Consider the following 57671-nt stretch of genomic DNA (forward strand, 5'->3'; position numbering starts at 1 on the left):
TCCTCGGCGGTTGCAGCGGTGTCGTCGGTACGCAAATGAGTAACTACGGTTTCGAGTTGGCCCTGAAAGAACGCGCCATACCCTTCGCCCGTGCCAAGGTTGGCGATCGCTATGTACTGGAGATGATGTACAAGAACGGCTGGACCCTGGGTGGCGAGTCCTCCGGCCATATTGTCTGCACCGATGTAACCACCACCGGTGACGGCATCATCTCTGCATTGCAGGTATTGCGTGCGGTGAGTGACTTCGGCGAGTCGCTGGACCAGCTGAGCGAGAAAATGGACATGTTGCCCCAGCATATGATCAATGTGCGTCTCGCCAGCCGCGACGGCGTGCTGGAGCATGCGGACGTAAAGGCCGCCGTTGCCCTGGCTGAGTCGACCCTGGCGGATAGCGGCCGGGTGCTGTTGCGTCCATCTGGCACCGAACCGCTGATTCGAGTAATGGTTGAGGGCAAGGATGCGCCGCTCGTTGAACAGTTAGCGGCTGACATCGCCCAGGTGGTAGAACGCGTGGGCAACGTTTGAGAGCGGTCCGGCGTCCGAGCTGGATGGCAGAAGAGACCAAAGCGTCGGAAGCCATTGAAAAATCAATAAATATCCGAAAACGCTGGTTGTATGTTACCGGCAATACCGCTAAGATTTGCGCCCCTTGGAGGAGCACCCATGCGTAAAACTCTGGTTGCCGCCAACTGGAAAATGCACGGCAGCAAGACGTTTGCCGAGCAACTGTTGGCCGAGCTGAACAGCGGACTTGAGTCCGGAAAATGCTCCGCACAGGTGGTAATCTGCCCGCCATACCCCTATCTGGGTCTGGTCGGAGAGATTGCCAGCGGTCTGGCCCTTGGGGCTCAGAACCTCAGCGAGCAAGCCTCTGGTGCTTTCACCGGCGAAGTCTCCGCTGAGATGTTGAAAGACTTCGGTGCCGATTACGTCATCGTTGGTCATTCAGAGCGCAGAAGCCTGTACGGTGAAACCAGCGCGCTGGTGGCGGAGAAGTTCGCCGCAGCCAAGGCTTCAGGTCTGGTCCCCATGCTGTGTGTGGGCGAGTCGCTGGAAGAGCGTGAATCTGGCAAGGCCCTGGAAGTAGTTGCCGCGCAGATTCAGGCCGTGGTTGAGCTTGGCCTGCCAGATACCTGGCAGAACGCGGTGATTGCTTATGAGCCTGTGTGGGCGATTGGCACCGGTAAAACGGCCACCCCGGAACAGGCCCAGGAAGTGCACCGCTTTATCCGCGAACAGCTGGGTGAAGCTGGAGAGCAGGTACAGATTCTCTACGGCGGTAGCGTAAAAGCCGGTAACGCCGTAGAACTGTTTGCCAAGCCCGATATTGATGGTGCTTTGGTAGGCGGGGCCTCATTAAAGGCCGAAGAATTTATTCAGATTTGCCGCGCCGCAGATTGAGCGCAGCAAAGAAATTTTGATCAAGGGCAGACGCCCGATAGCAGGTTTTCTGGACAATGGAAAAACTGGTTTTAATCGTACATATCCTCACCGCGCTGAGCATCATCGCGCTGATTTTGCTGCAGCAGGGTAAGGGTGCTGAAGCGGGTGCATCTTTCGGTGCCGGCGCTTCTCAAACCGTATTCGGTAGCCAGGGCAGCGGAAATTTCTTTTCCCGCTTGACTGCAATTATGGCGACGGTATTCTTCGTCACCAGCTTTGGCCTGGCCTACCTCGCCAGCGTTAACAAAGCACCGGACATCGACGGTCTGCCGCAGGTACCTGCAGCAGTTGAGTCCCGCGAACAGCAGGACGACGTTCCGGCGGTCATCGAGAGCGACATCCCTGAAGCTCAGGAAGCTGCTCCGGCCGACGAACTGCCTTCCGCAGAAGAAGCCCCGCAGGCTGAACTGCCGGAAGCAGATACTGAGGAACAGCCTCAGTAAGCCGAAAGGCAAATCAAAAACTGAAAAGTTTTTGCCCAGGTGGTGGAATTGGTAGACACGCTATCTTGAGGGGGTAGTGAGCTATGCTCGTGCGGGTTCAAGTCCCGCCCTGGGCACCACATTGAAAACCGAGCTTCGCATGAGTTCGGTATCCTTCCAAAAGCCCCGCAGTGCGGGGCTTTTGTGTTTCTGGCTCAGCGAGAGCCCTTCCGTTCTTTTATCTCGTCTAAGAATTTGCTTTGAAGCAGCTGAAGTTTCGGCTCGATGTACCTCTGGCAAAATGGCCGCTGTGGGTCACTGGAATAATAATTTGTATGCTGTGGGTCTGAACTACGAAATTCGTGGTAGGGCAAGACCTCGGTAATCAGCGGGTCGGCGAAGTCATTCTGAAATTTGTACAAAGCCTCTTGGGCTATCTCCCTTTGTTGTGCGGTAAAAAAGTAGATCGCGCTACGGTAATTTTTACGCAACTGATGAACCGCTGTAGCGCTGTGCGTATACAGGTGCACCTCGATCAGCGTTTCCAGGGACATTTCTTTGGGATCAAAGTGTACGATCACAGCCTCTGAAAAATCTGCATTTGGAGGCTGTGATGCGATGTACCCCTGGTCGACACGCTCAACACCGCGCAACTGTTGAAATACGGCTTCTGTACACCAGTGGCAGCCACCGCCAAACCCTATCTGCGCTGATTCAGTGTTATTACTCTCCTGAGGCATATGAATACTCGGCTGCTTTTCCAGCAAGTAAACGGGAAGTGTAGTGTGGGTGTGGTGGTCTTCGAGCGTTTTAAATGGGGCTGAAATGTAGAGTCATTGTTCGCTTTCACGCGGAGTTTGTCGGGTTTCAACAACATTGACTATTCGCATTGAGTCTCAAAGCTCGTCTCGTCCAACCAAGTCTCCTTGTCGCCGCAGGGGTTGAACTTACTGAAAAGCTGCTGAACCTCGTTAGACTCCGAAAACTCTATGCAGCGAGAAATTGCGGCTTGCGATCCATTTTTGGTTGTAAACTCTGTTGGTTTCCAACTTTTTAGCTGTACTCTCAAGGCTTCGTACGCAGCTAGATCAACATTTCCCATATATACGTTAGCGGAACGATTGGCGTCAGCCGTTATCGACTTTTCTTGGAATGAAGATCCCAGGCAAATTGCGGTTGCGTATTTGCGAAAATCTTTCTCCTCTTTAGTGGCTTCCTGCTGGTTTGATGCAGTACTTTTGCTGCAGGACGATAATAAAAAAAAGCCTAAAAAGATGAATGTTTGCTTTTTAGTTCCCATAAAAAGGCCTTCTTCGAAATTGGAAAATAACATTTGTCAGAGCAGGCGTTGCCGTTCCAGATGGTGGCGTGGCCGCTGGCATCACTCCATTGGTTGACCTCAAACACTAAAATTCCTTGTTTGTCTGTGAACGAAATTTCATCTGGGTTTCCAAAGATGTGCTCAGGAGTTCCGAAGATTTTCGTAAGATAGGCGATCAGGGTTTTAACTTTGTAAATGTACCAGCGGCCCTGGGCGCCGGATACTGTTTGTCCACTTAAATACGGTATATTGATACCATTCTCGTTGAGCACATAGCTCATACGAATCGCACAGGCGTTTTCGAATCGACCTTGTCCTTGCGGTACTTTATTTATGTTGTAGTCGACTTTCCCGCCGATCTTGGTTCCCACCGCAGATACAGATTTTCCAATATCCGCATAAACTTCCTGGAAAGATTGCCACGCATCCTCAATATTTGGGCGCTTCATAGAATAGTTTCTGCTTCGAATAAGTGAGTAGGTAGAAAATACCACTCTTCGTCAGCATGCGTCCCTTTACGCCAGTACCAGTTAAACTGGAATGGCGCAAAATGAATCTTATTGCAATTAAAAACTATAACTACGGAGGGAGGGGAGAGCGGTGGTTTTTGCGTGAGGGACAGGTGGGAGGTTGGCGCATCACAAACCGGATGCGCCAGTTTTTACTCGTCGCTGGAAATCAGGGGTTTTCTACGTTGTGATAAACCGCCTGCACATCCTCCAGGTCTTCCAGCATGTTGATGAATTTCTCAAACAGCGCCACGTCGTCACCGCTGATCTGGGTGTAGGTCTGCGGCACAAACTGGATTTCATCCACGTCGAAATCGATCTCGCCAAAGGCTTCGATCAGTGCCTGTTTGGCCTTGAAGTACTCGGACTGTGGTGCGAATACGGAGAGCTTGCCGTCTTCGTTTTCGATGTCTGTTACGTCCACATCCCCTTCCATCAGGGCTTCCAGTACGGCTTCTTCGTCATCGTGCTTGAAGACGAGAATCGCCAGGTGGTCGAAGCTGTGGCTTACAGAGCCCTCGGTACCGATCTTGGTCTTGGTTTTGGTAAACGCCTGGCGTACATCACCAAAAGTTCGGTTCGGGTTGTCGGTCAAGCACTCGATGATGGCCATGCAGCCACCGGGGCCGAAACCTTCGTAGCGGGCGCGGGAGAAGTCTTCGCCGGCGCCGCCCTTGGCCTTGTCGATCGCTTTCTCGATCACATGGGCGGGGACCTGTTCTTTCTTGGCACGGTCGATCAGGCTGCGCAGGGCCAGGTTGCCGTTGGGGTCAATGCCACCAGACTTTGCGGTCACGTAGATCTCACGGCCATAGCGGCTGTAGACCCTGGCCTTCATGTTCGAGGTCTTGGCCATCGACTCTTTGCGGTTCTGATAGGCTCTTCCCATGGGTATAGCTCCGGTATCTCGGGATAGTCGTAATTGGGTAAAGAGGGCGATTTTACTGGCCGGCGAGGCCAATGAGAAGTCGCTGCCGGCTGCTGAGGCTTGCGCAACTGGGCGCCAGGCCGTTCATTGTCCACACTGTCTAGTAGTGGCCCTTCCCGTTAATTGATCCACAGGTTGGAGATGTCGGTGCAGCAGTCGTCAAACAAGGTGATCGAGCGTCTGTTTGCGCTGCGCGCGCACGGCACCACACTGCGCGGCGAACTGCTCGCCGGCCTGACTACCTTCGTCACCATGGCCTATGTGGTATTCGTGACGCCCAATATGCTCTCTGGCACCGGTATGGACCCCGGCGCCGTGTTTGTGGCCACCTGCCTGGGTAGCGCGGTGGCCTGCTTCCTGATGGGCTTCTACGCGAACTGGCCAGTTGGGTTAGCTCCGGGGATCGGCTTGACCGCGTTCTTTGCCTATACGGTGGTGGGCGAGATGGGGTACAGCTGGCAGATAGCGCTGGGTGCGGTGTTTATTGCCGGCGTGCTGTTTGTGGCCATGAGCCTGTCGCGGGTGCGTGAGTGGATAATGAATAGTATCCCTATGTGCCTGCGCTACTCCATGGGGGCTGGGGTAGGGTTGTTCCTAGGGCTGATTGGACTCAAGTCTGCGGGTATCGTGGTACCAAGTGACGCGACTCTGTTGTCGTTAGGCTCTCTTCGCGAACCACAGGCCATGTTGGGAATACTGTGTTTTCTGATGATTGCGGTGCTTAGCTTCTGGCGGGTGTTCGGAGCGATCCTGATCAGTATTCTGGTCGTCACCGGTATCGGGCTGGCGCTGGGGCTAGTGGAATACGGTGGTCTGGTGTCCAAGCCGCCGAGCTTGGCTCCTACCTGGATGCAGGTGGATATTCGCGGGGCGCTGGATCTCAGTATGGTCAGCGTGATCCTCGCGTTTTTGTTTATCAATATCTTCGATACCGCCGGTACCTTGATGGGCGTCGCTCACCGCGCCAAGTTGATCGAACCGGATGGCAGTATCGAGAAGCTCCCCCAAGCCTTGAAGGCAGATAGTACCTCGAGTGTGCTGGGTGCCTTTGTGGGCTGCCCTCCGGTAACCAGTTTTGTGGAGAGTGCCGCGGGTGTGGCTGCCGGAGGGCGCACCGGGCTCACCGCCGTGACGGTAGGTGCGCTGTTTCTGTTGTGTGTGTTCTTTGCACCGTTGGCCGGGATGATCCCGGCATATGCCACTGCTGGCGCATTGATTTATGTGGCGATGCTGATGATGGGCGGTATGTCGCATATCGACTGGGAGGATCTCACCGATGCGATTCCCGCGGTAGTTACCATGATTATGATGCCGCTGACATTTTCCATCGCCAATGGCATCGCACTCGGGTTTCTGACCTATACCGCGCTCAAGTTGTTTACTGGCCAGCATCGCCAGATCTCTGTAAGCCTGTATATTCTGAGTGTGATTTTTCTCGCGAAGTTCGCCTTCCTCTGACTCGGTGAGCGTATACACCGACTCAGTTGACCGTGTCTGTACAGGGAAGAGAATAAAAGCGGAACTGTTTTTGCAGCGTTAGATTATTACTGCATTGCCAAGGGAGAAGCCAATTGCCACCGCTGCCATCAATCCATCCTGAAATGTCTTCCGAAAACCTCAGCCAGTGGCTGCGTGATCTCGCGCGGCTCACCGTTGCCTCGGTACACCCGGATAACCTGATTTCAGACCCGCTCCCGGCACCTGGGCGTAAAACGCTGGTAGTGGGTGCCGGTAAGGCAAGTGCGGCAATGGCCGCGGCGCTGGAACGCGCGTGGCAACAGCGGTATCCGGAGGCAGATCTCTCGGGGGTTGTAGTAACCCGCTACGGGCATGGTGCGCAGTGCGAGAAGATCGAGGTATTGGAAGCGGCGCACCCAATGCCGGATAACCTCGGAGAGCAGGCGGCCAAGCGGATGCTTTCCTCTGTCGAAGGACTCGGGGAAGAAGACCTGGTTCTGGCTCTTGTTTCTGGCGGTGGCTCCGCATTGATGAGCCTGCCGGCGCCGGGGATCACCTTGCAGCAGAAGCAATCGATTAATAAGGCGTTGTTGCGAAGCGGCGCGCCGATTCGTGAGATCAATACCGTGCGCCGTCACCTGTCGGCGATCAAGGGTGGGCGCCTGGCTGCCGCTGCACATCCTGCGCGTGTAGTGACCTATCTAATTTCTGATGTCCCCGGCGATGATCCTACGCTGATTGCCTCGGGCCCAACGTTGCCGGATAGCACCACCGCGGCCGACGCCCTGGAAATCCTGCAGCGCTATCAGATAAACCCCGAGCCCGAGGTGCGCGCTCATCTCGAAGCCGCAACGGAATCCCCGCGCCCGGATGATGCTGATTTTGTCCGCGACCAATCCTTGATGCTCGCCAAGGCTGCCGACGCACTGGAAGCGGCACACGAAGCGGCATTGGCGGCGGGTGTTGAGGTGCGTGTGTTGGGCGATGATCTTGAAGGGGAGGCGCGGGAGCTGGGTGCCGAGCACGCGGCGATGGCGCTGGATGTGCAGGAAGAGCTCCGTCAGCCTTTGCTGATCCTGTCGGGCGGTGAAACCAGTGTCACGGTGACTGGTAATGGTCGCGGCGGGCGCAATGTGGAGTATCTGCTGGGGTTGTTCGATGGGTTAAAAGGGGCGTCGGGTATCTACGGCCTAGCTATCGACACCGATGGCATCGATGGCTCCGAAGACAACGCCGGCGCATCGTTTACGCCAGACGACTGGGCCAAGATGCAGTCGCAAGGCCTGCAACCAACGGCCTATCTCGCCAACAACGACGCTTACAGCTTCTTCGCGGAGCTGGGCAACCTGATTGTGACGGGGCCAACGCGTACTAATGTTAACGATTTTCGCGCAATCCTGGTGCTGCCAACTATGGATAACTAGAAAGCCAGGCCCGCCGGGGCAGGATTGCTGGCTAAGCTGAGTCTATAGACCCGGACGCGGTCGCAAGTTGCCAGAGAAACCTCCATGCCCCACATCCCCACGGTCCAACCGGCCACCTCGCCTTTTCGCCGCACCAAGATTGTTGCCACACTGGGCCCGGCCAGTGATAAGCCGGGTGTGTTGGAGAGGTTGATCACTGCCGGTGTAGACGTGGTGCGCCTCAACTTTTCTCACGGCACTGCCGAAGACCACCGCCGCCGTTTAAAGCAGGTACGCGAGATCGCTGAACATCAGGGGAAGACCGTGGCGGCGCTGGGTGACCTGCAGGGGCCCAAAATCCGTATCGCCCGTTTCCGCGAAAATCGCGTCATCCTGCACGAAGGGGAGCGCTTTCTGCTGGATATGGAACTTGACGCCAATGCCGGCGACGAGACACGTGTGGGTTGCGATTACAAAGAGTTGGTCAGCGATGTAGCGGCCGGCGATGTACTGCTGCTGGACGACGGGCGGGTAATCCTGAATGTGGAGCAGGTAACCGAGCGTCATGTTCTGACTACGGTGGTGGTAGGAGGCAGCCTTTCCAATAACAAGGGTATCAACAAGCAGGGCGGTGGGCTGTCTGCAGCAGCCCTCACTGATAAAGACAAGCGGGACCTCAAAACCGCTATCGAAATTGGTATCGATTACTTGGCGGTATCCTTCCCGCGCAGCGCCGAGGACATGCTGGAAGCCCGGGAATTGTTGGGTGAAGAGGGCAAGCATATCGGACTGGTGGCCAAGGTCGAGCGCGCCGAGGCCGTGGCGGATCACGACACCCTGGACGATATTATCCGCGCTTCAGAAGCGGTGATGGTGGCCCGCGGCGACCTGGGGGTGGAAATTGGGGATGCCGCGCTGATCGGGGTGCAAAAGCGCATGATCAAGCGCGCCCGCCAGCTCAACCGCGCGGTGATTACCGCTACCCAGATGATGGAAACCATGATTACCGCACCGCTGCCCACCCGGGCAGAAGTGTTTGATGTAGCCAATGCGGTACTCGATGGCACCGACGCGGTGATGCTCTCGGCCGAAACCGCCGCCGGTGGCTTTCCCGTGGAAGCGGTAGAGGCCATGCATCGCCTGTGCCTGGGCGCGGAACGAGAGCGTTCGGCCCAGGAATCCGGTCACCGCATGCATCAGGGGTTTACCCGCATCGACGAGACCATCTCTCTTTCCGCCATGTATGCTGCCAATCATCTGGAGCGGGTCACCGCCATCGCCTGTATGACTCAGACCGGCTACACGGCGCTTATTGCCTCGCGTATTCGCTCCGGCCTGCCGATTGTTGGTCTCGCCCACGAGCCTGTCGCCCAGCGGCGGATGGCGCTGTATCGCGGGGTAATCTCCGTACTGTTCGTGCCCGGCGACGACGAGGGTGACCGCGAGCTCAACCAGCGCGCCCTGGATACCTTGCGGGCACGTGGCATTGTAGATGAAGGTGACCGGGTGATCCTGATTCGCGGTGATCTGATGCAGTCCCACGGTGGTACCAACACCCTGAAGATTCTCGACGTCTGTTGATTCAGTCAGGCGCGAGATTGGCGGTGAAATTGCATTTAGACGGGCGGATGTGGTTAGAATACGGATGGTAGTGCCGAAACTACCTGTAATTTGAAGCTAATCTTGAACAGAGGACTGTGCTGCAGATGGCCTGAATCGGGCCTCGATTTAAACACTGTCTAAACGAACGATATAAACAACACCGAGCCTGCATTCCTAAGTCATCGATAAGTGAGCGATACGGGATGTAGGCCGCGAGCGGTAAAACCGCCCGCCAGGGTCGCAAGGGAAACCGAACGGCCTCCCGCATTTGGAAAGGTGATGAAGGAAAACCGCGTATTGGAAGACGGCCATGGCCGTCGTTTCTACTATCTGCGCCTGTCGGTGACAGACGTCTGCAACTTCCGTTGCGACTACTGTCTGCCCGACGGCTACCAGGCCAGCCCCAAGCAGCCCGACCTCAGCGTCGCGGAAGCTACTACTGTCATGCACGCGTTCGCGCAGCTCGGCACCAGAAAGGTGCGCCTGACCGGCGGCGAACCCTCGCTGCGCAAAGATCTCCCGCAACTGATTCAGGCCGCAAAAACCACCCCGGGTATCCGCCGTGTTGCAGTTACCAGCAACGGTTACAAGCTGCCGAGTGCTATCGATACCTGGCACCACGCGGGCCTCGACCAGCTCAATATCAGTATTGACAGTCTGGACCCCAGTGAATTTGCCCACATAACCGGCCACGACTGCCTGCCTAAAATTCTCACCGGTATCGACCGTGCACTGGAATTGGGCGTGCAAACCAAGGTTAACGCTGTGCTGCTCAGCGACGGTGCGCGCGATCGGCTGCAGCAGTTTCTGGCCTGGCTCAAAACCACCCCAGTCACCCTCCGTTTTATCGAACTGATGCAGACCGGAGACAATCGCGACTACTTCGCCAGCAACCACCTGCGGGGTGTCGAAATCGAGCAGCTATTGATAGAAACCGGCTGGCAATTACTCCCCCGCGCCATCGATGCCGGCCCCGCCCGTGAATACGTCCACCCCGACTACGCCGGCCGTATCGGTTTGATTACGCCCTACAGCAAAGACTTCTGTAGCAGCTGTAACCGCCTGCGCATCTCCGCCCAGGGCAAACTGCACCTGTGCCTGTTTTCCGATGCCGGCATTGATCTACGCCATGCGATTCGCGATGGCGATGCTAATGCGCTGGCGGAAAGCGTAAGAGCCATGATCGACAATAAAGAAGTCAGCCACTACTTGCAGCAAGGCAATACGGGGGGAACAGAAAACCTCTCGATAATTGGTGGATAAAGCTAAGAATTTAACGCTTACGAAGTAATAAATCGGAAGCGAAGCAGGGGCGCTAGGGGGCTGGTTTTCAGGATCGTCGCAAACAGGATGTTTGCGCCGAAACGCCCAGGGATGGGTTCACAGTGGTCCTGAAAACCAGCCCCCTAGCGCGCCAGCGCCACAAACCAAGAACAAAGCCCCAACATAAAAGGCCGCGACGGAGCACCAAAAAATGTCCCACGCCCCACTAGACCCAAATCAAAAACTGAACATCGCCGTTCTCACCGTTTCCGACACCCGAACCGAAGAAAACGATACCTCTGGCAAATACCTGGTAGAAGCCCTGCAGGCAGACGGCCACAACCTCGCCGATAAAGCCATCGTCATCGACGACAAATACCTGCTGCGTGCGCAAGTCTCCGCCTGGATTGCCGACCCGGAAGTACAAGTAATTATTTCCACCGGCGGCACCGGCTTCGCCGGCCGCGACTCCACCCCTGAAGCACTCGCTCCACTATTCGACAAACACATCGACGGCTTCGGCGAGATGTTCCGCTCCATCAGTTACGAAGAGATTGGTTCTTCCACCATCCAGTCCCGCGCACTGGCCGGCATCGCCAACCGTACCCTGATCGCCTGCCTGCCCGGTTCCACCGGCGCGTGCAAAACCGGCTGGACCAAACTGCTGCAGGAACAGCTCACCGCAAGTCACAAGCCCTGCAACTTCGTTGGTTATCTAACCAAGTAAATCTCCCAAGGTTGGCCAATACATGACCCTGACACACCTCAACCAGCAAGGCGAAGCCAGCATGGTCGATGTCACCGACAAAGACATCACCGACCGCTCCGCCCGTGCCATTTCCGCCGTTGCGATGTCTGCAGAAGCCTTCGCACAACTACAAGCGGGCAACAACAAAAAGGGCGATGTGCTCGCCACCGCCCGCATCGCCGGCATCCAAGCCGCCAAGAAAACCGCCGACCTGATCCCGCTGTGCCACCCTCTGGCGCTGACCAAGGTAAAGGTGGATTTCGAACTGGACGAAGCAAACTCCACCGTGAATATTTCTAGTTTCTGTCGCCTTGCCGGCCGTACCGGCGTGGAAATGGAAGCGCTGACTGCGGCCAGTGTAGCCGCGCTGACCATTTACGATATGTGCAAAGCCGTCGATCCGGGCATGGTGATTGGACCTACCCAACTTCAGGAAAAGGTCGGTGGCAAGCGCGGTCACTGGACGCCGGAAACCGCAGGGGAAAAATCGTGATCAACGTACTGTTCTTTGCCAGCCTGCGTGAGCAATTGAACTGCGAGGGTCTGCAAGCGGACGCGGCGGGTATTACCGATATTGCCGGCCTGCGCGCTAGCCTCGCCGCAAGGGGCAGTGAGTGGCAAGCTGCACTGGCCAGTGATCAGCTGCAGGTGGCATTAAACCAGAAGCTGTCCAGTATGAATGTTGCGGTCAAAGATGGTGATGAGGTTGCCTTCTTTCCGCCAGTGACAGGGGGCTGACGTGCCGCTGGAAATTTCTATTTCCGTTCAGGCGGAAGGGTTTGACCCGGGAGCGGAATACAACCTGTTACGCAGCGAAAACTATGTGGACGGCGCCACCGCCATGTTCGTGGGTAACGTGCGCGACTTTTCCCCGGCAGAGTCGGGGGAGCAGCAATCGGTTGCGGTACTGGAGCTGGAGCACTACCCCGGGATGGCCGAGGCAGCCCTGACCGATATCGCCCGTCAGGCCGCGCAGCGCTGGCCGTTGGGACGCGTTCGAATTATCCACCGGTTTGGCCCGCTCGCTGCCGGCGACGAGATCGTATTCGTGGGGTCAACCTCCGCCCACCGACAGGCCGCGCTGGATGCCTGCGCCTTCATCATGGATTTTCTCAAGAGCAGGGCGCCTTTCTGGAAAAAGGAGTTCGCCAAAGGTGCCGAGACGGGCGACTGGGTGCAGGCGCGCAACAGCGACGAAGATGCGCTGAAAAAGTGGTGAGAGGATTTGAGTCTGCCAGTAAGTACTTGCAAACCCTGAATGCATTTGTTTTCCTTGTGTTAGTTACGCCGGGCGGTAAAAACTTGACCCGGTTCCGCACCCTGCGGCGAAATTGTGACCTACCGCACATGTAGGCTTCGCTTTAGCCCCGTGATACCTGTCACAAAATCGAGCTTTTTTCTCTTGTCCTTTGAATTTTAAGAAAAAATTCTTATCCCACTCTCTGCGCGAGTTTTGAAGCGCCTCACATATCCCATCCGGTTGCTTGCAATACAATCACCCGCCTAAGAATGCGTATTCGGTCCGCAAAGAAAAAGTGACGGTCGAGTCTGCAGCCAATAAAAAGGGTTGGGGTTTGAGGTAAAAGGGATATGTACAGAATTCTGATGGCTACCGTTTTGCTGACGCTGGCGGCGATGAGCAATGCTCAAGGGGCCAACCAGGTCAGCCGCGAAGAGATCCGCGGCCTCGACGAGCAGATCCAGGATGTTAAGAAAGATGTAATCAGCCTTACATCGGAGCTGAACCGCCTGGAAGAGAAGTTGCTGTTTCCCTCCAACACTCAGGTTGCGCTGTTTGTCTCCCTGCCGAATAACCAGGAATTCAGCCTGGAATCTGTCGAGGTGAAGCTCGATAACCAGGTTGTCGCCCACCACCTTTACACCTACCGCGAAATCGAAGCCCTGCAGTTGGGTGGGGTACAGCGTATCCATACCGCCAATGTGCAGACCGGCGCGCATCCTCTGGAAGTGACCTACTTCGGCAAGTCCAAGTCCGGAAAAGAGTATCGTGCGACCGCGCGTTATAGTGTGGAGAAAGCGGTGGGTCCGAAATTTGTTGAGATCCAGATCGCCGGCAACCAGTCCGCTATCAACTTTAAGGACTGGTAAGCATGATCACCCGTCTGGCCAGCGTGATTGCTGGTGCAGCCTTGACTGCGCTGTGTGCGGCACCCGCGCAGGCAAAAGCGCCTGTGGACCCGTCTGCCCTGCACACGGACCAGCTGCGCGACCTGTTTTTTGGTGAGGCACTGTTCCAGGCCCACCAGGATCAGTACTTTGATGCAATTACCGGTCTCGATACCGAACTCGACCAGTTCCGCCTGCTAGACGATCCAGAATTAGATCCATTCAGTCTGCACTTTGGCCAGGCTGCTTTTGCTGTTGGTGACCTAGAACTCTCTTACCGCATGCACCGGGAAGCCGGCCGCGCCATGGAGCAGGTGCTCAAGGGCGATGTGCCGCAGCCAATCAAAAATGAAGCGGCCTACCGCCTCGCCAAAATTCACTACCACAAACAGCAGTTCGCCAATGCACTGCATGCTCTGGAGTTGATCGAAGGGCGTGTGCCCGAGCGGGTACGGGCGGAAGAGCTGTTTTTGCGTGCGCGCGTGTATATGCAGCTGGGCCGTTTCGAGGAAGCGATTGCGCTGCTAAAAGGGCTGAAAGGCGAAAAATCCCTTGCCGGGTTTGTGGAGTACAATCTGGGTATCGCTTTGCTCAAGGCCGGTGAGACCGAAAAGGGGGTGCTCGAGCTGGATAGCCTTGGGCGCAATGCCGGTAGCAGCGACACCATGCGTGCGCTGCAGGATAAAACCAACCTGTTGTTGGGCTTCCAGCTGATGGAGTCCCAAAAGTACGAGCGCGCGCGAACCTATTTTGATCGCGTACAGTTAAGCGGTCCTTTTTCCAATCAGGCGTTGCTGGGTGCCGGGTGGGTTGAGGCCAATGCGGGTCGCTATGACCGCGCCCTGGTCCCCTGGCAATTGTTGACCCAGCGCAAGCCAACCAACGCATCGGTACAGGAAGCGATGCTTGCCGTCCCCTACAGTTACGGCAAGCTCGAGGTGCACAGTACCGCGGCGGTGAATTACGGTCAGGCGTTGGACCTGTTTGGCAACCAGGTTGATGTATTGACGCAATCCATCAACAGTATCCGCGAAGGTAAATTGCTCGAAGCACTGCGGCGTAAAGAAGCCAGCCAGGTTAAGAACTGGGTGGTGGAGTTGCGCAACCTGCCGGACGCGCCGGAAACGCACTATTTACTGGAGCTGATGGCCTCCAATGATTATCAGGAATTCCTGCGTAACTACCAGGATCTGAATGACCTGAAAGAGCGGAACGAAGATTGGCTGCAGAGCCTAGATGCGTTTGACGAAGTCATTGCGCTGCGCCGCAGCTATTACGAACCCATATTGCCCTCTCTCGATGTGCAGTTCCGCCAGATCGATGCGCGTATCAAAATGCGTATGGAGCAGCGTCAGCGTCTGGCCGCTCGCATCGATAATCTGCTGGTGAATCGCCGCCCGGAGCTGCTGGCGAAAAGTGATGAAACGGAATCGCGGCTGGTACTCCAGCAGATCCGGGAGATCCTCGACTACAACCCCACCCTGAAAAGCGAAGAAACCGAAGCGCGTATTGCCCGTCTTGAAGGTGTGCTCAAATTTCGCCTGTCCCGCGAATTTGATCATCGCCTGACCGAAGCCTTCAAGCGCTTGCAGGAGCTGGATGAGGTGATTGCCACTTTGCAGGAAACTTATCAGCGCTATGTGCGCAGCCGGCAGGCAGCGACCCACAGCTATGAGGGGTATAGCGATCAGATCACCAGTTTGCGCGCGGGACTAAAACGCGCGCAAAAACGTATCGATCAGCTGATGGCGCGCCAGGGGCGCATGCTTGAGCAGTTGGCGATCAACGAACTGGACCAGCGCCGTGCACAGCTCGAGAGCTATCAGATCAAGGCCCGCTTTGCCCTGGCCGATAGCTATGACCGCGCGAATGAACTGCAGGAGCAGCGCGCGGATGCCCGCAAGGTAGAAGAATACCAGCAGCAGGCTGAGCAAATGAAACAGGAGGCACCTGCGACGCCAATCTCTGCGGACGCGGATGGTGAAGCCCTGCCTGTGGATAACCCGCCGGAACTGCAAGCTCCCCAATCGCAGAGTGAAGCGATGGACGAGGTGGAAGAAGTAGACGGAGCTGGCGATGAATAATTCCGGTGTACTGAAAAAGGCCATGGCATCGCAGTACCGAAGCCTGGGATTGGTTACTGCCGCCTCTGCTGCACTGCTACTAAGCGCGTGCGCAAGTAACAGCGGCAAAACTATTGGTAGCTTACAAAAAGTCGAAATCGAGATACGTGAAACCCAGATCGATGGCAGCCTGGAAAAGGCGCTGGCGAGCTACCAGAAGTATCTGCAGGAAACCCCGGAAACGGCGCTGACGCCCGAAGCTATCCGCCGTATTGCCGACCTTAAAATCAAGCAGGCCCACCGCGCAGAAGAGGGCATTCTACCGGCCAGCAGCGAGACGCGGATCCTGTCAGAAGATCAAGTGGCCGCGGCTAATCAGCTCGCTAATACTAAGGCCGCGACCGCGACCGCGACCGCGACCGCGACCGCCAGCGCCGAACTCGACGCACCGCAGCTTGCCAGCGTGCCGGCGGGCTCTGAGCGCACACAAGTCGATCTGGCGAGCGTCACCCGCGGCACTGACGAGAAGCAAAGTGAGTTCGAGGCGCGTGCCAGTGGCTCGGTAGATTTGAGCGGGCTGGAAAGCAACGCCGAGGTGTCCGTGCCAGGTGATGAGGCAGACGCACTGCTCGCCGCCAATGCCCGCGAGGCGATCGCCCTGTATCAAAAGTTGTTGGTGCAGTACCCGTTGTACGAGCGCAATGATCAGGTGATGTACCAGCTATCCCGCGCGTATGAGGAGACGGGCGAAGTGGAAGAGGCTGTTGCCATCCTGCTAAAGCTCGTGGCCAAGTACCCCGCGTCGCGCCATCTTGATGAAGCCTATTTCCGCTTGGGTGAATACTATTTCACGCGCAAAAAATACCTCGATGCGGAAGAGTCCTATGGCCGTGTGATTGCGATGGGTGAGGTATCGAGCTTTTACGAGCTGGCCATGTACAAACGCGGCTGGGCATTGTTCAAGCAAGATATGTACGAAATGGCGCTGGACGATTTCGTTGGCATGCTCGACTACAAAGTGGCGGACGGCTACGACTTTGAGCAAACTTCCAACGAAACCGAGCGGAAGCATATCGAAGATACCTTCCGTGTGATCAGCCTCAGTTTCTCCTATCTCGGTGGTGCGGATTCCATCGTCGATTACTTCTCGCGCAAGGGCGCGCGGGATTACGAGTCCTACGTCTACAGTCATCTGGGTGAGTATTACCTGGACAAACGACGCTATCAGGACGCGGCAAAATCCTACGACACCTTTGTCGAACTCAATCCGTTGCATAAGGTTGCGCCCGACTTTTCCATTCGCGTCATTGAGATTTACCAGAAGGGTGGATTCCCTCGCCTGGTGTTGGAGGCGAAGAAAGATTTTGCCAACACCTACGCGCTGGATGCTCAGTACTGGACGGTGTTTGAAATCCAGGAATATGCGGTGGTGCTGGAGTTCCTGCAAACCAACCTGATTGATCTGGCGAGCCACTATCATGCTGCTTACCAGAATGTGAAGCCGAAAGACAAAGAATTCGCCAAGAAACGCGGCGAGAATTATCTTGAGGCGATTCACTGGTATCGCCGTTACCTTGCATCCTTTGCCGACAAGCCCAAAGCACCGGAAATCAATTACCAGCTCGCCGGCCTGATGCTGGAGAACAAGGACTTCCTCAATGCGGCGCGGGAATATGAGCGCACTGCATACGATTACACCGGGCATGCGGTCAATGAGAATGCCAGTGAAGCAGGCTATGCCGCGGTGTTTGCTTACCGTGAGCACCTCAAAAACGATCTCGCCCAGGCCAACAATGCAGAAAAGGTTGCGCTGCAGAAAGAAATTATTCGCTCTTCTCTGACCTTCTCCGAAACCTTCCCGCAGCACGCCAAGGCGCCACAAATTCTGCTCGGCGCGGTGGATGACCTGTACAAACTGAAGAGCTTCTCGGAAGCGATTCAAAACGGGCGCCTGCTGCTGGAGAAGTTCCCTGGAGCGGAACAGCCGGTCAAGCGCTCTGCCTGGTTGCTGGTAGCCCATGCGTCTTTCGATACCGAATTGTATGCGGATGCAGAAGCGGGCTATCTGGAAGCGCTGCAGCTCACTGCCGTCGATGCGAAAGACCGTTTGGACCTGGTAGAGAATCTGGCAGGATCCATCTATCAGCAGGGTGACCAGGCGCGCAAAGCGGAAGATCACCTGGCTGCAGCAGAACATTTCTTACGTATCCGCGGTGCCGCGCCGACTGCCTCGATTTTGGCTACGGCCGAATATGATGCAGCGGCCTCCTTGATCCAGTTGCAGAACTGGGGCCGCGCGGCTGACGTCTTGCAAGCGTTCCGTGGCAACCACCCACAGCATGAGTTGCAGAAAGAAGTGACCAAAAAGCTGGCAGTGGTTTATCAGGAAAGTGGCCAGTTGTTGCTCGCCGGTGCCGAGTTTGAGCGCATCGAGCGTGAGTCCGAAGATGAAGACGTGCGCCGTGAAGCGCTTTCCCAGGCGGCAAGCTTGTACAGTGCAGCCAAGAGTTACGATAAGGCACTGGCGGTACTCAACCGCTACGTGAAACTCTTCCCGAGGCCCATGGAGCCGGCGCTGGAAACGCGCCAGAAAATTGCCGATATCTACCTCAATAGTGGCAACCGTAAAGCGTATTTCAACACGCTGGATGACATAGTACGGATTGAGTTGCGCGGTGGTAACGAGCGCAATGATCGCACCCGCTACCTGGGTGGTAGCGCCGCGTTAAAACTGGCCGAACCAAAATTCGATTCCTTTGCGGAAATTGCCCTTGTCGCGCCACTTGAGCGCAATCTCAACACCAAGCGCACACGCATGCAGGCAGCGACCAAGGCATTCAGCGATTTGATTGACTATCAGGTTGCCGACGTTACCGCTGCAGCGACGTTTTATCTGGGCGAAATCTACTTGCACTTCAGTACGTCTCTGAAGGATTCCGAACGGCCAACCAACTTGAATGCGATGGAACTCGAAGAATATGAGTTGGCGCTAGAGGAGCAGATCTATCCATTCGAAGAGCGCGCAATCTCTGTGCATGAGAAAAATATCGACCTGATGGCAGCCGGTATTTACAACAGGTGGATAGCGAAGAGTATTGGTCAGCTGGCCGGCTTGGTACCGGCTAGATACGACCGCCCGGAAGAGGCGGGCAATATCGTCAGGATCATAGTTCCGCAGCTCGAAACAGTGTCACAGCCAGAAATAGTGTCTCAGCCTGAAACAGAAAATTCGGCGACCGAAGTGATACATGGTACGACGGTCTCCCAAGAACCTGTCACAGAAGCAGACGCGATGATCGCGGATAATTCGACCCAGGAGGATCAGGGCTGATGGGTATTCTGTTGCCGTTTACGGAGATCACGCGATTGGGGAAATTGGGGTTGCTGCTGGTTTTGCTGCAGTTACTTGCCGCATGTGCCAGTAGTCCCCAGACCTCGCGCAGCCCAGTAAACCCCTTGAATGTGAAGGTCTCCGGTAGTGTCAATCGAGACTTTACCCAAGCCGTTGCATATCTCGAAGGGGAGCGCTATCCAGAGGCGATTGAATTGTTGCAAAGCGTGGTCGAGCGAGAGCAGAGGCTTTCTGCACCCTATGTAAATCTCGGTATTGCCTATTACCGTACCGGTGATGAAAAGCATGCGGAGGAGTCTTTTCTGGAAGCCTTGCGCGCTGCACCGCTCGACCCGGTCGCGAGTAATGAGTTGGGGGTTCTCTACCGTCGTCAGGGGCGATTTGACGAGGCGAAAGCTACCTACGCAAAGTCTTTGCAGTTACACCCGGACAACCCGCCGCTCATCAAGAATCTCGGTATCCTATGTGATCTCTATCTTCGGGATGCGAGCTGCGCACTCGCCCAGTTTGAGCAGTATTTAAAAGTTCGACCGAATGATGCCAAAGTCTCTATCTGGGTAACCGACCTCAAGCGGAGAGTGAACTGATGAACAGTGTTTTGCGTCCACTTGCGGTACTTTTTCTATTGTCGACTGGCGTTGCCGCGTCGGGACAGGAAGAGGGCGAAAGCGGTGAATCTAAGGTGGACAATGAGGTTAAGGAGCTGTCCGGTATCTCCATTATCGGTAACAAAGAAGCCCCAAAATCTCTTTACATCGTGCCGTGGAAAAGCTCGGAGGTCGGTGTCGAAAGTGGCTTGAACTCCAGTTTGCTCGACCCTAGGTTGCAGCCGTTGGACAAAGAAGTATTTTCTCGAGAGCTTGAGTTTTACCAGCTCAGTCTCCCGGAAGACTAATTTCGTACTTATTTTACTTTTACATTTAATTTACTAGTGGCCTATCAGGCCAGAACGAGGCAAAGCGGCGCAACCGCGGACCCGAGAAAGAAAACCAAGAGGAAAAGTGATGGATTTCTTTAACAGCGTAATCGCGTTTTTTCAGACTGGTGGTGCATTCATGTATCCCATTCTGGTGGTGTTCGCGCTCGGCGCCGCAGTGGCCATCGAACGTTACATTCGCCTTATTTACGAGCGTCGTACCAATCGCGCGGCCTGGGAAAAGCTTCAGCCAATTTTGAAAAGCGGTGACTTTGACCGCGCGCGTAACCTGGTGAAGGAAGATAACACTGGTGTCGGCCGTTTGCTTGCCATGGGTCTCGAGCGCCAGGGTGCTGTTCGTCGTCGTGAAGACATCGAAATCGCGATGGAAGAAAGCATTATGGAAACCATTCCGCAGCTGGAAAAGCGTACTCCATACGTGGCTCTCGGTTCCAACATCGCCACGCTGTTGGGCCTTCTGGGCACCATTATGGGCCTGATTGAAGCATTTACAGCGGTAGCCAATGCCAACCCCGCGGAAAAGGCCGACTTGCTGTCTGCCAGTATTTCTGTGGCCATGAATACCACCGCCTTCGGTCTAATGGTCGGTATCGCACTGCTGATTGTGCACGCGCTGCTGAACTCGCTGACCGGTCAGATCGTGGACAGCCTGGAAATGGTCTCTGTGAAGGCCTTGAACATTATGTCTTCTGCTACCCGTCGTCGCAGTGATGCAGCCAAAGAAGAAAAGGCAGCAGGACCCGCAGATAAGCCCAAGAATCAAGACGTCGAACAAACCCGTCAGGCTCAAGCAAAGCCTGTGGCCAAAAAGACGGGTGAAACTTCCAACGCGGAATCGGTGTAATGAGAAACAGGCGTCACAGCAGAGCCAAAGAAGCGCCGGAGCTGGACATTACCGCCTTCCTGAACTTGATGGTGGTGCTGGTACCGTTCCTGCTGGTTTCCGCCGTGTTCTCGCGGGTCACCATTCTTGAGTTGAATATGCCAAGCGGTGCCGGTGGCGGTGCAGATGATCCGGGGGTATCTCTGGAGGTCGTGGTGCGCAAAGAGGTCTTGGAAATCAGTGATGGTGACAAGGTGATCGCCCGTTTTCCGAACCTGAACCAAAGTGAAGAGCAAGCCGATGCTGCAACCGCGGCAGACGCAGTGCAGGTACCGGTGGATGAAAATGGCTTGCCCATTGTTCCGCCGACGGAAGAGGTTTACGACTTGGTTCAATTGCGCGAGACGCTGATGCGTATTAAGGAAACCTATCCGGACAAAACCGATTCCACCTTGTTGATGGAGCCCGATGTGGCTTACGAGCATCTGGTCGGCATTATGGATACCGTGCGCAGCGCTGACGTGGTGCCTGTTCCGGAAGACGGCAGTGCTCCAGACCCGGATGCCGTGCCGGAACGTATGGAACTCTTCCCCGATATTTCCCTGGGAGACGCGCCGTGAAACGTGAAAGTAGACGCATGAAGCGCATGGCGCGTAGCCGCAAGCGCAAAACACCGGGAATGAACCTGACTTCCCTGATGGATGTATTCACGATCCTGGTGTTCTTCCTGCTGACCAATAGCGCCAGCGATGAAGCGATTGAAGCCCCCAAGGTGATTACCCTGCCGGATTCGGTGGTGGAGTCCAAGCCGCGGGAAACCGTGACTCTTATGGTTACCCACGATGAGGTGTTGATCGAAGCAAAACCGGTGATGACTACCGAGGAGCTTTTCCAGAGTGAGGAGCTGGTGGTCGCAGCAATCCAGCAGGCCATGATTCAGGAAGTCGGCAAAGCAATGACCATGGCGGATACCGAGTTGGAAGAAGCCAAGCTGGCGCTTGCCGAACGCGCGGCGGCGGGGGAAGACGTAACGGAGGAGGCGGCAGCCTTGCTGGCAGAGCCACCGGAAGTGAACATTCTCGCGGACCGTACCGTGCCGTTCAGTATCCTGAAAAAAGTTATGTCCAGCTGTACCAATGCCGGATACACGCGAATTTCCCTCGCGGTTATTCAAAAAGCATCTCAGAGTTAGTGAGCGTTTGTGAATAAATTTCATCAACAAAAACAGGCACTGGCCGCCAAGCAGGACGCGGTTCGCCAGCAGTTGGCTGTACTCGAGGACGAGTGCGGTCAGGTTGATGGCAAGCTGGAGGCGCTGCACCGGGATGAAGCCAAGCATCAATTGCTGGATGAGATTTCGGACCGTCTGGGCCAGCTGGAAGAGGTGGGTGCAGGCGATCTGTTCTGGGCAGAGCACTATAAGCAGGATGCGTCCAAAGCGCTTATCCATCGCCTGCAGAAAACGGTCAGTATCTACCACGCGAATATCGACCTGCTGCACGAGCGTAAAAACAAGCTGCAGGCGCAGGTTGAGGATTGTCGTGACGAGCTGTTCGATCTGGATGCAGAGTTCCGGGAAATCCGCCAGGCGGAAGAGGAAGTTCACTACGAGTACGAAGTAACACGCGAGCTGGGTACATCTGCCTTCCGCGATGGGACTATGCCGTGGAGTACCAACGGCGAGGATGAGCGTCGGTTCCGCAAGAGCCTGCTGGCCTGTTTGTTACTCGCACTTTTCCTCGGTTTCGGTACGCATATGTGGCAGTTGCCGGAACCGGACGAAGATGAAGTTGTGGAGGTGCCCGAACGTCTGGCCAAATTGGTATTGGAAAAGAAAAAGCCCAAACCCAAGCCAGAGCCCGTGGTGAAGAAGCCGGAAGAAAAGAAAAAAGAGCCTGAGAAACCCAAACAGCAGGTGGCAAAGGAAGAGCCCAAGCCGTCCAATGTCGAGAAGAAGCAGGTGCGCAAGAAAGTGGAGCGCGCCGGTGTTCTTGCCTTCAAGGATAACTTCCAGGATCTTATCCAGGATGATCTCGACAATCGCCTGGGTAACCAGACTCAGCTCAGTACCGCAGGCAAGAAGGAAAATCGTAGTCAGCGCTCGCTGATTACCGCTGCCGCGAAATCTGGGTCTGACGGTATCAATACCGCAGCGCTCAGCCGCAACGCTGGCGGTGTGGGTTCCGCGCTGGATGGGGTGAGTTTCTCGCGGGTATCCAGTGGTATTGGAACTGAGGGCGATTTCGCCGGCGAAGAGCGCCCGCTCAGCGACGGTATGGGACCATCCCGGACCGACGAAGAGATCCAGATCGTGTTTGACCGCTACAAGTCTGCATTGTACCGGATCTACAATCGCGAGCTGCGCAACAACCCGGCGCTGCAGGGCAAGATGGTGCTGCGAATCACCATCCAGCCAGATGGCTCGGTGTCTCTGGCGGCGGTGGAGACCAGCGATATGGACTCCCCGGCACTGGATAGCAAGATCGTGGCGCGGGTGAAGCGGTTCAATTTTGGTGAAAAAGCCGGTGTGCCGACCATCACTATTTTGTATCCGATCGACTTCCTGCCTGCAGCATAATCTGCGGTTAAAAAACAACCACTCGGGGTCTTCCCGAGCGGTTGTTTTGTTTCTTAAGAAATTACCTGAGCTTTACTTGAGAACTGCTTGGCAAAGATAGAAAAAGCTCCCCTCTCACCCCGACAATTTTGACTTGTTTCACGGTGGTGATCCTCTCCTTCCAATAAAGTTCCGCGACCGGCTCCTTCTCCGGTACTGCTGCCTGTGCGGCAGTTGGCAAACAATAAAACTGACTGGCAGCGGAAAGCGATGAAGTCTGAAGTAACAGGGCGAAAATCTTTCACAAATACACTGGCCGCGGTGGCGCTGGCCTGTGTAGGGGTACTGCTGCCGGTGGGCAAGGCTTCTGCCCAGTCTTGCCCGAATCCCGATATCGAGATCAGCCATAGCACTTCCAGCTTCTGTGAGTTGTGTAGCGGTGGCCAGGTCATCCTGACCATTCACAACGATACCAACAACGGTCCGGGCAATGACGCCAACCAGGCGATCACTAACATCGTGGTACAAGAAGACCTGCTGGAAGTGGCCGATGTCCTCAGCTACCTGAATAACTCAGCTGATGTATCCATCACCGGAGCGCCAGACCCCGGTGTGGTGAACCCAAGTATCAGTGGGTCCACGCTGCAATGGAGTTTCGGCAGCGGTGTGTCCATTGACCGCAATGAGACCATGACGATTACCTTCGACCTGGAGGCGATTCCGGGCGAGCAGGAAGAGTTGGTCAATATCAGCCGTGCGCTGGCGGCTTCGGTTCAATATGACTATCTGAATTGTGGTGGTACACCGGAGTCTGGTGCGGACACCAGCCCAGGTTTCACGCTGCCGATCAATGAGCCGCGCCCCTCCATTGCCAAGGCCGGGATCAATGTGGATGCGGGCATGGGCGGCGGTGACTATGCCGACACGGTATACGGTCATGAAGACGACGGTGTTGTCTGGCGTGCGACCTTCAGCAATGCCGGCCCAGTCACTATGGAAGACGTAAAATTTTCCGACGACATGACCCCGGGCACCATGGATATCCTGTCGGTTTGTTCCAGCCAGGGCGATGCCATCAATGTGGCCAATGGCGCTTCCGCGAGTACGGGTAGCTGTGTGGATGTGTCCGCACGCAATAATTCGCTGTCGGACCTGACTGCTGCTGATCTGGGTTTCAGTCTGGATGTGGCGAATACCCTGAATGTGTATTTTGCCGGCCGCTTGAACGACTCCTGTAACAACCAGACCAATACGTTGCACTCGCTGGAGTGGGGTTGCGCAGTAGTGGCACCAGAGGGCGGGATTTCACAGAGCGCTGTGGGAAGTAGCCCATCCCCCGATTCGGTGACCACGACGCTGAGTGTTTTGTCATCCGACAGTGGTGGTATCAACGGCGGTGTGAACTACCGCGCGGACTATGCCGGTATTGATGGAAGTGGCCCTGTCGGCATGCGTGGTCTGGTGACGCTGACGGTTGAGAACCTGAGTGGCGGTACCATCAAGAATGTACGCCTTACCGATACGTTGCCCGATGAATACATTGTTGATCCCAGTTACGAACCCGATTTTACGATCAATTCATTGTATGCGGATTACGACGGTCGGGTTGTCGACTTTATCTGGGAAAACCGCGTTAATCCCGTTGCCGGTAACCAAAGCTATCTTGCGGATACAGACCTGAAAGCCCCGGTATTTAGCCTCCACAGTAATGGTGAGCGGGCGAATGGCCAAGCCGACCAGGTTAACCTGTTGCGACACGGGGATATCGCCACCATCACCTTCCGTATTGTTCAGGCCAACCAGAATGGCTCACTCGATTACTATGATCGTGAGACCGATCTCGATGCCAGTGGTAGCGCCGATCCCGACCCCGCTGCTATGGGGACCCTGCAAAACAATGTGCAGGTCGAGTGGGAAGATTTCTGCAATACCGGCGGCCTGAGCCACAGCAAAGACAGCAACTTTGGGTTTACGCCGAATCCGGAAGATCTCGATATTTCCATGGATGCGCCGCTGTATATTGTGAAGGACTCGGGCACGACCGATCTCTCCATTACCATTCGCAACAATGGCGGCCATCGCGCCCATGACTACTACGCGTACGTGACGTTTGGTGAGGCCATGAATGTCGTTGGTATTCCCAACGGCTGTATCGCGACCGCCAACCCACCTCAGCACCCTGATGGTGGGGCGATGCCAGTGTGGAATGATCCGAGTTTTATTCCCGCCAGTGCATCGGTTTACCTGTGTTCAGACGGCAATTCTGGTCTGGGGAGCATCCCGGGGGGCGGCTCGCGCACACGCACTTTCCAGGTCGAAAAAAATCACGGTGCGACGGACGATGATTTGACCTTCCGTGCAGACATCGTGGGGGAAATCACGCTTGCCAACGACGAACCCCTGGAATACCCAACCGCAGCAACTTTGGCATTGACGACACCGAGTGCGCAGCGGGCCAACAACTACACCCTCGATGGTGTGCGCTCCAAGGTATTGGGTTTTAACCTGCTGAAATCTCTGGTGCCTGGCAGTTGTACTGAACTGTCCGCGGGTAATCGCGGGGGGATGAAGAAAACATCCTTATTGGTGAAGACTGTCGTTTTGAAATCTATGCCGGTGGCTGGTTTGGTTTCAGGACTCCTGGCTATAGCTTGATCCAGGTAGAAAGCGTCGCCGTCAGTGATGACATGCCCGATGGTCAGGGTTATATCGACCACAATGCATTGGCATGTGCAGAGGCCAGCTTCCCTAACCCGGAAACGGTTTGTGATGTGGCTCTGGCGGGCGCGGCAGAATCTGGTGGATTGAATAATCCGCTCAGTGAAACCGATCTTCAATGGAGTCTTGGTGACACCATTGACGAGCGCAACCGCTGGTTCCTCGCGGATATGACCACTCGCCTGCTGAACGATCCAGTCGACACCGTTGCTGCTCCCAACCAGCACGCGGCCGTGAGTACCGATTATGCGCGTGCTGTCTTTACTGCGGTTTACGATACCGAGAGCATCGTCATCGACAATAGTGGCGGCCGCCCCAATATTCCCGGCTACCCGGAAGAGGCGGATTGGCGTGAAGACCTGACGGTTGCAGAACCCGAATTTGAAATTGAAAAACTGGTGTGTAACGAGACCACCAGTGGCGGCTGTGCCAGCGACAGCGATTTTGCCGATAACGCCGAAGGTACGCGCTTCGATACCTTTATCTACAAAATTACCGTAAGCAACCGCACCAGCGATAGCGGTGTACCACGTGCACCCGGTTACGACCTCGTTGTTATCGATAATCTCGATGCCCGCGGCCAAATGTGTGTACAGGACTTTGGTAGCGATGGCCTGGATAACGATGGGGATGGTAGCGACGAAGCCGATGGTACTCAGGAAGGTTTCCTCGGTACTGCACCTTTCCAGAACGATTACGATATTCCCACGCACTGTAACGATGGCGGCACACCTGCGGTAATTACGTTCCGTCACGATCTTTCCGATGCGCTCAAGCGCCTGGATGCCGGCGAGAGTGTTTCCTTCCTGTATCGCGTGGCACCGCACCAGTCGGTCGCACCGTTGCAGCCGTTCCTGAACACCACTTACGCGCGCTACGATTCTCTGGCGAACGCATTTGGTAATCAGAACGTACCGCAGCTCGAAAGTGATGCAAATCTGGATGGTTTGGGGGATGACCTCGGGTCTCCGGACAATAGTGGGCGCGCGCGGCATTACCAGACCGAAAGCACCACTGCGAATATGCAGATAATCCCGGTGGAAACCCAGCCCAAAGAGGTGGTGACTAGTGCGACCATCGAGGCGGCCCTGGTAACCCCAAGCAGCGCCGATGGTAGCGCCCTCGTTGTGGGTGAAGAAATTCGCTATCGCCTGACGGCACAGATTCCGCCTTCACGTCTGCGTGAGCTGACGATTACCGATACCTTGCCGGAAGGGTTGCGTTGTACCGATGCGCCAGAAGTGGACCTGGATGCGATCGCTGCGGCGTCGGGAGCGAGTTTCGAACCCGGCGGCCAGTTTACGATCGCTAATGGTGGTATTAGCTGTAACAACGACAGCATTACCTGGAATTTTGGTCTGCAGGATTTGACCACTGCAGGCGGCCGTCGCCTGGACCTGCCGGTAGACTTCTTCGCGCGCTTGGAAAACAGTGCGCAAACCAATGACGGTAATGTCATCACCAATGGTGGTAGTGCAACCACGGCGGAAGTTTCCTACATTGATGAAACCGGCGCGCAACAGCGTATTGCGTTTGAAAGCCATAGTTTCACGGTACTCGAACCGCAAATTGCCCTGCAGAAAGCGTTTGATGTTACCAATACCGATGCGGACGATATTCTCACGGTGACCGTTACCGCAGAAAATTTCGGTTCTGCCTCTGCGTACAACCTGCAGGTGTTGGATGATCTCGTGGGAAGTCGCTACACCTATGTCGGCAACATCGGTGGTAACGACCCTCCCGATAGCGACAATGATGGTGTAAACACCAATGCCCCGACCTTCGCCTGGGACCGCAGTAATAGTGATTACGCCATTGCCCCCGGTGAATCCAAATCCTTTACCTTCCAGGTGCGCGTTAACCAGGATGTCGCACCGCATGAAGTCCTGTCCAATACTATCGAAAGCCGCTGGCAATCCTTGCCCGGCGATGATGTTGCGTTAAATAGTAGTGGTGTAATCGGCAACGATGGTGAAATCGACGGTATGCGCATCGGCGCGTTGCCGAATCTCGGCGATGCGGTGAACGACTACGAAACGACTGCAGACGCCGAAACCGAAGTATTGCCACTGACGATTAGCAAATCCGACCTCGACGATACCGTGGTCCCCACCATTGGTGCGCACAAGCATTTCCAGCTTGAAATACTGCTGCCGGAAGGGATCACTACCGAGGTGTCTGTTTCCGATGTGCTTAACGCCAATGGCACTGGCTATGCGTTGACGCACAATAGTGATTACGACATTACCTACGAGTTTATCGGTATCGACGCCATTAATGGCGAAACGCCGTCCGAGGCAGCGCTTACCTTATTCCCCACCGACGGTACCACCACGCCAGGTACGGTTACCTGGGAAATCGGCACCGTGGATACAGCCCACGAAGATGATGTGACGGTCAATGATGTGACCCCCACCATTCGCATTCAGTACTTTGCGCGTATTAACAATGATACCGGTACCGATGCGGGCGATAGCCTGGTTAACACTGCCACGCTGAATTACCTGAACCCAGTGACCGGTGTGGCCGAATCATTGGGTGCCGCGGCCCCGGCAACCACCGTGGTTGAACCACTGCTGCAACTGGAGAAGACCGTTGCCAACCTGACCAATGATGGTCAACCGGCGCAAGGCGGTGACGTGCTGGAATATACCCTGCGGGTTACCCACGCCGGCGGCTCCTCGGCCGATGCCTTTGATTTGAATCTGGTTGATACGTTGCCGTCGGAATTGCAGCTGGATGACAGCTTCACGCCGACTGCGCAGATCGATACAACAGATGTGGCCGGTTTTGTCGCTGCGCCGTCTGGCGCGCCCTTGGGGCCGCTGGTATGGGGCAAGGGCAACAGTGATAACAGTCTCGACCTGCCACAGGGCAGTGAACTGGTGCTGGTGTATCGTGCCCAGGTGCGTTCGGTATTCGGTAATCCGATTAACAACAGTGTGACGTTGGACTGGAGTTCGCTAAACGAAAATGTTGCCGGCGAGCCGGAGTTTGAACGTCACGGTAATGGCTGCCCGACCGTCACCGCGCCGGACGATTATTGTGTTGGTCCGGTGCAGGCGAGCATCATCACCGAAGACAATACGGCCATCGACAAGTCCGTTGTGGAAGATACCGATACGGATTCCGACATTGGCACTCTGCGAGTCGGTGACTTTGTGACCTATCGTCTGCAACTGAGCTTGCAGGCTGGTACCACGCCATCTGTTGCTGTGCAGGATACATTGCCGGCGGGTCTCGTATTTGATGGGGTCGTCAGCATCAATGGCGACACCAGTGTGCCGTACGCGCCGGGCAATGGTTTCGACTATGGCGAAATCCCGGCCAGCGCGGTGCCCGCACAGGGTGCGGAGGGTGTGATTAGTTGGGCGATAGGAGACGTTACCCGCGATTTCTCCGCGAGCTCGCCGCTGATCATCGAATACCGGGTAAAAGTTGCGGAAGACAACGGCATTATCCACGTGCCCTCGCAGTCCCTAACCAATACCGCACAACTTACCTACGGCAGTGATTCACTGGAAGATACTGCGCTGGTAACCGTGTTACAGCCCGTGATCGACAGCCTCGAGAAAACCGAGCGCAGCGGTAAACCGAACCCATACAACAACATCGACCTGATTAACGATGTCATGCAGTTCCGTTTGCACGCATGTAACGTGGGCGATGCACCGGCGTACAACCTGCAGCTGACCGATAATCTGGCGATGGAAATGGATGAATCGTCCATAGCCAATGTACAGGTATCCATCGACGGCGCGCCGTTGATGGATGGTGACTATAGCTATACCGCGCCGACCGCGCGTGGTGGGGATATGGTGTTTAGCCTGGGGGTGCCGGTGCCCGCAGGGCTCTGCCTGGATATCGATTACGACATCGGTTTCTATCAGGATGTGGGCGGTGATCAATCCTGGGTGAACACCTTCACGGTAGATCAATATTGGTCCCTGCCCGATAGCAGTGGCCAACAATATGGCCCGGTTGACCTGCCAGTACCTTTCTCCATGAGTACTGCGGCTGCGGTGGTGGAGCCACTGGTGAAAACGCTTCTGCTGCCGGCCGATGGTACGGCGACGGTTGGCGAGCAAATTCATTATCGTATTGCGGTGCCGGGTGTTGCCAATGATGCGGTGGCGCTGCGCAATGTGCAGGTGATTGATACGCTGCAAAGCCTCGGCGATATCGTGCTATTTGAATCCGCTACCTTAAATGGTGAGGTGTTTGATCCGGTAGTGGATCAGGCGTCCGGCACCATTACTTTTGATATCCCCACCATTGCTGTTGGCAGCGTGGCGGAAATTGAGATTCTTGCGCGGGTAGCCGACGTGGCCACCGCTGTTGCGGGAACGGAAATCATCAATGCCGCCGACTTTACCTATGAAGAAGGGGGCGTAAACCTGCCCGGTGGCGGCAATGATGTGCGCTTCACCATTGTCGAACCGGACCTGATCATGGATAAGACCGGCCCGGCAAATGTACAGGCGGGTTTACCTGGGCGCTTTTTACTGGATGTGCATAACACCGGTGAGGGCAGTGCCTATGACGTAACCCTGACCGATATTCTGCCGAGTGCCGGTGACGCAGGTGAGCAGGGCGGTATGTGTGTAACGCCGCCGGAGAATATTACTGCCGAATTGCTTGATGGTGCGGGTAATAACGTTAGTACGCTTACCGCCGGTACCGACTTTACCACCAGTTACGATGTGGATAGCTGTACCTTGATTGTCAACACGCTTGGCGACGGGGGCGCGATAGCCGCAGATCATCACTTGCAGCTCGCTTACGATGCCTATCTGGATGTCGACACGGAAAACGGTGCAGCATTAACCAATATCGCTGGTGCCACCCAATGGTATGGATTGCCGTCTACCGAGGATCTGCGCCGGGTTTACGATCGCATGCTCACCGATGGTTCGCCGAGTGTGGTGGACTTCGAAGATGCATTGACGATTAGTGCACAGGTTCCGCGGGTGGCATTTGCCAAGTCTGTGGAGAATATCACCCGTGGCGAAAGCCCAGCGGTTAATGCAAGCCCTGCTGACCTGCTGCGCTACACGCTGACACTGACAAATGAGGAAGACGTTGCGGTAGACGATTTCAGTGTGCAGGACGATCTCGGTAGCCTGAATGCCTTCACCGCATTCACATCGGGCACACTCAATATCATTAGCGTGCCGACTGGTGCAGATAGCAGTGCAACCGATGCCACTGGTGGCACCAATAGTGCGGGACTGCTGGATGTTCGCAGTCTCAGCCTTGCCGCCGCCGGTGAGCCTGGCGATAGCATTGAGATTGTGTTTGAAGTGCAACTTGCCACGGTTATCGACAACGGCAGTGTGGTACTCAACCAGGCGCGGCTTGAACTGCCGGGACAATCTGCGTTTGTCAGTGATGATCCAAACCTGAACGGTGTGGAAGACCCGGATGTTGCTGGTGACGAAGACCCGACGCAGGTCATTATCGAGTCGGCGCCAGTGTTCAAAGTGGAAAAAATCTCCGAAGACCTCACCGGCGAGCCTGACAGCCTGATGCCCGGTGACACCCTACGCTATACCCTGCGTGTGGAAAACATTGGTAATGAAAACATGCGTGAGGCAAGCCTGAGAGATCAGGTCCCTGCCAATACCACCTATGTTGCCGATTCCACCTCGCTGAATGGTGCGGTACTGGACGATATCAACGGCAGTACACCACTGGCCGAAACGCTGGCTATTCAATCGCCCGGTGCTGATGCGGGTGAATTGCTGGCGGATCCGAGTGCATCCGGTGCACAGGCAGCGGTGATTATTTTTGATGTCATTATCAATGAGGTGAATGACGGCACGGTTATTTCCAACCAGGGCTTCGCCAATGGCGTTGGCATCGGGGTGAATGCCGGCGGGGAAGATGTTCCCCTGGATGAGCAGCCCTCCGACGACCCGACGACCGAGGTCGCCGACGACCCCACCATCGATATCGTTGGTAATGTGCCGCTGATCCGTGGACACAAGACGGTTGAACTGGTGGTAGACAATATGACCGCCGGCATTGTCGATCCGGAAGACGTGCTGCGCTACACCATCGTCATTAGCAATTTGGGTGGTAAAGACGCTAGTGAAGCGCGCTTTATGGATCTGGTGCCCGAATACACGACTTACGTCGCGGGCAGCACGACTCTGAATGGTTTCGCATTGGCCGACGACGGTGCCGATTCACCGCTGGTAGCCGGTATTGCAATCAGTAGTGATGACCTGACGCCGCCATTACCGGTAGGGACCGATGGCATCCTGACGACTGGGCAGGCGGCGACCATTGTGTTTGATGTCATGGTCAATGCCGATACCGAGCGCGGCACCATCATCAGCAACCAGGGTAATATCTACAGTCTGGAAGTGCCTCTGACGCTGACGGACGCGGATGAAAATAGCAGCAATGGTGCCCAGCCGACCGAGGTTGTCGTGGGCGATGCGCAGCAGCTTTCCATCACCAAGGAAGTGGCCGTGGTTGGCGGCGGTGCCGCGGAGTCCGGCGAGGTGCTCGAATACATCGTGCGGGTTACCAATATCAGCGCGGTACCGGCGAGCCTGGTCACTATTGATGACGATCTGCTGGTTGCCGGTGAAGGTGTACTCACTTACGTAGAGGACTCCGCACTGCTTAACGGTCAGCCCGATGGCATCATGATCGATGGTTCACTTATTACTGTCGACTACAGCACCAACTATGGCGACCTGCAGCCGGCGGAAACCATTACTTTGCGTTTCGAAGCCAAGCTGGGTGAAAACCTGGCGATGGGTTACACGGTGCTGAACACCGCGCAGGTAAAATGGAACGATCCTCCCGTCTATAACGAAGCGACGGTGGCCATCGATATAGGCGGTACTCCGGGCATCGCCAACCTTTCCGGCTACCTCTGGCACGATGTGAATTTCAGTGAGGCACTGGATCCCGAAGAGTCTGCGCTCAGCAACTGGAATGTAGAGCTGTATTTCAACAATGCGCTGCTGGAAACGGTGCAGAGCGATGAAAACGGCTACTTCGTGTTTGACGGGCTTGTGCCGAACATGGATGGCGCTGATGCCCCGGGTATCAGTTATGAAATTCGCTACCTGGCACCCAATGCCAGCGGCACCACGGCGTCACTGGGCACGGCGAGTTCGGATTACACCAACGGACCGCAACAGGTGCTGAATATTTATGTGGAGTCTGGGGCTAACCCGCAGAACCTGAACCTGCCGATTACGCCAAATGGTGTGGTTTACGATTCGGTGCTGCGAGCTCTGGTCAATGGTGCGCGCGTGCGTCTGTTAAGTGCCTCCAGTGGCCAGCCGCTGCCGGAAAGCTGCTTTGATGATGCCAAGCAACAGAACCAGGTGACAGTCACCGGTGGTTTCTACAAGTTTGACATCAACTTCAGCAGTGCCGCCTGTGCCATTAACGCGGACTACCTGATTGAAGTGGATGTGCCCAGCGAAGACTATGTGTCCGGGCCATCGCAAATCATCCCACCGCAAACCGGTGTGGATACCGGCAGTTTTGATGTGGCGGCGTGTATCGGTAGTGCCGCGGATGTGAACTCCGCAACGCCAGACCACTGTGAAGTGCAGGCGTCGGTGACCCCGCCGCCGGTGGATGTGGATGCGCGCAGTGCGGAGACGGATTACTACCTGCGTCTGAATCTGGATGACAGCAACCAGCCGGGTAGCAGCCAGTTGTTCAACAACCACATTGCACTGGACCCACAACTGGAAGGCGCGCTGGCGCTGACCAAAACAGCGGCCATGCTGAATGTAACCCGCAGCCAGCTGGTGCCGTATACCATCACCTTTAATAACTCGTTGCCGGTACCGTTAACGGACTTGCAACTGGTGGACTACTTCCCGGTTGGTTTCAAATACGTTGCCGGCTCCGCAAACCTGGATGGCGAGGCTGTAGAGCCCGAGGTAAACGGCCTGCAGTTGCAGTGGCCCAACCTGCGAGCGGAACCAGAGCAAATTCATAGTATGAAGTTGTTGCTGGTTGTGGGTTCCGGAGTGGGTGAGGGCGAGTACATTAACCGGGCGCGCATGTTCAATGAACTGTCTGGCCAGCAGACCTCCGGTGAGGCGTCGGCCACGGTCCGTGTGGTACCCGACCCGACGTTCGACTGTACCGATGTGATTGGCAAGGTATTCGACGATAAAAACCTTAATGGCTATCAGGACAAAGGCGAGGGTGGCGTACCCGGCGCCCGTGTAGTGACAGCCAATGGCCTGAAAGCAACTGCTGACGCTCACGGCCGCTTCCATATCACTTGTGCGGCGGTGCCGAACCCGGACCGCGGTTCCAACTTCGTGCTGAAGCTGGATGACCGCAGCCTGCCCAGTGGCTTCCGCCTGACCACGGAAAACCCGCGGGTACAACGCGCTACCCGAGGCAAAATGCTGGAGTTCAACTTCGGCGCCAGCCTGCACCGCGTTGTGCGGCTGGACCTGGCTGAAGCGGTATTCGAGCCAGGAACCACCGAGTTGCGCCCGCAATGGCGTTCACGTACCGAATTGCTGCTGGAGCGTTTGCAGGAGGCTCCGTCCCTGTTACGCCTGTCCTACCTGGCAGAAAATGAAAACCCGGCGCTGGTGCAAGCCCGCCTGGAAACCATCAAGGCGCGTATTGCCGAAGACTGGGCAGCGTTGGATTGCTGTTACCCGTTGAATATTGAAACCGAAGTTTTCTGGCGCCGAGGCGCGCCGCCCGAACGCGGCGGTGTACTGGACGAGCTGAGACAAAGTATTAACCGCATGATCGGAAGTGAAGATCAGGGAGGGGCCTGGTGATGTTTCGTCCTTCGCAAAAAAAACTGGCGATAATTATTGCCGCATTGGCCAGCGCCCCGGTTTTGGCTCAGGAGACCAGTCAGGAAGAGTTGTCCTGGTGGCAGAAAATTCCGGGTCTTTCACCACAGGTTGAAAGCGCTGGAGACCACTCCGACAGCTATACGAACAGGCCGCTCGGCAGTAATACTGAAACTACCCTGATACCCGCCGCTGGACAGCTGTGGGTGCAGGATGCGGAATCGTTTATCTCCCCTGAAGAGGCAGTGTTGGAAAACGATGTATTGCCGCCTTTGCTGTACCGGGAAGTGGAAGATGAACTGCCCGCGGAATTAATTGCACAGCTGGAAGAAAAGCTTGCTGCGCTGGAAAACGCACATGAGCTGCAGCTGATTTTCACTGGGCATACGGACACCAGCCCCCTCAGAGAAGAGCAACAAGCCGAATTCGCGGATAAAAATGCCTTCGCCCTGGCACGTGCACAGCGGGTTGCGGAGTATTTCCAGACCGCGCTCGAGCTGTCCGACGATGCCATCGTGGTTGAGGCGCGCGGTGATAGCGAGCCACTCACGGAAAACATCACTGTACAGGGACGCGAACTCAATCGCCGCGTAGACCTGACACTGCGCTATTTCGAATTGGACCAGCAGGCCAGGGATGCCCAGCGACGCGCCGAAGCACTTCAGCTGAATCGTGTGCAGGTCTGCCGTCAGGAAGCCGTGTGTAAGCTGCGTTACAGTGATGGCTCCGACCAGCGCGCGCGGCTGAAAAACCTGGTTTCCCCGCTGCGCCTGCAGCCCGGGCAGGTGGACCTGCCAGCTGGTTTTGTCCGCCGTATTCACGAGGTGCGCAGTACCTTGCTGGATAAACCCAATCTCACTATTCATTTTGTCGGGCACACCAATGCGGCGTCCTTCCCGGAGGGACCGGCAGAGCTGTACGACGACCAGATGGCTCTGTCGCGCGCTGAGGCGCGGCGGGTAGCGCTGGCGGTAGCGGATCAATTGAATCTGCCGGGTTACATGGTGACCAGTAGCGGTAAAGGTGCAACCCAGCCGGTCGCCGCCAACGACACCGCCAAGGGGCGCTCCCTCAACCATCGGGTAGAGGTAGAGTTTTGGTATGACGACTTGCTGGAAACGGCGGCCGATGGTGTGCAGGCATGTCCGGAATCCGCCACCGCAGAAACCATCACCATTGCGCACGAATCGGCCACCGGTGATGTGCCGCCAATTTTCCTCAATAGCGGTGATCCGCAGATCTCCAGTGCCCAGCTGGCGCAGATGCAGCGGCTCATGGATGAGGTGGCAGGAAAGTCGAATGTACGCCTGAGCTTTGTCGGCTATAGCGATAACCAGCGTATGGAGCGTCGCGAGGCCATGGTATACGGCGATGACGTGGGTCTATCGTCTGCGCGCGCACAGAAAACCATGCGCGCAGTGCAGGAAAGACTTGGCCTTGAAGACAGCCAGATTGAATTCCACGGGCGCGGTTATGTTGAGTCCAAGGACGTGGTGCAAACCGGGTTTATCCACATGGACGGCGCCCGCGTCGAGGTGCAGGTCTTATATGATGAGCTGGCCATACTGGCGGAGCAGGACCGCCTGGAGATTGAGCGCCTGCAACAGGAAGCCGTAGCCCATAACCCCTACGCTCTTAACCTGATGCGCATTACCGTGGACGGGGCACCGGAATACGACCCACACAAAAATTCTGCGGACTTGCAGCGCTGTACCGACGTCGCGCTGGAGCAAGCCAACATCCAGTTCCGTTTTGACAACCAAACCATGCAGCCGCGCCTCAACGTAACGGCATTCCCCAGTACCATTCGCTACGCGGACGATCCGGAAACCGAACTCGTTGAAAGTCGCGTGTCGTTCAAGCAGTACATGAATTACCCGGCGTTTGTTACTCGCGGGGAAGTACGTATTTTTGAAGCGGAACAATCGCTGCGCGACGCGCCTCTGGCGGTTGTGACGTTGGACCAGAATGGCGAAGGCGAATGGGATGCCGATTTCGAAAGCTTCCAGGCACCCCTGAAAAAACTAAAGTATGTGCTGCGGGTTTACGATTGGAAGCAGCGCTTTGACGAGACTCGCCCGCAAACGCTCTGGCTTGTGGATAATTTCGAGCCGCAGCTGCAGCAAAATACCACGGCCAACGAATTGTTGGTGGGGTATGGGGAAAACCGCCTCGCTGAACAGAATATTCCGGTAAGCGGTAACGCGGTGCTGGTCAATGGCGCAGAAATTCCGACCAACCACAGTGTGTGGCTGGCGGGCAGGGAGGTGCCGGTTAGCAACGACGGCACATTTGTCGCTGAAGAAATCTTTGCCAAGGGTCTGCACACTGTGGAAGTGGCGGTGCTGGACGATCATGGCAACGGTGAATTATTCCTGCGGGACCTCGAGTTCAACCGCGACGACTGGTTTACCGTTGGCATTGCCGATGTCACCATCGCCCATGATGATACCAATGGCCCGGCGGCGCTGGTAACCGGGGATGAAACCCACTACGACAACTCTGCAAGCTACGACGGTCGCCTGGCGTTTTACACCAGCGGCAGCTTTGGTGATGGCTGGCGCCTGTCTGCCAGTGCGGATACGGAAGAGGGGCCAATCGACGAGCTGTTTTCCAACTTTATGGAAAAAACGCCGGATGCACTGTTCCGTCGTCTCGATAGCGACCTCTACTACCCGACGTTTGGTGACGACTCCACGGTGGTCGAAGATGCACCAACCTCTGGCAAGTTCTATATCAAGCTGGAAAACTACGACGACTACGGCCTGTGGGGTAACTTCAAGGCGTCGTATACCGACAATGAACTCGCGCATATCGACCGCGCGCTGTACGGGGCCAATCTCCATTTTGAAACCGACGATCTCACCGACTTCGGCGACAAACGTTTTGAGGTGGACGCATTCAGTGCCGAGCCCGGTACCATCGCTGGTCGCGATGAGTTCCGCGGTACCGGCGGTTCGCTGTATTACCTGCGCCACCAGGATATCCTCACCGGCTCCGAGCGCCTGCGTGTGGAAGTGCGGGATAAAAACTCCGGGCTGGTATTGGGGGTGAAAAACCTCACTCCGGTCATCGATTACGATGTGGATTACATTCAGGGACGGGTGGTACTGAACCGTCCGCTGTCGGCAATTGCCGGCGATAACCTGATCATCCAGGACGGTTCCTACAACGGTAACCCGCAGTATCTGGTTGCCCGCTATGAATACACACCGGGTTTTGATGACCTGGATACTCTGGCGGTGGGCGGTCGCGCGCACTACTGGGCCGGGGATCATGTGCGTATCGGCGTGACTGCGAGCCAGCAGGATGAGGAAGACAATGAATCTTCGCTCAATGGCATTGATCTGACACTGCGCAAAACGTCCGGTACCTGGATCAAGCTGGAAACGGCCGAAAGCCAGGGGAATGCCCTCGAAAGTCTTTCATCGCTCGATGGCGGTTACAGCTTCAGTCAGGAACGTCTGGGCGATTCGACTGACTCTATTGATCCTATCGACCCGAATGCAAAAGCCGGCGCGAGTAAAGTCGAAGCGGCGATGCAGTTGGACGACTTTTTCTCCGGTGCACGCGGCTCCGTATCGGTCTATGCGCAGCAGCGCGACGCAGGATTTTCCGCACCCGGGCAACTGGTTGCCAGGGAGACCGAGCAATACGGCGGAGCGATCAATGTGCCAATTGGCGAGCGTTTCGATGTGGCGCTCAAAGCCGACAGTAAAGAACAGCAGCAGGGCCTGCAGACAGGAGCGACCGATGTAGAACTTGGATATCGTCTGGATGACCACTGGCGTCTCGCCGCAGCGGCCCGTTCGGACTCCCGGGAAGACCTGTCACCGGTCGTACCGCTGACGCAAAAACAGGGCGACCGTACCGATGTGGCCATCCAGGCCGGTTACGATTCCGGAGCCAACTGGAGTGCATTTGGTTTTGTACAGCGTACCGCTGAGCTTTCCGGCAGTCGGGAAGAGAATAACCGGATTGGTTTTGGCGGCGCCTATCGGGTGAGTGATCGCTTTACCGTAGATAGCGAACTCTCCGGTGGCGATACCGGTACTGCTGCCAGTGTGGGTACCGATTTCCTCGTAACCGACCGTACCAATCTTTACCTGAATTACACCCTCGACAATGAGCGTACCGACACCGGGGTGCGTGCGCGCAAAGGTAACCTGAATAGCGGTTTCCGCAGCCGCTTCTCGGACACCACCAGTATTTACGGCGAGGAACGCTATACCCACGGTGATGTGTCTACGGGCCTCACGCACGCGTTGGGCGTTGATCTGGCGCCCAGTGACAAGTGGAGTTACGGCACCAATCTTGAGGCGGGTACCCTTGAGGACCCGCGCACCGGGGCGGAAACCGAGCGCCGGGCGATGGGTGCGAGTGTGGGCTTTAACGACGATGCCTTGCGCTGGTCCACCGCGGTGGAGTACCGGGTCGACAATATCCAGACGTTAACGGTATCCACGGTCGACATTGTCGAACCGCCGAGCGAGATCACTGCTGGTGAGCCCGTTGATCAGCCAGTGGAGCAGGTCGTCGAGCAGTCGGTATTGGAAAACGAACGTAAGACCTGGCTGTTGAAAAATGCTCTCAGCTATCAGCTGAGTGCGGACTGGCGCCTCGTGGGCAAGTTGAATTACTCCGACAGCGAGAGTTCTGCCGGGCAGTTCTATGACGGCAAGTTTACCGAGGGGGTTATGGGCTACGCCTATCGCCCGGTGGATAACGACCGCTGGAACACCCTGTTGAAGTACACCTATTTCTACAACGTGCCCACGTCCGACCAGGTACTGGTGACCTCAAGCAGTCGCAATAGCGCGATCGATTATGTGCAGAAGAGCCATATCTTCTCTGTGGACACCAACTACGATCTGACGCGTCGCTGGACCCTGGGTGCCAAGTACGCTTATCGCCTCGGTCAGTTGAGTATGGAACGGGAAAATCCGGAGTTCTTCGACAGTACCGCGCACCTGTATGTGTTGCGTGCGGATTGGCACTTCGTCAATCAGTGGGATTTGCTGATAGAAGGGCGGATGCTCGACCTGCCGGAAGCGGGTGACCGCCGAAGCGGCGCACTGCTCGCGCTTTATCGTCAGATGGGGCGCAACTTTAAGGCTGGCGTCGGTTACAACTTTACCGACTTCTCTGATGACTTGACCGATCTCGATTACGATAGTCAGGGTGTGTTTATCAATATGGTGGGTAAGTTCTAATCGGGCCTCGCTGGGGGCGCGCTAAGCACTCCCCAAAGTTTGGATGCAGTATGACCGATCGGTAACTCTTGATTCCGGGTGTCGACTTGGCGCGATATACGGCCAACTACGGCCATCTACATAGTCTATATAGAAAGTATCGCGCAGCTGGTTTAAGTCCGGAAATTGCTGGGAGTAATTTAATGCCAGAAGTGACTTGACTCCCAGTGGGGCGATCAATAGAATGCGCAGCCTCTGAGCGGTTGGGGTCACCCACCGCAGGAAGTCGAGACTTACCAGGTCGACTTCCGGGTCGTTGGTGCGGGGTGGAGCAGCCTGGTAGCTCGTCGGGCTCATAACCCGAAGGTCGTAGGTTCAAATCCTGCCCCCGCTACCAAATTTCCATTTATACTTCTTGAGGTTTAAGTGGTCGCCTAGCCCCAGAGTTGTTGTTGCGGGGTGGAGCAGCCTGGTAGCTCGTCGGGCTCATAACCCGAAGGTCGTAGGTTCAAATCCTGCCCCCGCTACCAAATTCTTGTAGTTACATGAATACTATGTGACTACGCAGTTGAAGCCCCTATTAGGGGCTTTTTCGTATCTGCGGCAAACGGGAATTTCCCGGTTTGCCATCCGAATGGGCCGGGAGTCGGCGCCGCGGTTTCTCATTCGGGCCGTGGGGTTAGCTCCGCTGCCCATTTTTTGTTTTTTGCGGTCGGCACAAGCGATCGCGCATCCGCCCCTCCGGGCAGTCGCACTGCGATTGGCGCGGGCCGGGGCCAAAGTGGTGATATGGCAAGCAAGCGCGAACTTTTGGAAGAGCTTCTGGCTCCGGTGGTTGAATCACTGGATTGTGAACTGTGGGGGATTGATTACCAGACCCACGGTCGCAACGCCCTGCTGCGAATTTATATCGACGCCGAGCGTGGTATCTCCGTGGACGACTGTGAAAAGGTCAGTCGCCAGGTCAGCGCGGTGATGGATGTAGAAGATCCCATCACCAGCAAGTACACCCTGGAAGTGTCCTCCCCCGGGATGGATCGCCCGCTGTACAAGCTGGAGCAGTACCAGCGTTATATCGGTGCCCAGGTTGAGTTGCGCCTGCGTATGCCATTGGACGGGCAGCGCAAATGGCGCGGTTTGTTGGCCGGTGTAGAGGGTGATGAGATCGTCCTGCGTATCGATAGCGAAAATGAATATTTGCTTCCCATCGACAGTATCGAGAAGGCAAATATCATTCCGCAATTTGATGACAGCGAATAAGCGGTAACAGAGTTTCAGGCCTGAATTTTGGGCCAGTGTCCGGTTTTCGGGCCAACAATAAAGGGCAATGCGGAAGTAGTGGGTGGGACTACAGGTAACGGTTCCACCAAAGCATTGAATAGTCAGCACGTAGCGTTTTTGAAGAGGCAGCTGCATGAACAAAGAAATCTTGCTGGTAGCCGAAGCGGTTTCCAACGAGAAAGGCGTTGACCGGGATATTATTTTCCAGGCAATCGAAGTGGCCCTTGCGACGGCTACCAAGAAGCGCTACGACGAAGATTCCACTATCGAGGTGATTATCGATCGCCAGAGTGGTGACTATGAAACCTTCCGCAGCTGGGACGTTGTCGATGATGACACTCTGGCGGAGCTGGGTACCCAGTTCACTCTGGAAGAAGCCCATGAAAAAGATCCCGAGCTGAAAGCGGGTGACGTGTTTCGCGAGCAGGTGGAAAACGTAGGCTTCGGTCGTATCGCAGCGCAAACGGCCAAGCAGGTCATCGTACAGAAGGTCCGTGAAGCCGAGCGCGCCAAGATCGTCGATGAATATCGCGATCGCGTTGGCGAAATGGTCAGCGGTACCGTGAAGAAAGTGACCCGCGACTTTATCGCGGTGGATCTGGGTAACAATGCCGAAGCGCGCCTGCCGCGCGATCAGCTGGTTGGCCGTGAGATTTTCCGCCTCGGCGATCGCGTACGCGCCATCCTGCTGGAAATCCAACCGGAAGCCCGCGGCCCGCAGCTGATGCTGAGTCGCTCCTGCCCGCAGATGCTGATCGAGCTGTTCCGCATTGAAGTGCCGGAAATCTCCGAGCAAGTGATCGAAATACGCGGTGCCGCTCGCGATCCGGGCCTGCGCGCCAAGATTGCCGTGAACACCAATGACGGTCGTATCGACCCGGTTGGCGCCTGTGTAGGTATGCGCGGCGCGCGTGTTCAGGCGGTTTCCAACGAACTGTCTGGTGAGCGAGTGGACATCGTCCTGTGGGATGACAATCCGGCCCAGTTCGTGATCAACGCCATGGCACCTGCCGAGATCGAATCCATCGTGGTTGATGAAGATGCGGGCTCCATGGACGTAGCGGTAGCGGAAGAAAACCTGGCCATGGCGATTGGCCGCAGCGGCCAGAACGTACGTTTGGCTTCCGAGCTGACCGAATGGCAGATCAACGTAATGGGCGTTGACGAATGGCAGGCCAAGCAGGAAGCGGAGTCTGGCAGCATTATGGAAACTTTCATGGAGCGCCTGGATATCGACGAAGATGTTGCCGGCGTTCTTGTGGAAGAAGGTTTCACCTCCCTTGAGGAAGTGGCCTACGTACCCATCGAGGAAATGCTCGACATCGAAGGCTTTGACGAAGATATCGCCGAAGAATTGCGCGCCCGCGCCAAAGATGCCCTGCTGACCCAGGCGCTGGCTTCCGAAGAGGAGCTGGAAGCGTCCGAGCCGCAGGAAGATCTGTTGAACATGGAAGGTATGGATCGTCAGCTGGCGTTCCAGCTTGCCAGCCGCGGTGTTGCTTCTATGGAAGACCTGGCAGAGCAGGCGGTTGACGACCTGCTGGAAATTGAAGGCATGGACCAGGAACGTGCCGCAGCCCTGATTATGAAAGCACGCGAGCCGTGGTTCGCCGACGACAGTGATCAAGAGGCTTAATGCCCAAGTGCCGGGTGTGAGCCCGGCCCAGCGCGCCACTAAGTTGGCGGCGCGCACGCCCCGAATAGCCTGCTCGGCAGGCCAAGGGCGGAGCGGAAAGATGAATTGATACCGCGCCGCCGCAATGCGACTTTTTAGGAGAGAGAATGGCCGAAGTAACAGTTAGCGAACTCGCCAAATCGGTTGGTGCCACCGAGGAGCGTCTGCTTAAGCAGATGCACGAAGCGGGTTTGCCCCACACTTCAGCGGATGCAAAGGTATCTGCAGAAGAGAAGCAGGTCCTGCTCAATTTCCTGAAAAGCAGCCACGGCAGCAGCAAAGGGGAAGAGGACGCCGCACCTCGCAAGATTACCCTCAAGCGTAAAACCACTACCACGCTGAAAACCGGCTCTGGCACCGGCCGCAAGACCGTGAATGTGGAAGTTCGCAAAAAGCGCACCTATGTGAAGCGCGCAGAGTCCGACGCAGAACAGCCGCAAGAAGAAGTGGATACTTCCGCACTGAAGAAAGCGGAAGAAGAGCTGGCTGCGGCAGAGAAGGCTGCAGCGGAACGCGCTCTGGTTGAGAAGGAAGCTGCGGAAGCGGAAGCCCGCGCTAAAGCGGAAGCTCAAGCGAAAGAACAGGCTGAAAAAGAAGCCGCCGAGGCTGCCAAAGCGGAAGCGGAAGCCAAGGCTGCGGAAGCCGCCAAGGCAGAGAAGCCCGCCACCGAAGCCAAATCCGAAGCCAAGCCTGCGCCGAAAGCCAAGCCTGCGCCTGCTCCGGTTCGTTCCAGCTATGTGGACGATATTGAAGCCATGCGTATTGCCGCCATGGAGCGCCGCAAGAAAGAAGCGGAACGCGAAGCGGCAGAGCTGGAAGAGAAAAAGGCGCGCGTAGAAGCCGAGCGCAAGCGCGTTGAAGAAGAGCAGAAAGAACGCGCCGAAAAGGCCAAGCAGAAGGCCACCGCGGATACTTCTGGTGGCGTTAAGCCGTCCCTGCGTCGCAAGCAGGAAGCCGCTGTTGACAACAAAACCAGCGAAGACGATGAGCCGCGCAAGCGCCGCAGCAGCCGTCGCGGCAAGTCCGGCCCGAAAAAATCCAGCAAAACCTCCCTGTACGATGCCGCATTGGAAGTATTTGATGGGGACGACGACGGCAAGCGTGGCACCCGCTCTTTGTCCCGTCCTACGCTGAAAGTGAAGAACACACACGGCTTCAAAAAGCCGACAGGAAAGCAAGTGTACGAAGTACAACTGGGCGAGACGATTACCGTTGGTGAACTCGCCAAGCAGTTGAATGTTAAAGCTGGTGAGCTGATCAAACGCCTGATGAAAATGGGCGAAATGGTCACCATCAACCAGAGCTTGGATCGCGATACCGCGACCCTGATTGTCGAAGAGATGGGCCACAAGGTGGTACTGGTCTCTGAGAATGCCCTGGAAGATGCGCTGGTTGCCGAGTCCCAGCAGGAAGGCGGCGAAGACGTGAGCCGTGCCCCGGTTGTGACCGTTATGGGTCACGTTGACCACGGCAAAACCTCTCTGCTCGACTACATCCGTGAAACCAAAGTGGCGTCCGGTGAAGCCGGCGGTATTACCCAGCACATTGGTGCTTACCGGGTGAAGACCAGCCAGGGCGAGATTGCCTTCCTGGATACGCCGGGACACGCCGCGTTTACCGCCATGCGTGCACGTGGTGCCCAGGCGACTGACGTGGTCATCCTGGTTGTGGCTGCGGACGACGGTGTAATGCCACAAACCGAAGAGGCCATCGCCCACGCCAAGGCTGCCGGTGTACCGCTGGTTGTGGCGATCAACAAATGTGATAAGGAAGCGGCAGATCCGGATCGTGTAAAGAACGAGCTGGCTGCGAAAGACGTGATTCCGGAAGACTGGGGCGGCGACACCCAGTTCATCGAAGTATCAGCCCACACCGGGCAGGGTATTGATGAGCTGCTGGAAGCTGTATCCCTGCAGTCCGAGATGCTGGAATTGAAAGCCAAGGTCGGTGTACCGGCCACCGGTGTTGTGATCGAAGCGCGCCTGGAAAAAGGCCGCGGTGTGGTTGCCACCCTGCTGGTACAGAGCGGCGAGTTGCAGCGCGGTAATATCGTGTTGGCTGGCCAGAGCTACGGCCGTGTGCGTGCAATGACCAACGAACTGGGCAAATCCGTGAAAGAAGCGGGCCCATCCACACCGGTAGAGCTGCTGGGCCTGGATAGCACCCCGAATGCTGGTGACGAGTTCATGGTTGTGGCGGACGAGCGTAAAGCCCGCGAAGTTGCCGAACAGCGTGCAGACAAAGAGCGTACCGAGCGTATGCAGCGTCAGCAGGCTGCCAAGCTCGAAAACATGTTTGCCAACATGGAAGCCGGTGAGAAGAAAGTACTGCCGGTTGTGGTTAAGGCCGACGTACGTGGTTCCCTGGAAGCGATTCTGGCTGCGCTGGCGGATATCGGTAACGAAGAGGTATCTGTTAACGTGGTATCCAGTGGTGTAGGTGGTATCGCGGAAAACGATATCAACCTGGCTCTGACCTCTGGCGCGATCGTCATTGGTTTTAATACCCGTGCCGACGCCGCTGCACGCAAGCTGGCAGAAACCGAAAGTGTTGAAGTACGTTACTACAGCGTGATCTACAACCTGCTGGACGAAGTGAAGCAGGCCCTGTCTGGCATGCTGGATCCGGAAGAGCGCGAAGAAATCGTTGGTATCGCCGAAGTGCGCGACGTATTCCGCTCCCCGAAACTTGGTGCCATTGCCGGTTGTATGGTTACCGAGGGTACCGTGTACCGCAATAAGCCGATCCGCGTACTGCGTGACAACGTAGTGATCTACCAGGGCGACTTGGAATCCCTGCGTCGTTTCAAAGACGACGTGCAGGAAGTCCGCAACGGTATGGAATGTGGTATCGGCGTTAAAGACTACAATGACGTCAAGCCTGGCGATCAGATCGAAGTCTTCGACATCGTAAAAATCGCCCGCGAACTGTAACGTTCTCTTTCGCCGGCAGCTGGGTCACCGCGGTTTTACCGCGGGACCTGGCTGTCGGCGAAATGCCATTCTTGATAGGTAAACAATGGCCAAAGAATTCCATCGAGCCGACCGGGTTGCCGACGCCATGCGTCGTGAACTGGCGCGGCTGATTCAGCACGAAGTGCGCGACCCGCGTGTTGGCATGGTCAATGTCAACGACGTGGAAGTGAGCCGCGATCTCACCACTGCCAAAGTGTTTGTCACTTTGGTGGGCGAAGACGATCGCAGCAAGATCGATATTTCCATGGACGCGCTGAACAAGGCTGCCGGCTTCCTGCGCAGCCAGCTTGCCAAGGAAATTCAGATCCGCACGATTCCCCGTTTGCAATTCCGCTACGACGAAACCTCTGTTCGTGGCCAGCACTTGTCGGCATTGATCGACAAGGCGGTGAAGTCCGACCAGAAAAAGTCTGACGACGAACCGGAAGAACAGAACGACTGATGGGCCGCAGACCAAAATGGGGCCGGCAGGTAAATGGTGTGCTGTTGCTGAACAAGCCCACCGGTATTTCTGCCAACGACGCCCTGCAACGAGCCAAACGCCTGTTCTTTGCCAATCGCGCTGGCCACACCGGTGCACTGGACCCGCTGGCGACCGGCGTACTGCCGGTATGCTTCGGTGAGGCGACCAAGTTCTCCCAGTACCTGCTGGATGCGGACAAGCGCTATCGCAGTACCTTCTGTCTTGGTATGACCACTGAAACTGGTGATGCGGACGGCGATGTCGTGGCCACTAGTGATGCCTCGGCGATCACCGAGCAGCAGGTACTTGATGCCATGGCGGATTTCCGCGGCACTATCAGCCAGGTGCCGTCCATGTATTCCGCGCTGAAGCATAATGGCCAGCCGCTATACAAGCTGGCGCGTCAGGGCATTGAAGTAGAGCGTGAAGCGCGCCAGGTGAAGATTTTCTCCTACGAGTTGCTGAGCTTCATCCCGGCCGCAGATTCTCCAGACAAGCTGCCCAGGGCAGAGGTCGAAGTGCACTGCTCCAAGGGCACCTATGTACGCAGTCTCGCTGAAGATTTGGGTAAGGCGCTGGGTGTGGGGGCTTTTGTCGAAAAGCTGCACCGCATTGCCGCGGGTCCCTATCACGAAGACGACGCGGTCACCTTGGATGAGCTGACCGAAGAGCGTGGGGAAGACCGCGCCGAAGTACTCGATCACCACTTGTTGCCAGAGGATTCTCCCGCCTCTGGGCTGCCCAAAATGATCCTCGCGGATGACACGGGTTACTATCTGCGTCAGGGGCAACCGGTTATGGATCTGCAGGTCTATCGCTTGGGCGACGAAGGTGATATGGTGCGCCTCTTCCTGGAAAGTGGTGAATTTCTGGGCGTTGGAGAGATTACTGATGACGGGCGGGTTGCCCCCCGCCGGTTGGTAAAATAACCCGCAGGAGCCGGTTTTCCGGCGAATACGGGGAATAAGCGACTAGCTGGTCTGTAAACATGCACGGGCCAGCCGAATTTTCAAAGCATGTTACGAACGAGGTAATTCGTTATGGCACTGTCTGCAAACGAAAAAGCAGCCATCCTGAAAGAGCATGGCCAGTCTGAAGGTGATACCGGTTCTCCGGAAGTTCAGGTAGCCCTGCTGACTGCCAACATCAACAAGCTTCAGGGTCACTTTGCTTCTCATAAGCAAGACCACCACTCCCGTCGTGGTTTGATCCGTATGGTAAACCAGCGTCGTAAGCTGCTGGACTACCTGAAGCGCAAGGATCTGACCCGTTACGCTCAGCTGATCGCCAAGCTCGGCCTGCGTCGCTAAGACCCTGACAATGCCCGCCTCTGGCGGGCATTGTTCTTTTTAGTTCTTGTATAAATGCTGCTTTACACGCATTGAGTTGCAGGAACGAGTGAATATAGGAATTTCGGGGAGTCGGTTAAGTAGTTCCCCGGGATTGTCGGTATACGTTACAGGCCGGCAACCATCGTCCGTTTGTTTGCGGGCGAACACTGTAGGGGCTGTTGGAATGGGCCAGCAGCCGTAAGGAAACAGGAAAGAAACTAGTGAATCCAGTAACCAAAACATTCCAGTACGGAAAAGATCAAGTCACCATCGAGACTGGCCGAGTTGCACGCCAGGCCACCGGCGCAGCGCTGGTCACCATCGGTGAAACCGTTGTGTTGTGTACCGTTGTTGGCGCCAAAGAAGCCAGACCAGATCAGGGCTTCTTCCCGCTGTCCGTACACTATGTAGAAAAAGCCTACGCAGCCGGCAAGATCCCCGGTGGTTTTTTCAAGCGTGAAGGCCGTCCGTCTGAGAAAGAAACTCTGACTTCCCGCCTGATCGACCGTCCGATCCGTCCGCTGTTCCCGAATGGCTTCATGAACGAAGTACAGGTGATGATCACTGTACTGTCCGCTGAGAAAGACGTAGATCCGGATATCGCCGGCATGATCGGCACCTCTGCCGCCCTGTCTGTTTCCGGTATTCCTTTCGCGGGCCCGATTGGTGCTGCCCGTGTTGGTTACACCGAGAAAGACGGCTACATCCTGAACCCTGGCTATGCCGCTCTGAAAGAGTCTGAGCTGGACATGGTTGTTGCCGGTACCAAAGATGCGGTACTGATGGTTGAGTCCGAAGCTGCGGAGCTGCCGGAAGACATCATGCTGGGCGCGGTACTGTACGCCCACCAGGAAATGCAGGCGGTTGTTAAAGTCTGTGCAGAACTGAAATCCGAAGCGGGCAAGCCCACTTGGGACTGGCAGGCGGAAGCGGTTAACGAAGAACTGAAGTCTGCGCTGGAAGCCCAGTTCGGTGAGAAAGTCGCTGAAGCCTACAAAATTACCGACAAGCAAGCGCGTACTACCCGTCTGGGCGAGCTGCGTAACGAAGTGGCTGAAGCCCTGTCTTCTGATGAGCTGGACGAAGGCACGGTTAAGAGCTACTTCGGCAAGCTGGAGAAGAAGACCGTACGTGGCGCTGTGGTACGTGGTGAGCCGCGTATCGACGGCCGCGACACCAAAACGGTACGCCCGATTTCCGTAGAAGTTGGCGTTCTGCCCAAGAGCCACGGTTCCTCGCTGTTCACCCGTGGTGAAACCCAGGCGCTGGTGGTTTCCACTCTGGGTGCGACCCGTGATGCACAGATCATCGACGCCCTGGAAGGCGAGCGTAAAGATTACTTCATGCTGCACTACAACTTCCCTCCCTACTCTGTAGGTGAAGCGGGTCGTGTTGGTGCTACTAGCCGTCGTGAAATCGGCCACGGCCGTCTGGCCCGTCGTGGTATCGCTGCGGTACTGCCGAACCCGGAAGAGTTCCCTTATACCCTGCGTGTGGTATCCGAGATCACCGAATCCAACGGTTCCAGCTCCATGGCATCTGTGTGTGGTTCCAGCCTGGCTCTGATGGACGCGGGTGTTCCGCTGAAGGCGCCGGTTGCCGGTATCGCCATGGGCCTGGTGAAGGAAGATGAAGGCTTTGCCGTGCTGACCGATATCCTGGGTGACGAAGACCACCTTGGCGACATGGACTTCAAAGTAGCCGGTACCGCTTCTGGTGTGACCGCGTTGCAGATGGACATCAAGATCGAAGGCATTACCGAAGAGATCATGGAGACCGCACTGGAGCAAGCTCTGCACGCGCGTCTGCACATCCTCGCGGAAATGAACAAGGTCATCGGTGCTTCCCGCGACGTGGTTAACGAAAACGCTCCGCGTTACGCCACCCTGAAAATCCATCCGGACAAGATCCGCGACGTGATCGGCAAAGGTGGTGCGACCATTCGCTCCATCACCGAAGATACCGGTGCAACCATCGACATCGAAGATGATGGTACCGTGAAGGTGTTCGGTGAAGACGGTGAGAGCCTGGAAGCAGCGGTAACCCGCATCGAGGAAATCACCGCAGAAGCCGAAATCGGCGCGATCTACGAAGGTAAGGTTGTGCGCATCGTGGACTTCGGTGCGTTTGTTAACTTCCTGCCGGGTAAAGATGGTCTGGTACACATTTCCCAGATCGCGGAAGAGCGCGTAAATGCGGTTACCGACTACCTGAGCGAAGGCCAGATGGTGAAGGTCAAGGTACTGGACGTAGATCAGCGCGGCCGCATCAAGCTGTCCATCAAGGAAGCCAAAGCCGATGAAGCCGAGCAGGCGGATGAGGCGACTGGCGAGGAGTAATCCCCGCTGGTTTCCAGGCCCACTTGCGGGCCGACAAAAACGGTGGCTATATGCCACCGTTTTTTTTGCTTTAAATTTGGCAAAAATCTGAAGGGACGAGAGCAATGAGGAGTGTGAAGTGGAAGTGCTATTGATTTACCTGCTGGTAGGGATAGGAGCGGGCACCATCGCCGGCTTGTTTGGTGTCGGCGGGGGCCTGATCATCGTGCCGGCACTGGTGCTGGTGTTTGCCGCTCAGGGCATTGCACCGGAGATTCTCACCCATATGGCGGTGGGGACCTCACTCGCTACCATCATCATCACCTCCATCAGCTCCATTCGCACCCATCATCTCAAGGGGGCGGTGGACTGGAGTATTGTGGCTGCCATGGCACCGGGTATCTTGATTGGCTCCTGGATTGGCGGTATGACCGCCGATTGGCTGAGCGGCGCCTGGCTACAGTTGCTGATTGGTGTTTTTGCTGTAGGTATCGCGCTCAAGATGTGGCGCGACGGCCTGCGCACGGCGCAGCTCGTCAATGACGGCAGCCGTGTCCCGGGCAGGGCGGGGCTCTCGCTCGCCGGTGGCTTTATCGGTTGGGTTTCGGCGATATTTGGTATTGGTGGTGGGTCGCTGACGGTGCCATTCCTTAGCCGATGCCATGTGGTCATCCAGCGTGCGGTGGCGACTTCTGCAGCCTGTGGTCTGCCCATTGCCGTCGCCGGCGCGCTCAGCTTCGCCGTCCAGGGTTGGAATAACCCTCAGCTGCCGGAGTGGAGTAGCGGCTATATCTACTGGCCTGCATTTCTCGGCATTGTGCTCGCCAGTACCTGGTTCGCCCGCCTCGGCGCGCTACTTGCGCACAAGCTTTCACCGCAATTATTGAAGAACTGCTTTGCCGGTCTGTTGTTCCTGATTGGTGCGCGCTTTATCTGGCTGAACTATGGAGTAGTTTTCGGTTGACCCAGCCTTCGCCTGTGTCGAAAACAGTGCACATAAAAAAGGCCGCTGCGGGTAACCGCAGCGGCCTTTTTAATTACTTTGTAATCGAGTGATTACACGGTCTTGGCAGTAGCCTCGGCTGGCTCAACAGGCTCGATATGGTCGCTGCCCTGGGTTTCCCAGGACTTGGACTTGAGGCTGATCAGCGCGATCACGGCACCGATACCAATGCTGAAGATGGCGATCTGCAGGTACAGGTTCGGCAGTTCGGAAACATTGTTCGGGTCGAAGTTGCCGGCCAGCAGGCCGGCAATGATGTTGCCGATGGAGTAGGTGAGTACAAACACACCCATCATCTGTCCGGCGAAGCGGCGTGGAGACAGCTTGCTCACAGCACTCAGTGCAACCGGGCTCAGGCACAGCTCACCCACGGTGTGCAGGAAGTAAGTGGTCACCAGCCACATCGGCGCGACTTTCAAGCCTGCAGCGGCCTGTTGGGCAGCGAAGAACATGACGATGAAGCCGGTGGCCATGATGATCAGGCCAATCGCACATTTCATGCCGTAGGACGGCGAGATCATGCGCTTGCCCAAGTTGATCCATAGGGCGGCGAAGAACGGCGACAGGATGATGATGAACATCGGGTTCACGTTCTGGAACCAGGATGCTGGGATCTCGAAGGAGCCGATCATGCGGTCGGTGAAGTCACGGCCGAACAGGTTCAGAGAGGAACCCGCCTGCTCAAAGCCGGACCAGAAACACGCGGAAGCTACACACACCAGGAACAGGGCCCACATACGCTTCTTCTCGGACGGGCTCAGTTGGCCGGCAAAGTAGATATAGGCGTAGTAGATAAAGAAGATCAGGGTGAAGGCAACGGCTACATACTTGGCAACGGAAACGGGATCAAACACGATCACGCCGCTCAAGGTCAGCGCCGTAATTACCACAACGGCGGCCACGACTGCCCAGATGGTACCCCAGGCCTTCTTGGCGCCCGCTTCGGTCATCGGGTGTTCTGGCTTCAGGCTGGCGTCGCCCAGATTTCCGATGGTCTTGCGGTACTGGACCAGGCCGATGGCCATACCCACGGCAGCGGCGCCGAAGCCCCAGTGCCAGCCCACTTTTTCACCGAAGTAGCCACAGATCATGTAGCCCAGCACGGAACCGATGTTGATACCCATGTAGTAGAGGGCATAGCCACTGTCGCGACGCACGTCGTCGTCGGAGTAGAGGTGGCCAACCAGGGCACTGATGTTCGGCTTCAGCAGACCGGTACCGGTGGCAACCAGGATCAGGCCGATAAAGAAGGTATTCTCACTGGGAATGGCGAGCACGATATGGCCGCACATAATGATAATGCCGCCGTACCAGACGGTGCGCTGACCACCGAGCAGGCGGTCGGCAATCCAGCCACCTGGGAGGCCCAGGAAGTAAACGGCACCGGTATACAGGCCGTAGACTGCGGTTGCGGCGGCAACGGTGAAGGCGAGGCCTTCCTGCTGCAGGCTGGCGGTCATGAACAGGACCAGCAGGGCCCGCATGCCGTAGTAACTCATCCGCTCCCACATCTCGGTAAAGAAGAGGGTGGAGAGCCCTTTGGGATGACCAAAGAAGCCATCGCTGTTGTGTTGTAGTTGTGACGACATATCAGCGTTTCCGATTGTTATAACGTTATAAGTTAATCCCCTGCGAGTGTAACAGCGGTGCCGGAAACTGGCGAATGGTTACAGCTGAAACAGGAAATGAACCTGCGAAAGGTATTCCTACACGACAAGAATTGTGGAAAATCAGAGATTCAGAAAACGATATGGGGAGAATAACCATGAAAACCCCGGAAAATTCTGGAGTGGCAGGCAAAAAACGTTCATCGCTGACGGCTTGGCGGAACAAGATCTGGTTTGGTGCCCTGGCGCTCCTCCTGAGCGGCTGCGCCAGTGTCCCGGACGAGGTACACCAGCCAATCGATACTTATTGGCTGCTATCCGGCCAGCCCCTGTTTGCAGAGCCTGTGCGTCTCTCTGAGCTGCCGGAGGACGATATCCTCGGCCTGGCGCCCGAGATACGGGCTTATCTCGCAGAAATCGCGCCGGAATCGGGGCCCCAACACCGGCTGCAAATGCTACTCAACGGGTTTGAGCGCCGCGATTACACGGTGCAGTACCACGCGGACAAGACGCTCACTGCCAGCGAAACCTATTCCCAGCAGGTGGGCAACTGCATGGCGTTCACCGTGCTGATGGTAGCCATGGCTCGGGAGCTCGGTGCTAATGCCTATTTCAATCAGGTGGAAGTGCCTCCGGTGTGGGGCCACGAGGAAGCCCAGACCTTTGTGGTGTATCGGCATATCAATATGGTGAGCCAGAGTCCGCGTGGACGGCGCGTGGTCGACTTTAACCTACAGGCTTATGATCCTGTCTACGATCAGCACAAGATTTCCGATACCGAGGCTTTTGCCCAGTACTACAGCAACCGGGGTCTTGAGTTGATGCAGCAGAGTGAGATGCGTGATGCTTTCCTCTATTTGCGCAAGTCCCTCGAGTTGCGGCCAATCAATGCCGACCTATGGGCAAACCTCGGTGCTTTTTACAGCCGCAATCAGGAATTTGGTGCGGCTGAGGAAAGTTACAAACGCGCGCTGCAGCTGAAGAGTGATCACGCCATTGCCATGAGCAACCTGGAGCGGCTGCATCGCAAGCAGGAAGAGTTTGAGCTCGCCGATTATTACGCGAAGCGGGCACGCTACCATCGCGAACGTAATCCGTATTATCTGTATTACCAGGCGCGGGCGGCGTATGAAGAGGGTGACTATAAAAGTGCGAAAAGCCAGCTGAGGCGTGCTATCTGGCAGTACGAAGATGATCACCGATTCCACTTTTTGATGGGGCTCACGCGCTTCCGCCTGGGAGAATTCGATGACTCCCGAGAACATTTTACTGAGGCCTTTTCACTGGCGAGTAATCCGACAACTCAAGAGAGTTACCGCAGAAAGCTCGGACTTTTGTTGGAACCCAAGAAATAGTAAGTATAAAAAAAGGGGGCCGGAGGCCCCCTTTTTCTCTGACGGAATGTCAGTTACTTCAAATCGAAACCTTAGAACTGGTAAGAAGCACCAGCCCAGAAGTAGCGACCCTGGAAGTCGTAGAAGCTGTTCCAGTCGTTGTAGCCTGAGGTATCTTCCGGTGCCTTGTCGGCCACGTTGTCGATACCAGCAGACAGACGCGTACCTTCGTTGATATCCCAGCCTGCACGCAGGTTCAGGTAAGTCATGGACTTAACCGGCTTGTACGGGCTGTAGCCATCGTCGAAGTACTGCATTTCCGCACCCATATCCCAGTCGTTACCGTACCAGGTGGCACTGGCCAGGCCGCGCCATTTCACGTACAGACCACCGGTGGTGCCCACGTACTCGAGGTAGTCGGACTCGGTACCGGACTGCTCGTTGTACTCATTGTACTCCAGCAGGCGGGAAGCCTGAGCGCGCAGACCGAGACGGCCGGCATCGAAGTGCAGGTTGTGTACGATGTCGACGTCAACACCGCGGGTGTCGATCTGGCCGATGTTCATCTTCGCACCTTCCAGCGCAACGATCTGATCACCAGCGCCACGGGTAACAAATTGACACGCGCTTGCAATGCCATCGCGGAAGCAGTCATCCAGGATGCGCTGCAGATCCGGCGAGGTGATTGCGTCTTCGATGCTGATGTCGTAGTAGTCCAGGGTGATAGACAGATCGTCTACGAAGCTCGGGGTCCACACGATGCCTGCGGTGAAGGTTTTTGCTTCCTCCGGAGTCAGTTCTTCGTTACCACCGATGTTGGTTGGCACCTGGTTGCCCGCCTGGGTGAAACCAGCACCGACCATGTCGCAGTTTGCCCCCTGGCCGTCGGAGTTGGACGAGCTGGTGTCACACGGATCGATCAGGTACTCATAGCTCTGCGCAGAACCGCTGAACAGTTCATAGATTCCCGGTGCACGGAAGGAAGTGGAGTAGCTGGTACGGAAACGCACATCTTCAACCGGTGCGTAAACCAGACCAACTTTACCGGTGCTCTGGCCGCCGAAGGTGCTGAAGTCGGAGTAGCGAACAGCTACGTCAGCGGTCAGTTCTTCTGCGAATTTCGCACCTTGCAGGATTGGAAGATTAAATTCCGCGAACACCTCGGTAACGTCGTATTCACCGCCGGTGGCGTCTTGCTGGTTACCAAAGGTTTCACCGCTCTGGGTTTCCGGGGAGGGGTTGAACTCACCGGATTCTTCGCGGTATTCAACGCCTGCCGCGAAGCCAAGAGCACCGCCCTGGAATTCGATGGCATCGATGTCTCCGGACAGGGATGCCCCCACATTCAGCAGCTCGTAGGAGTTATTTTCACGATCGTCGTAGCGGAAATAATCCATGATTTCAGGGCTCATGCCGCCCGCGAAATCAAAGTCGAGACCCGCTTCACCGCTGAAGATCTGATCCAGCTTGGTTTTATTGTAGGAGTTCAGGGTTACGTTTTTGCCTTCGTTTTTGCCGTAGCTCGCGAAGGTGTCCCAGCTCCAACCGTTGGAGAAGTCACCGCTCAGACCAGTGGCGAGGCGGTAGGTGTCGGTGGTCTGCTCGTAAGAGCGAGTGCCGCCGTCCACCGGGCGAATACGGAAATCGGAGAAACCGTCGACCCAGTCGGTGCCGTGGGCGGCAACGGGAGCGGTCGGCTCAAGGCCGTCCGGGCTGCCCTGTGCTTCCCATTCGGCTACTGCAGCGTTATACGCAGCCAGCTCGATCTGATAGGCATCGTCCGCTTGTTGCCAGGCATCCTGCAGCTGATTCTTGATAGCTTCAGGCAGGTGCGTTTCCGGGTTCAGATTAAAGCCGTTACCAGCATACATGGGCTGTGCGGCCAGCTGCTGGTTGGTGGTTTTGGTAGTGAAGCTTGCTTCGCCCCACAGCTCAACGCTGTTGGTGATGGAGTACTTACCAGATGCGGTAGCGGAGGAGCGCTCCATGGCGCCAGACAGCCACATGTGTTGGCCAATGTCGTAGCCTGCGTAGTCGCCCAGGGTCACACCGTCTTCCTGGATACTGAAGGCGCCGTAGCGGGTAAAGATATTGCCGTTCGGGCCCATGGAGCTGGTCAGGCCAGCCCAATCGCGATCGTTGTAAGTGATTTCGTCGCGCTGGCTGTGGCTGATGTTCGCGATGAAGCTGCCGCGTTCGCCTTCGCTACCAAAGGTGAAGGAGATGTCACCGTTCTCACCGCCGCCTTCGGAAGTGGCGCCGGCACGGGCATTGATGCGCAGGCCTTCAAAGGAATCTTTCATGACCACGTTGATCACGCCGGCAACGGCATCGGAACCGTAAACCGCGGAAGCACCGTCGGTCAGTACTTCGATTCGATCGATCATCTCAACGGGGATGTTGTTCATGTCCACTGCAGAGCTCACGCCGGAGGCGGAGGATACGAAGCGACGGCCGTTCACGAGCACCAGGGTGCGCGCGGAACCGAGGTTACGCAGGTCAACAAATGCCAGGCCCTGGCCACCGTTGTTGTCGTTTGCGTTGATACCGGTGGTACCCATGGACGGCAGCTGGTTCAGCAGCTCGTCAATGGTGCCAACACCGGAGCGGCTGATCGCCTCGGAATCTACGATGGTAATTGGGCCGGTGGTCGACAGTGGGTCGCGCGCAATGCGGGAACCGGTAACGATCACTTCCTCAACGGCTGGGCCGGGGACGTTTTCCTGAGCGGAAACGCCTGCGGCAGCGATACTGCTGAAGGCCGCAATAGCGATACTCAATTTGGTCTTGATCATAGATATGTCCTTTATGTTTTCAGAGGCACTTTTATCTGGTTGCTCTATATCGAGTGCGAGCTGACTTTAAAGGACAAAAATATTTTATGGAACTAACCTGACATTCGGGTATCTGCAAGATTTCAAGTATGCTGGTTGTTTTCCGCTCTAATCGTATGAAGTGCGATCTACCGAAAGTCAATATATCCTTATAGTGTGATTATTTTTATTAGAAATTATTAATTTTTTGAAAAAATTAGGATAACTACGGCTTTCATTCAATTGAAAAGCGATCGATCAAATAGTGTTCAGGCGATGGTTTGTTTGATTCTTGAGCGCTCTTCGGCTTTTTTGCGACCAATGGAATTAAGTTTCGTCGAGCTTAGATTGCGCAGTTGCAATGACTGAGTGATGGGCTCTTCGCGGCGACTAGCCGGTATTGCGTCTTGGCAATATCTGAGGAAAGAGCGTTTTTGATAGGTGGGGCAGATTTTAAGAAGTGCACTGGGCGCGATTTACGCACCCAGAATTCAAACGGATCAATTGAGGCTTTGTTTTATACCATCGAGGAACAACTGTACCGCGAGCATTACCAGTACCATCCCCATCAACCTTTCCACGGCAATAAGTCCTCGATTTCCCAGCAGCTTAGCCAGCGGAGAGGATGCCAACAGGATAACTGCCGAAACGCCCCAGGCACCAAGCAGTGCGAGCGTCCAGTTCCAGAGCTGCTCTCCTTCACTGTTTGTCATCAGCATCAGAATCGCCATGGTGGAGGGGCCAGCGACCAGAGGCACTGCCAGCGGCACAAAGAAGGGTTCACCTTCCAGTCGCTCACCCATAATGCCGCCCTCAATCGGGAACACCATCCGTATGGCAATCAAGAACAGGATAATCGCGCCTGCAATGCGAATCGCTTCCTGCGACAAACCAAGCCAAGCGAGTACAAAGCGTCCGGCGTACAGGAATACGAGTAAAACGATTAGGGCGAAGATCAGCTCGCGCATGATGACGAAAAGCTGGCGTTTCGGTGGGACGTTCTTCAGTGCCGCAAGAAATACTGGGATATTACCCAGAGGGTCCATAACAAACAGTAGGGTCAGGAAGGCGGTTAGGGTATCCATGTATAGTTCTCGAGATATGGGTGCGGTGCGAACTTACGGCTAATCACGCTACTTCGTCAATGAAATATAGACCCCAATTGTACTTCCGCTATGCTTAAATTCCGTCGC

General features: G+C 56.0%; 40 protein-coding genes, 3 tRNA genes and 1 riboswitch (2 of these 44 only partly in view). Of the genes, 35 read left to right on the forward strand and 8 right to left on the reverse strand.

All coding sequences use genetic code 11. The annotated features are described in order from the left end of the window. The 4 genes from glmM to Mag101_RS03825 all read left to right on the forward strand — a co-directional run. Positions 1–527, forward strand: the 3' portion of a protein-coding gene (gene glmM, locus Mag101_RS03810; RefSeq protein WP_077401039.1) for a phosphoglucosamine mutase. It extends 820 nt beyond the left edge of the window; 527 of the gene's 1347 nt are visible here — the last part of the coding sequence; its start codon lies beyond the left edge, outside the window; the stop codon is at positions 525–527. Positions 528–665: 138 nt separating this feature from the next. Next, a complete protein-coding gene (gene tpiA / locus Mag101_RS03815; RefSeq protein WP_077401042.1) occupies positions 666–1403 on the forward strand; it encodes a triose-phosphate isomerase in 738 nt (245 codons plus the stop codon). Positions 1404–1459: 56 nt separating this feature from the next. Further along, the gene (gene secG, locus Mag101_RS03820) at positions 1460–1888 is read left to right on the forward strand and encodes a preprotein translocase subunit SecG (RefSeq protein WP_077401045.1); all 429 of its coding nucleotides are present in this window, start codon (positions 1460–1462) and stop codon (positions 1886–1888) included. A 33-nt stretch (positions 1889–1921) separates the two neighbouring features. Further along, a tRNA-Leu gene (locus Mag101_RS03825) sits at positions 1922–2007 on the forward strand. A gap of 75 nt (positions 2008–2082) precedes the next feature. Here the strand turns inward: Mag101_RS03825 and Mag101_RS03830 are convergent. The 4 genes from Mag101_RS03830 to Mag101_RS03845 all read right to left on the reverse strand — a co-directional run bounded on the left by Mag101_RS03830 (position 2083) and on the right by Mag101_RS03845 (position 4586). Beyond that, complete coding sequence (locus tag Mag101_RS03830; RefSeq protein WP_077401048.1) at positions 2083–2607, reverse strand: peptide-methionine (S)-S-oxide reductase; 525 nt, start codon at positions 2605–2607, stop codon at positions 2083–2085. A 140-nt stretch (positions 2608–2747) separates the two neighbouring features. After that, positions 2748–3167, reverse strand: a complete 420-nt coding sequence (locus tag Mag101_RS03835) for a hypothetical protein (RefSeq protein ID WP_077401051.1) — start codon at positions 3165–3167, stop codon at positions 2748–2750. Beyond that, positions 3134–3637 carry a type VI secretion system amidase effector protein Tae4 gene (locus tag Mag101_RS03840; protein WP_077401054.1) on the reverse strand — a complete coding sequence of 168 codons (504 nt, stop codon included), beginning with the start codon at positions 3635–3637 and terminating at the stop codon, positions 3134–3136. Before Mag101_RS03840 ends, Mag101_RS03835 begins: the two co-directional genes overlap by 34 nt. Positions 3638–3866: 229 nt before the next feature. After that, positions 3867–4586: a YebC/PmpR family DNA-binding transcriptional regulator gene (locus Mag101_RS03845; protein WP_077401057.1), complete on the reverse strand. Its 720-nt coding sequence runs from the start codon at positions 4584–4586 to the stop codon at positions 3867–3869. Between the two features lie 180 nt (positions 4587–4766). On the opposite strand from Mag101_RS03845, the gene Mag101_RS03850 reads away from it, so the two are divergent. From Mag101_RS03850 to Mag101_RS03995, 30 genes are all read left to right on the forward strand, one after another. Then, positions 4767–6083, forward strand: a complete 1317-nt coding sequence (locus tag Mag101_RS03850; RefSeq protein ID WP_077401061.1) for an NCS2 family permease — start codon at positions 4767–4769, stop codon at positions 6081–6083. A gap of 143 nt (positions 6084–6226) precedes the next feature. Then, a complete protein-coding gene (locus tag Mag101_RS03855; protein ID WP_077401066.1) occupies positions 6227–7507 on the forward strand; it encodes a glycerate kinase type-2 family protein in 1281 nt (426 codons plus the stop codon). A gap of 84 nt (positions 7508–7591) precedes the next feature. Continuing rightward, positions 7592–9067, forward strand: coding sequence for a pyruvate kinase (gene pyk / locus Mag101_RS03860; protein ID WP_077401069.1), 1476 nt, complete (start codon positions 7592–7594; stop codon positions 9065–9067). Between the two features lie 167 nt (positions 9068–9234). Next, positions 9235–9383: riboswitch (molybdenum cofactor riboswitch) on the forward strand. Further along, a complete protein-coding gene (gene moaA, locus Mag101_RS03865) occupies positions 9368–10351 on the forward strand; it encodes a GTP 3',8-cyclase MoaA (RefSeq protein ID WP_157520148.1) in 984 nt (327 codons plus the stop codon). It overlaps the preceding riboswitch by 16 nt. Before the next feature lie 211 nt (positions 10352–10562). Further along, the gene (gene moaB / locus Mag101_RS03870; RefSeq protein WP_077401072.1) at positions 10563–11078 is read left to right on the forward strand and encodes a molybdenum cofactor biosynthesis protein B; all 516 of its coding nucleotides are present in this window, start codon (positions 10563–10565) and stop codon (positions 11076–11078) included. Between the two features lie 22 nt (positions 11079–11100). Further along, a complete protein-coding gene (moaC, locus tag Mag101_RS03875; RefSeq protein WP_077401075.1) occupies positions 11101–11592 on the forward strand; it encodes a cyclic pyranopterin monophosphate synthase MoaC in 492 nt (163 codons plus the stop codon). Continuing rightward, positions 11589–11837 (forward strand): molybdopterin converting factor subunit 1, encoded by a 249-nt coding sequence (gene moaD, locus Mag101_RS03880; RefSeq protein WP_077401078.1) that lies wholly within the window; start codon positions 11589–11591, stop codon positions 11835–11837. Before moaC ends, moaD begins: the two co-directional genes overlap by 4 nt. A gap of 1 nt (position 11838) precedes the next feature. Beyond that, positions 11839–12318, forward strand: a complete 480-nt coding sequence (locus tag Mag101_RS03885; protein ID WP_198040083.1) for a molybdenum cofactor biosynthesis protein MoaE — start codon at positions 11839–11841, stop codon at positions 12316–12318. Between the two features lie 371 nt (positions 12319–12689). Then, on the forward strand, positions 12690–13208 hold the full coding sequence (locus Mag101_RS03890) for a hypothetical protein (RefSeq protein ID WP_077401081.1): 519 nt from the start codon (positions 12690–12692) through the stop codon (positions 13206–13208). Positions 13209–13210: 2 nt separating this feature from the next. Then, positions 13211–15310 carry a tetratricopeptide repeat protein gene (locus Mag101_RS03895; RefSeq protein ID WP_077401084.1) on the forward strand — a complete coding sequence of 700 codons (2100 nt, stop codon included), beginning with the start codon at positions 13211–13213 and terminating at the stop codon, positions 15308–15310. Continuing rightward, positions 15303–18620 carry a tetratricopeptide repeat protein gene (locus tag Mag101_RS03900; RefSeq protein WP_077401087.1) on the forward strand — a complete coding sequence of 1106 codons (3318 nt, stop codon included), beginning with the start codon at positions 15303–15305 and terminating at the stop codon, positions 18618–18620. The genes Mag101_RS03895 and Mag101_RS03900 overlap by 8 nt, the downstream gene beginning before the upstream one ends. Beyond that, positions 18620–19228 carry a tetratricopeptide repeat protein gene (locus tag Mag101_RS03905; protein WP_232325125.1) on the forward strand — a complete coding sequence of 203 codons (609 nt, stop codon included), beginning with the start codon at positions 18620–18622 and terminating at the stop codon, positions 19226–19228. The genes Mag101_RS03900 and Mag101_RS03905 overlap by 1 nt, the downstream gene beginning before the upstream one ends. Then, on the forward strand, positions 19228–19536 hold the full coding sequence (locus tag Mag101_RS03910) for a hypothetical protein (RefSeq protein ID WP_077401089.1): 309 nt from the start codon (positions 19228–19230) through the stop codon (positions 19534–19536). The genes Mag101_RS03905 and Mag101_RS03910 overlap by 1 nt, the downstream gene beginning before the upstream one ends. 109 nt (positions 19537–19645) lie before the next feature. Next, positions 19646–20422, forward strand: a complete 777-nt coding sequence (locus tag Mag101_RS03915) for a MotA/TolQ/ExbB proton channel family protein (protein WP_077401092.1) — start codon at positions 19646–19648, stop codon at positions 20420–20422. Further along, positions 20422–21021, forward strand: coding sequence for an ExbD/TolR family protein (locus Mag101_RS03920; protein ID WP_077401095.1), 600 nt, complete (start codon positions 20422–20424; stop codon positions 21019–21021). The genes Mag101_RS03915 and Mag101_RS03920 overlap by 1 nt, the downstream gene beginning before the upstream one ends. After that, positions 21018–21593 (forward strand): ExbD/TolR family protein, encoded by a 576-nt coding sequence (locus Mag101_RS03925; protein WP_232325126.1) that lies wholly within the window; start codon positions 21018–21020, stop codon positions 21591–21593. Before Mag101_RS03920 ends, Mag101_RS03925 begins: the two co-directional genes overlap by 4 nt. A gap of 9 nt (positions 21594–21602) precedes the next feature. Continuing rightward, a complete protein-coding gene (locus tag Mag101_RS03930) occupies positions 21603–22979 on the forward strand; it encodes an AgmX/PglI C-terminal domain-containing protein (protein ID WP_077401101.1) in 1377 nt (458 codons plus the stop codon). Between the two features lie 249 nt (positions 22980–23228). After that, positions 23229–25613, forward strand: a complete 2385-nt coding sequence (locus Mag101_RS03935) for a hypothetical protein (RefSeq protein WP_077401104.1) — start codon at positions 23229–23231, stop codon at positions 25611–25613. Continuing rightward, positions 25610–34468 (forward strand): DUF11 domain-containing protein, encoded by an 8859-nt coding sequence (locus tag Mag101_RS03940; protein WP_077401107.1) that lies wholly within the window; start codon positions 25610–25612, stop codon positions 34466–34468. The genes Mag101_RS03935 and Mag101_RS03940 overlap by 4 nt, the downstream gene beginning before the upstream one ends. Then, the gene (locus Mag101_RS03945) at positions 34468–39699 is read left to right on the forward strand and encodes an OmpA family protein (protein WP_077401110.1); all 5232 of its coding nucleotides are present in this window, start codon (positions 34468–34470) and stop codon (positions 39697–39699) included. Before Mag101_RS03940 ends, Mag101_RS03945 begins: the two co-directional genes overlap by 1 nt. A gap of 299 nt (positions 39700–39998) precedes the next feature. Continuing rightward, a tRNA-Met gene (locus Mag101_RS03950) sits at positions 39999–40075 on the forward strand. Positions 40076–40131: 56 nt separating this feature from the next. Beyond that, positions 40132–40208 (forward strand) — tRNA-Met (locus Mag101_RS03955). A 259-nt stretch (positions 40209–40467) separates the two neighbouring features. Then, positions 40468–40938, forward strand: a complete 471-nt coding sequence (rimP, locus tag Mag101_RS03960) for a ribosome maturation factor RimP (protein WP_077408035.1) — start codon at positions 40468–40470, stop codon at positions 40936–40938. Positions 40939–41092: 154 nt separating this feature from the next. Next, the gene (gene nusA / locus Mag101_RS03965; RefSeq protein ID WP_077401114.1) at positions 41093–42595 is read left to right on the forward strand and encodes a transcription termination factor NusA; all 1503 of its coding nucleotides are present in this window, start codon (positions 41093–41095) and stop codon (positions 42593–42595) included. 146 nt (positions 42596–42741) lie between these two features. Next, positions 42742–45567, forward strand: a complete 2826-nt coding sequence (gene infB, locus Mag101_RS03970) for a translation initiation factor IF-2 (protein WP_077401117.1) — start codon at positions 42742–42744, stop codon at positions 45565–45567. Between the two features lie 85 nt (positions 45568–45652). Continuing rightward, complete coding sequence (gene rbfA / locus Mag101_RS03975; RefSeq protein ID WP_077401119.1) at positions 45653–46051, forward strand: 30S ribosome-binding factor RbfA; 399 nt, start codon at positions 45653–45655, stop codon at positions 46049–46051. Next, a complete protein-coding gene (gene truB, locus Mag101_RS03980) occupies positions 46051–47001 on the forward strand; it encodes a tRNA pseudouridine(55) synthase TruB (RefSeq protein ID WP_077401122.1) in 951 nt (316 codons plus the stop codon). Before rbfA ends, truB begins: the two co-directional genes overlap by 1 nt. 111 nt (positions 47002–47112) lie before the next feature. Beyond that, a complete protein-coding gene (rpsO, locus tag Mag101_RS03985) occupies positions 47113–47382 on the forward strand; it encodes a 30S ribosomal protein S15 (RefSeq protein WP_077401125.1) in 270 nt (89 codons plus the stop codon). 242 nt (positions 47383–47624) lie between these two features. Further along, entirely contained in the window at positions 47625–49742 is a 2118-nt protein-coding gene (pnp, locus tag Mag101_RS03990) for a polyribonucleotide nucleotidyltransferase (protein ID WP_077401128.1), read from the forward strand. 118 nt (positions 49743–49860) lie between these two features. Next, a complete protein-coding gene (locus tag Mag101_RS03995; RefSeq protein WP_077401131.1) occupies positions 49861–50685 on the forward strand; it encodes a sulfite exporter TauE/SafE family protein in 825 nt (274 codons plus the stop codon). 92 nt (positions 50686–50777) lie between these two features. On the opposite strand, the gene Mag101_RS04000 is transcribed toward Mag101_RS03995, so the two are convergent. Then, complete coding sequence (locus tag Mag101_RS04000) at positions 50778–52313, reverse strand: peptide MFS transporter (RefSeq protein ID WP_077401134.1); 1536 nt, start codon at positions 52311–52313, stop codon at positions 50778–50780. A 176-nt stretch (positions 52314–52489) separates the two neighbouring features. On the opposite strand from Mag101_RS04000, the gene Mag101_RS04005 reads away from it, so the two are divergent. Next, complete coding sequence (locus Mag101_RS04005) at positions 52490–53686, forward strand: tetratricopeptide repeat protein (RefSeq protein WP_077401137.1); 1197 nt, start codon at positions 52490–52492, stop codon at positions 53684–53686. Positions 53687–53757: 71 nt separating this feature from the next. Here the strand turns inward: Mag101_RS04005 and Mag101_RS04010 are convergent, their stop codons facing one another. From Mag101_RS04010 to Mag101_RS04020, 3 genes are all read right to left on the reverse strand, one after another. Then, positions 53758–56460 (reverse strand): TonB-dependent receptor plug domain-containing protein, encoded by a 2703-nt coding sequence (locus Mag101_RS04010; RefSeq protein ID WP_077401140.1) that lies wholly within the window; start codon positions 56458–56460, stop codon positions 53758–53760. Between the two features lie 518 nt (positions 56461–56978). Next, a complete protein-coding gene (locus Mag101_RS04015) occupies positions 56979–57563 on the reverse strand; it encodes a MarC family protein (protein WP_077401143.1) in 585 nt (194 codons plus the stop codon). Positions 57564–57611: 48 nt separating this feature from the next. Further along, positions 57612–57671, reverse strand: partial view of a class I SAM-dependent methyltransferase gene (locus Mag101_RS04020; RefSeq protein WP_077401146.1) — the 3' portion only. The gene runs 870 nt beyond the window's last position; the window shows 60 of its 930 coding nt (coding positions 871–930); the start codon falls outside the window, past its right edge; it ends in the stop codon at positions 57612–57614.

The sequence above is a fragment of the Microbulbifer agarilyticus genome (assembly GCF_001999945.1).
In the GTDB taxonomy this organism is placed as follows: domain Bacteria; phylum Pseudomonadota; class Gammaproteobacteria; order Pseudomonadales; family Cellvibrionaceae; genus Microbulbifer; species Microbulbifer agarilyticus_A.

Coding starts and splice junctions, on each gene's coding strand:
- Mag101_RS03830 (WP_077401048.1), bottom strand. CDS start 2,607: ATGCCTCAGGAGAGTAATAACACTGAATCAGCGCAGATAGGGTTTGGC.
- rpsO (WP_077401125.1), top strand. CDS start 47,113: ATGGCACTGTCTGCAAACGAAAAAGCAGCCATCCTGAAAGAGCATGGC.
- moaA (WP_157520148.1), top strand. CDS start 9,368: ATGAAGGAAAACCGCGTATTGGAAGACGGCCATGGCCGTCGTTTCTAC.
- Mag101_RS03840 (WP_077401054.1), bottom strand. CDS start 3,637: ATGAAGCGCCCAAATATTGAGGATGCGTGGCAATCTTTCCAGGAAGTT.
- Mag101_RS03835 (WP_077401051.1), bottom strand. CDS start 3,167: ATGGGAACTAAAAAGCAAACATTCATCTTTTTAGGCTTTTTTTTATTA.
- Mag101_RS03845 (WP_077401057.1), bottom strand. CDS start 4,586: ATGGGAAGAGCCTATCAGAACCGCAAAGAGTCGATGGCCAAGACCTCG.
- Mag101_RS03905 (WP_232325125.1), top strand. CDS start 18,620: ATGGGTATTCTGTTGCCGTTTACGGAGATCACGCGATTGGGGAAATTG.
- Mag101_RS03915 (WP_077401092.1), top strand. CDS start 19,646: ATGGATTTCTTTAACAGCGTAATCGCGTTTTTTCAGACTGGTGGTGCA.
- pyk (WP_077401069.1), top strand. CDS start 7,592: ATGCCCCACATCCCCACGGTCCAACCGGCCACCTCGCCTTTTCGCCGC.
- Mag101_RS03910 (WP_077401089.1), top strand. CDS start 19,228: ATGAACAGTGTTTTGCGTCCACTTGCGGTACTTTTTCTATTGTCGACT.
- nusA (WP_077401114.1), top strand. CDS start 41,093: ATGAACAAAGAAATCTTGCTGGTAGCCGAAGCGGTTTCCAACGAGAAA.
- Mag101_RS03855 (WP_077401066.1), top strand. CDS start 6,227: ATGTCTTCCGAAAACCTCAGCCAGTGGCTGCGTGATCTCGCGCGGCTC.
- tpiA (WP_077401042.1), top strand. CDS start 666: ATGCGTAAAACTCTGGTTGCCGCCAACTGGAAAATGCACGGCAGCAAG.
- Mag101_RS04010 (WP_077401140.1), bottom strand. CDS start 56,460: ATGATCAAGACCAAATTGAGTATCGCTATTGCGGCCTTCAGCAGTATC.
- secG (WP_077401045.1), top strand. CDS start 1,460: ATGGAAAAACTGGTTTTAATCGTACATATCCTCACCGCGCTGAGCATC.
- moaC (WP_077401075.1), top strand. CDS start 11,101: ATGACCCTGACACACCTCAACCAGCAAGGCGAAGCCAGCATGGTCGAT.
- infB (WP_077401117.1), top strand. CDS start 42,742: ATGGCCGAAGTAACAGTTAGCGAACTCGCCAAATCGGTTGGTGCCACC.
- Mag101_RS03900 (WP_077401087.1), top strand. CDS start 15,303: ATGAATAATTCCGGTGTACTGAAAAAGGCCATGGCATCGCAGTACCGA.
- Mag101_RS03895 (WP_077401084.1), top strand. CDS start 13,211: ATGATCACCCGTCTGGCCAGCGTGATTGCTGGTGCAGCCTTGACTGCG.
- Mag101_RS03945 (WP_077401110.1), top strand. CDS start 34,468: ATGTTTCGTCCTTCGCAAAAAAAACTGGCGATAATTATTGCCGCATTG.
- Mag101_RS03935 (WP_077401104.1), top strand. CDS start 23,229: ATGAAGTCTGAAGTAACAGGGCGAAAATCTTTCACAAATACACTGGCC.
- Mag101_RS04005 (WP_077401137.1), top strand. CDS start 52,490: ATGAAAACCCCGGAAAATTCTGGAGTGGCAGGCAAAAAACGTTCATCG.
- Mag101_RS03920 (WP_077401095.1), top strand. CDS start 20,422: ATGAGAAACAGGCGTCACAGCAGAGCCAAAGAAGCGCCGGAGCTGGAC.
- rbfA (WP_077401119.1), top strand. CDS start 45,653: ATGGCCAAAGAATTCCATCGAGCCGACCGGGTTGCCGACGCCATGCGT.
- rimP (WP_077408035.1), top strand. CDS start 40,468: ATGGCAAGCAAGCGCGAACTTTTGGAAGAGCTTCTGGCTCCGGTGGTT.
- moaB (WP_077401072.1), top strand. CDS start 10,563: ATGTCCCACGCCCCACTAGACCCAAATCAAAAACTGAACATCGCCGTT.
- Mag101_RS04000 (WP_077401134.1), bottom strand. CDS start 52,313: ATGTCGTCACAACTACAACACAACAGCGATGGCTTCTTTGGTCATCCC.
- Mag101_RS04015 (WP_077401143.1), bottom strand. CDS start 57,563: ATGGATACCCTAACCGCCTTCCTGACCCTACTGTTTGTTATGGACCCT.
- Mag101_RS03850 (WP_077401061.1), top strand. CDS start 4,767: ATGTCGGTGCAGCAGTCGTCAAACAAGGTGATCGAGCGTCTGTTTGCG.
- truB (WP_077401122.1), top strand. CDS start 46,051: ATGGGCCGCAGACCAAAATGGGGCCGGCAGGTAAATGGTGTGCTGTTG.
- Mag101_RS03890 (WP_077401081.1), top strand. CDS start 12,690: ATGTACAGAATTCTGATGGCTACCGTTTTGCTGACGCTGGCGGCGATG.